The organism is Gemmatimonadaceae bacterium (assembly GCA_020852815.1).
Classification (GTDB): domain Bacteria; phylum Gemmatimonadota; class Gemmatimonadetes; order Gemmatimonadales; family Gemmatimonadaceae; genus SCN-70-22.
On sequence record JADZAN010000019.1, the window covers coordinates 1 to 57671 of the forward strand.

Genomic DNA, 57671 nt, shown 5'->3' on the forward strand with positions numbered 1-57671 from the left:
GCCACGCGCTGCGCGACATCGCGGAACTCGATGTCGACGGCAAACACACGCTGATAATAACCAAGTGCATCGGCGTGGCGTGCCATAACTTCGCTCGCGTACCCCAGGAGATACAACACCCCCACCAACTGCTGGTCATCGGCCGCGGTCGTCTCAACGGCCCGGCGCAGGAGCGTGACGGCCACCTGCAGCTGCCCCTTCTCGACAAAGCACTGCCCCAGCGCCTCGTACGAGCGCACCCGGTTCGAGTCGCCGCGCAGCGCCTTCTGGAACTCGGCGATGGCCTCGTCGGTGAGCCCCATTTCCTTGTAGGCGACCCCGAGGTCGTAGTGCGAGTCGTAGTCCTCGTCGTCGACGTTCTCCGCCACGCCCTGCTTGAAGCGGCGCAGCATCTCGTCGAAGTCGGCCTGCTCGTCACCCGTTGGGGCCGCCTCCTGCGTGACCATGCGCGTGGTCCGCACCGGCGTATCCTCGCGCAACCAGCTGCCGAGGTCGATGAAGTCGTCGTCGGACGACTGTGCCGGAGTCGCCGCAGGCTCGAGACGGCCCTTCTCCGCGGGTGTCGTGGGCGGGAGTGGCGCCACTTTCTCCAGCGACGCGGCGGGGAGCGGCGTCGCCCTGGAGGATCGGTCGGCCGTTCGGTCGTCGTGCGCCTGGCTCGCGGCGTCCGCACCCGTCACCTCGTCGGCGGCGAACGGAGTTGCCAGCGCGGCGGCGCCCATGGGCGGGGTGCCCACGAAGTCGTAGTCCGAACCCGTGGGAAGGACGCCGCTGCTGGGCGGGGTGACCGGCTCGACGACTGGCGGCTCGGCGAACGCGGCGTCGATCTCGTCATCGAGCGATGGCGCGGGGAACGGGGCGACTTCCTCATCGCCCTCCTCGGAGGCGTCGGCGGCGGCGCTCGCGTCTTCATCGCCGCTTCGCTCGCGGTCCGCGACGGCGGCGCCGTCATCGTCGGCGGCGGGCGAGACGGCGAGCTCCGCGAGCGAGCCATTCGCCGCGCTGTGCTGCATCTCGCGCGAGACGATCTCCTCGATGCTGGTCATCTCCTCGTCGCGCGGCAGGCGAAGCTGCTCGGCGGCGAGCGACGAATCCGTGGACGCGAGTTCACTTCGTGACTCACCAGCGAGCGAGGGCGAGACGAACAGCCCCTCGACCACGACCGGGATTTCCGAAGAGATGGTCTGCGGTGCAATTCCCGGGGCGGCGGTGACCGGCACCGAGCGATCGAAGAGCCCCACGACGTACTCGGGGGAGACCGGGACCGACGCCTCGCGCGCGCGCTCCGAGTCGGCGTCGCGCGCGTGCTCTGCCTCGCTCAGGAGCCCCAGGGCAAAGCGCGCGCGCCCATTCCCCGGCGAGAGCTCCATCACCCGGCTGTAGACGACGCGCGCCTTCTCTGGCTCCCCGCTGCGGAAGAGCGAATCGGCGAGTTCGACGTATGCCTCCACCAGGCGCACGCGGTCGTTGGAGCGCACGGCATATTCCACGCGCTTCTGGTGGTGGCGCACCGAGGTGGGAATGACGCGCAGCACGATGTCGGCGACTGAGCGTGCGCCGTCGAGATCTCCCACCTGCTCGTAGCCGCGCATCGCGATGTCGAGCTCGAGGAGCCCTTCCTCGCGATCGCCCTGGTCCAGCAGCGCCTCACCCAGTTGGCGGCGCAGCCCGAGGTTGCCGGCGTCGAGCTCGAGGCGGCGGCGCAGCTGCGCTTCCACACCCCCAAACGACAGCGTGCTGCGCGGCGTGTGCATGCGCGCAAAGAACGCGTCGGAACTCCCGGGGGTGCGGCGCGGGGGCGTCGGCGCGCCGTCGTCGCCCACCGGTTCCGGCCACATGAGGGCGGCGGAGAGGTCGTCGAAGCGCGCTCCAGCGCGATTGGGGCGATCGGTGCCGGGGACGATGATGGCGCTCACCTCGCCGGAGACGAGGTCGCCCATGTGCTCATCGCGCCACTCGCCGTCGATGAGCACTTCGGGCGCGGCATCGGCCGGCCACTCCTCGCCGTTCGCAGCGGGAGCTGCGGCGGAGCGCGCATCATCAGCGTCCACTTCCTCGGGGACGTCGCCACGCGCACGCTTTCCTTCCCCCAGGAGCTCACGCGCGAGTTCGGGATCCGGGACAAACTCCGTGGAGTCGACGGCGTCGAACAGCGGCGGTTGCGCCAGGAGATCGTCGACGGTGTACTCCGAACCACCGAGATCCAGTTCCTGGTTGATCGCCAGCGGATCCGCTTCTGCGCCGACATCGAGCATGGGAAGGTCGACGGCGCGTTCGCGGAAGGCTCCGTCGACGAGAGACGCATCGACGGGGGTCCCGTCGGCGGCGGGATGGTCGGCGGATGCCTCGTGTGTCGCGGCGCGGTCGGCGTCGGAAGCGTCGGAAGCGTCGGAGGCGTCGTCGAGGTGTGCATCGGCGGCGCGCCCCTCGCGGTCCTGGCGCACATCGACAAGCGCCCGGAGCGCGTCGACGTCGAGCGCACTGCCGCGATCGGCGGCATCGTGCTCGTCGTCAGGGGGCGCGCCGTGGGCGAGTGCGGCATGCTCGTCAGGCGCAACGCCGGCGCCGGCGTCGGCGTCGGCTTCGGGCGCAGCCTCGGCGTGTTCGTGAGCGGCGGCGAGATCGGCACTGTGTTCGGCTTGGCGAGCGGCCTCCCCATCGTCATCTCGCACTCCGTCGTTGGACTCGGCGTGCGCCTCCGCCTGAGATTCCTCACGAGATTCCGCCTGAGCCTCGGGCAGCGTCGCGTCAGGCGTCGCAGCGTCCGTCGCGGCCTGTGCCGCGTCGTCCGCGCGCGCCGGCTCCTGCGCCGCAGGCGCGTCGTCCGCCGCCGAGTGACGCATGAAGGGAGGTGTCAGCTCGTCGAGCAGGTCGATGTCGGGCTCGTCGGCATCCACGTGGCGGGGGCGCGACGGGCGCGAATCGTACGATGCGTCGGCGCCGTCGTGCGCCGCGGGTTCGCCTAACGGCGGTGCATCCGGCACTGGCGCCGCGCCCTCGTCCACCGCGTGATTACCCCGCGCCTCGTCGCTCTGCGCCCCCGACGTCGGCGCTTCCGTAGCCGACGCCACGGCGCCCGCCGATGCTTCGTCGCGCGCGCGCAGCGTCGACGCATCGTCGGCCGGCGTGTCGGGCGCCGCCGTTGCTTGCGCCATCGAGGGCGGAACGGCGGCGTCGTCCGCGATGGCGGGGACGCCGAGGGGGGTGAGGAGGCGGTCCAACGACATGTCGTCGGTCGCTCCCAGCGCCGCCTCGACCCAGGCGTCGGGCGTCTCCTCGCCCTGGAGGGAGAACTCGAGGCGCAGCGAGCGCTTGGTCTCCTCGTCGATCTCCTCCGATGGCACGACCATGATCTCGTCGGTCGTGCGCGCGCTGCCGTCGACGGCCATCAGTTCCAGCGTCTCGCGCTCGCAACGCGGGGCAACGGGGTTTGCAGCTGCCGGCAGCGCCTCGCGCTCCTGTTCCGCGTCGCGCTCGCCGTCGGCCGCGGCCGCCGCCGTGGCCGCCTCGGCGTCAGCCGCAACGCCGTGCAGCGACGCCTCATCGTCAGCCGCAACGCCGTGCAGCGGCGCCCCCTCGTGAGCCGCCGCATCGACCGACGCATCGTCGATCGCCACCTCGGCCACCGAGCCCTCGTCGACCGGCAGGACCCCCTCCCCCTCCCCATCGCGCGCCGACTCGAACAGCGACACCGGCTCCACAGGCGGGAGTTCCAGCACCCCTGGATCAAACGGCGACAGCGTCGGCGCGTGCAGGTCGATGGCCGGGATCGCGAGGGTGTCGAGCGTGATGGGGGCGCTCGACGCGACCAACAGGTCGTCCACCAGGTCGACCACCGGAATCGCTCCCTCATCGATGACCAGCGGCGACGGCGACGCCACCGCGCCAGGGGCGTCACTCCCCGTCACCGAGGTCACGAGGCCGCCTAACGGCGGAAGCTCGAGCAGGTCGATCGCCGGGCTCGCGATGGGGGTGCGCAGCACGGTGAGGAGGTCGATCTCCTCCGCGTCGGACGGAAGGAGCGGCAACTCCGAGCGGACGGCGAGGTCGTGCTCGGGACGCGGATGCTCGCTCGGGCTCTCGCGTTCACGGTCGGCGGCCAGCGGAAGCTCGGCGAACTCGCGCCCGGAGAGCGGCGGTTCGTCGATGAGCGGCGCCAGCACCGGGTGTGCACCAGAGAGCGAGACGCGCGGCGTCTCAAGTCCGGTGACGAGCGGGATGGGCTCCGGTGTCGCGCTCCACGCCTCGGGCTCGGGGGGGAGGATCGACTCCACCTCGCTCGGCGATGCCGCGTCGATGGGCGTTCCTCCTGCCTCGAAGCCATCCACGGCCCCCACGATGACCGTCGCCGGTTCTTCGCCGAGCGACGCGGTCGACTCGAAGCCATCGATGGCGACCGGCTGGGTGGTCGCCACCTCCTCCCCCTCGGGGTCGAAGGCGAGGATGAGGCCATCGAGCGCCGGGACGCGCGCCGCCGGCGGCGACGCGGCGGCGCCGGCGACCGGGGCGGCGGGAGGCGTTGCGCCTGGCGGCGTGCCCGGCGAGGAGTCCGCGTTGCGCCTGGCGGCATCACTGTCAAACTTCCCGACGTCGAGGAAGACGAGGTCGTTCGACTTCTGCGCCTGCCACGCGCCGGACACCCGCGGCGTCACGTCGGGATCGATCGCCTTGATCCGATCGATCGTCGCCCGCGCCTCCGCCTTGCGCCCCTCCGCCTCGAGCTTGCTGTACAGCACCTCCAGCTGCTCGATCGCCTCCGACTTCCGGTTCTCCTTGTTGAGCCACTCCGCCAGCATTAGGCGGATGTCGTCCTGGTCCGGGCAGAGATCGGCGAACTCCTTGAGCGCACGGAACGCCTCGTCCACATGCCCCGCCTTCTGCATGCGGTCCGCGTACTCGAGGAAGTTCTTCTTCGCGTCGCTCTTGAACCCCTTGGACGCCGAGATCTTCCCCAGCTTGTAGTAGACCGTGGTCCGCGCCGGCGACTGGCGCAGGATCTTGTTGCAGAGAGCGATGGCGTTGTTGAGGAAGCCGCGCTCGGCGTAGACGTCCACCGCCTTCTCGTAGTAGGCCAGCGCCTCGCTGACATTCCCCTGCCGCTGCAACAGGTCGCCCACACGGTTGAACAGCTGCAGGTCGGCGTCGTCCAGGTCGCGTCCCGCTTCCTCGAGCAGTTGGATATACAGCGACAGCGCCCGATCGAACTGCTTCTTCTGTTCGAAGTCGGTCGCCTTCTTCTTGAGCTTGGCGATGTTGGGATTGGCCATCAGCGCCCTCCCCCGCCCTCGTGCCCCGTCGCGGTCATGTCGCGCATGGCACTCCGCGCACCCACGTCGAACGGCAGCGCCTGTCCCCGTACCAGTAGGGGAGTTCGCGCACGTCTTCGATGTCGAAGAGCGCCAGGTCGGCGGCAAAGCCCGGCGCGAGCTGCCCCGTCTCGTGGGCGAGTGCCAGCGCGGCCGCCCCGTTCACGGTGGCGGCAAGCAGGGCCTCGGAGACCGACAGGTGCAACTGGCTCACGGCGAGGGCGAGGATCAGCGGGAAGTTCGGGGTCGGGGAGGTGCCGGGGTTGAAATCCGTCGCCAAGGCGACGGCCGCACCCCCATCGATCAAGGCACGCGCGGGCGCGTGCCTTTCCTTGCCGAGGAAGAGCATCGTCCCCGGAAGCATCGTGGCAACAGTGTCCGACGCCGCCAACGCCTGGATTCCGTGGTCCGAGACCGCCGCCAGGTGATCCGCCGACGTCGCCCCGAGCTGGGCGGCCAGTTCTGCCCCCCCGGAAGGGCGCAGTTCGTCCGCGTGCAGCTTGAGACGCAGCCCGGCGGCTCGGGCGGCAGTCAATACCGCCCGCGATTCCTCGACGGTGAACACGCCCGGCTCGCAGAAGACATCCGCGAACTGCGCGAGCCCCCCGCCGACCACCCGTGGGATCATCTCATGGACGATCAACCCCACGTAATCGGCACGTCCTTCCGGGGTCCCCCGATGCTCGAGCGGAATTTCGTGCGCCCCCAGAAAGGTCGGGACGAGGCGCAGAGGGATCAGCGCGGAAAGGCGCCGGATCGCCCGCAGGCTCTTGAGCTCGTCGTCGAGCGTGAGGCCGTAGCCCGACTTCACCTCGACGGTGGTGGCGCCGTACGACGCGAGGCGCTGGAGGCGAGGGAGCGCCAGCGCGACCAGTTCGTCCTCGCTGCGCCCGCGCAAGTCGCGCACGGAGGCGTGAATCCCGCCGCCACGCCGGGCAATGTCCATGTAGTCCAGCCCCGCGGCACGCAGCTCCTGCTCCTCGTAGCGCGGCTTGCCGAAGATCGCGTGGGTGTGCGAGTCGACGAGCCCCGGCATGAGGACGCCGCGCGCGCAGTCGACGCGCTCTGCCGTGGCGTAGTCGCGCGCCAGCTGCTCTTCGCGCCCCACGGCGGCGATCCGGTCGCCCACCACGGCAACGGCGCTCCCCGCGGGGAGGACGCCCGCGTCGCGCAGCTCCTCGCCGCGACGCGCGCGCGCCGGTCCGGCGCAGGTGACCACTTGGGAGGCGTTGACGAAGAGGCGGGGAGTCATGGGTCGCTCCGAGATGACGGGGTGGCCTAACGTGAGGCAACACTCCGGCGACGCAAGTCGGGGCGAGCTCCCGCGCTCGTCAGGCGCGGGGGCGAGCTCCCGCGCTCGTCAGGCGCCCGCCGGCCGGACGCCCACGACGAGGGTCAGGCGAAGACGTCCTGCACGCGCGAGAGGCGCAGCGGCGCCTGCGCCTCGCCACGGCAGGCGTAGTAGCACTTGTTGCAGTCGATGGGACGATACTGGTCGAACTGCGACCAGTGGAAGTCGGTCGGGAAGTCGGGGCAGCGCTTCACGTGGCCGGTCGGGTTGATATGGATCGTCCGGATTCCCGACTGGCAGGGCTCGGCCATCTCGCCACGCAGGTAGCGCGGGATCTGCTCGAGGTAGTAGTCGGAGTTCGTGATGATCCCGCGGCGGCGGCGCTTGAATGCCAGCAACTCCTTGATGGCCGCCTCGGCCTGGCGCGCGAAGCCATCCTGCAGGAGAAGCTCGCGATTCCCGTTCTTGAAGTCCGTGTAGACCGAGAAGTTCACCCCCGCGCCCAGCTCCGCGGCGCGGCGTACGAGCGGGAGCAACTGGTCGAGGTTGTCGTTCTTGATGACCGCGTTGAAGCGCACGCCGTGCATCCCGGCATCGCGCATGGCCGAGACGGTGGTGAAGATCTTCTCGGTGAGCCCGGGAATGCCGCGCGCCGTGTCGTGCCGGCCATCGAGGTAGTCGAGCGAGATGTTGAACTGGTCGACGCCGGCCTCCCACAGCGACTTCGCGCGATCGAGCGAGAGCATCCCGCCGTGCGTGATGAGCATGATGTAGTTGAGGCCGATCGCGTCGCGCACCGTGGAGACCAGCTCCTCCAGGTCGCGCCTCAGCAGCGGCTCGCCGCCGGTGAAGGTGACGAGCATGGGATTGAAGTAGCGCGCCGCATCGGCGAACGAGGCGAGCTCCGTCTGGCGCGCCTCGGCGGGAGTCTTCCAGTAGTCGCAGAAGCCGCAGCGCGCATTGCAGCGCATCGTGACCTCGAAGTGCACGAGGACCGGACGCCGACGCGCCACCAGCCAGGCGTACTTGGCGAGGAACATCGGGATGTGGTACGGCTTGTACTTGCTGCTCAACATCGGCCCGTCACCTCGGCGGGAGCATCGGGATCGTTACTCCCTCGCGGCGCGCGGTGGCGATGGCGATGTCGTAGCCGGCGTCGGCGTGGCGCGCCACTCCCATCCCCGGATCGTTGGTGAGGACGCGCTCCAGGCGGCGGCGCATCTCGGGCGTCCCGTCAGCCACAATCACCTGCCCGGCGTGCAGCGAGTTGCCGATGCCGACACCGCCGCCGTGGTGGAACGAGACCCACGACGCACCGCTCGCCACGTTCACCATCGCATTGAGGATCGCCCAGTCGGCAATCGCGTCGCTGCCGTCCTTCATCGCCTCGGTCTCGCGGAACGGGGACGCCACGCTCCCCGTGTCGAGGTGATCGCGCCCGATGGCGATGGGGGCCGACAGCTCGCCCGAGGCGACCAGGTCGTTGAGCGCGACGCCGAAGCGCGCGCGCTGCCCCTGCCCCAACCAGCAAATGCGTGCCGGAAGCCCCTGGAACCGGATCTTCTCCTTCGCCAGCGTGATCCAGCGACGCAGGTGCTCATCGTCGGGGAAGAGGTCGAGGACCAGGTCGTCGGTGCGGCGGATGTCGGCCGGGTCGCCGGAGAGGGCCACCCAGCGGAACGGCCCCTTTCCCTCGCAGAAGAGCGGGCGCACGTAGGCCGGGACAAAACCGGGAAAGTCGAACGCATTGGCCAGCCCGGCGTCGAGGGCGACGGTGCGGATGTTGTTGCCGTAGTCGAAGGTCACGGCCCCGCGCTGCTGCAGCGCCAGCATGGCCCGCACGTGCTCCACCGCCGACGCCGTCGACCGGCGCACGTACCCTGCCGGGTCCGCCAGCCGCAGCTCGGCAGCCTCGGCCAGGGACAGGCCGGACGGAACGTAGCCGTTCAGCATGTCGTGCGCGCTGGTCTGGTCCGTCACCACGTCGGGGACCACGCCGCGCCGCACCAGCTCCGGCAGGACGTCGGCCGCGTTGCCCACCAGCCCGACCGACAGCGCGGTCCCGCTCGCGGTCGCCTCGCCAATCCAGCCTAACGCCTCGTCCAGCACGTGCGTCTTGCGATCGCAGTATCCGGTCGCGATGCGCTTGTCGATGCGCGACTCGTCGACCTCGACACCGAGGATGGCCGCCCCGCACATCGTCGCCGCCAGCGGCTGGGCCCCTCCCATCCCGCCCAGCCCCGCCGTGAGCACGAAGCGCCCGCGCAGCGTCCCGCCAAAGTGCTGGCGCGCCACGGCGCCGAAGGTCTCGTACGTCCCCTGCACGATCCCCTGCGAACCGATGTAGATCCACGAGCCGGCCGTCATCTGACCGTACATCATCAACCCCTTCCGCTCCAACTCGCGAAAGACGTCCCACGTGGCCCAGCGCCCCACGAGGTTGCTGTTGGCGATGAGGACGCGCGGCGCCTCGGCCTGCGTGCGGAAGACGGCGACCGGCTTCCCGCTCTGCACGATCAGCGTCTCATCGTGCTCCAGCGCGCGCAGCGCGGAGACGATCGCGTCGAATGCCTCCCAACTGCGCGCCGCTCTCCCAGTCCCGCCGTACACCACCAGGTCGTCGGGACGCTCGGCGACGTCGGGATCCAGGTTGTTCATCAGCATGCGCAGCGCCGCTTCCTGTTGCCACCCCTTGCACGAGATGGTGGTGCCGCGCGGCGCGCGCACCGGGCGCGCCCCGGCCAACGCGGGGGGAGCGGCTGCGGCCGTTTGGGGGGTGCTGGATGGTGCGGCGGAGGCGGTCATGGGAGGCTCCGGGACGATCGCGCGGCACAATGGCGGCGCGCCTCGATTGGCGCGGTGACGTGGCACCCCGGGTGGGCGCCATGCCGACGCGCGATACCTAGTGGAATCCTGCCGGCATGGCGACGTCGAGCCCGCCGCGCGACACGAAGCCGGCGGCGGCCGCGATGTCGGTGGACAGGACGCGATCGCGCCCCAGCGGGGCCACGATCTCGCGGAACGCTGCATGCGCCACCTCGATGGGAGCGCTCGAGCGCAACGGGCGGCGATAGTCGAGCCCCTGCATGGCGCACAGCAGCTCCACCGCCAGCACATGCCGCACGTTCTGCACGATGCGGCGCAGCTTCACCGCCGCCCCCATCGCCATGGGAACGACATCCTCCTTGCCGCCGTCGGTGGGGATCGTGTCGACGCTGGCCGGGTGCGACAGCACCTTGCACTCCGACGTGAGGGCGGCCGCGGTGACCTGGGCCATCATGAAGCCCGAGTTCACGCCGGCGTCGCTCGTGAGGAAGGGAGGCAACCCCTGGTTGAGGTCGGGATGCACGAGGCGATCGATGCGACGTTCCGACATCGTGGCCAGGTTGGTCAGCGCGATGGCCAGGAAGTCGCACGCCATCGCCACCGACTGCCCGTGGAAGTTGCCACCGCTGATCATCTCGCCATCCTCGAACACCAGCGGGTTGTCGGTCGCGGCATTCAACTCCCGACCGATGACGCCGTCGGCGAAGTCGAGCGCGTCGAGCACCGGCCCGTGCACCTGCGGGATGCAGCGCAGCGCGTACGCGTCCTGCACGCGCGGGTCGTTGAGGCGATGCGACTCGCGAATCTCGCTGTCGTTCAGCAGCGCCCGCAACAGCGCCGCCGAGCGGACCTGTCCATGCTGGCCACGCACCTCGTGGATGCGGGCATCGAAGGCGACAGGGGTGCCTAACAACGCCTCGAGCGTTGCCGACGCCGCCACGTGCGCCGCACGCCAGAGCGTGCGCGCCTCGTGCAGGGCGAGCGCGGCCAGCGCCGTGTGCGCCTGCGTCCCGTTCACCAGCGCGAGCCCTTCCTTGGGTTGCAGCGTGACCGGCGAAAGTCCGTGCGCCGCCAGCACCAACGCGGCGGGGCGCTCGACCCCCTCGGCGTCAATCAGCGTGCCCTCTCCAATGAGCCCCAGCGCGAGGTGCGAGAGTGGCGCCAGGTCGCCCGACGCACCAACGCTCCCCTGCTCCGGGATGGGGGGATGGAGCCCGGCGTTCAGCATCGCCAGCAACTGCTCGACGACGCTGGCACGAATGCCGGAGCACCCCTTGGCCAGGCAGTTGGCGCGCAGGAGCATCATCCCCCGCACCTCCGCCTCGCTCAACCGCGGGCCAACGCCCACGGAATGCGAGCGAATCAGGTTCACCTGCAGTTCGGCGAGCCGGTCGGGCGGGATCGCCACGTCCGAGAGCTTGCCGAAACCGGTGGTGATGCCGTAGACCACGTCGTTGCGCGCGACGATGCCGTCCACGATCTCGCGCACGCGGTCGAGGCGCTCGCGCGCGTCGGTGGCGAGCGACACGCGGGTGCGGTTGCGGGCGACGGCCACGACGTCGGCCACGGCAAGGGAGCGCCCGTCGAGGATCACCTGGGGGGATGTCATGCGCGCAAGTTCAATCGAGCCCCGAGCGCTCGCAACCCTACTGCACCGAGCGATTGCCGGTGTACCCACGCGGGAACTGCGGGCGGTCGTAGTTGAACTTGAGGTCGGGCTGCGCCTTGAGGGCGATGAAGAAGTTGAACGAGAAGTTGCCGTTGGGTGAGCGCGAGAAGGCGAAGATCGCGTCCCAGTCGTGCAGCTCGCGCTGCAGCGAGACCACGTGCGAGGCAAACTCGTTGCGCTGCACGTCGTAGGTGGTCTGCCACTGTGCCCCCCACTTCTCCGTCACGTGGAACGACATCCTCCCCTGGATGCTCGACTGCGGCGGCGTGCGGAAGAAGGTCCCGCCGCGCGTGGTGCTCTCGTACGGATTGGTCACCGACCCCGACGTCTGTTGCTGGCGTACGCAGGCGTCGTACGACAGCGGGTTGAGCAGGCGGTACTGCTCGCAAACGATGGTGGGGTCGAGCGATTGCACGTTGCTCCCGACGGGGGGGCGCTGGCGCGAGGCGCTGTACGAGAGGTCCACTCTCCACCCCTGCCCGCTGGGGATCTGCATGGTGGCCTGGTTCACGCTCCCCTGGATGGGGCGGTTGGCGACCATTCCCCCCATCCCGCCCATCCCGCCCCCCTGGCGCTGCGGCGTCCCCCCCTGCTGCCCCTGCCCCCCCTGCGCCTGCCGACGCTGGTTCTCGTCGAGCATCCGTATCCCCAGCATGCGCCCCATGGCGCGGACCAGCGGCGAGTTGGCGTCCAGCGCCAACGTCCCGCGAATCCCTTCCCGGTACGGCTTGAAGACCGCCGTGTCCGACACGGGATCGCCCTGGAAGAGCGAGTACGACACGCCGAGGTCGAAGCCGGGGAGGAGGTCGGAGCGCGCCGTGTAGTCGAACGTACGGTTGTTGAGCCCTGTCCCGCCGCTCGACTTGCGCGCCCGCACGAAGTCGTACGACAGCGTGGTGAAGGTGAGCGACAGGAGCTTGATCTTCTTCGAGTCGTCCGGCCCCACGCCACCGCTCGAGCCGGTGGGCCCTAACCCGCCAATGCCGCTCGGCGCCCCGCCCAGTCGCGCGCTGTCGCTGCGCGCCGAATCGGCCCCGGGGGGCGCCGACTCGTCGCGCGGCCTCCCCTTGAGCTTGGCCTCGAAGACGGTGGAGAGTCCCAGGGAGATGGTGTTCTGCTCGTTGTTGCCGAGGTACCCCTGCGCGATGTCGCCCATCGCCGCGAGGAACTCGTTGCTCACGTTCCCTTTCGGCGTGTAGGCGAACTGCAGGTTGGGCTCGATGGAGTGACGGATCGCCGCGACGGGGCCAAAGCCGGGAAAGAAGCGATAGAGCTTGGGGCCGAGCGAAATGCCGTAGCTGGGGCGCATCGACTGCGCGAGGAACTTCCCGCCCGTGCGCTCGGTGCGCACCACGAGGGGCGAGCGTCCATCGACCTTCTGGAACGAGATCGACGGCGAGAGGTTGAGCGACCCCTGGAAGAACGAGGGGAGATTGAAGCCCGTATCCCAGTCGAGCCCCGTCACGTAGTCGCGCGAGTAGACGCGCTCGACCTTGGAAGCGGTGTCGTTGACGTTGGTGTAAATCGTGCGCCGCTGCGGGAAGTCGTTGAGTTGGTCCCTGATCTTGATCGAGTTGCGCCAGTTGAAGCCAAAGATCTGCAGCGGCGTGTCGAAGCTGATCGACGAGTTGCGCGTGTTGCGGCGGATCTTGAGCGAGTCGAGCGCCCCCGTGAGCGAGTCGCGCACGTAGCGATACGCGAAGTCGCCCACCTGGTCGAGATCGAAGCTCTGGGCGTTGGAGATCTGGAGCCCGGGCGACCAGGTGAAGTTCTCGCCGATCTTGATGGGTTTGGTGGTGATGCCGAGCGTTGGGAAGTCGCGATCGAGCTGGTTGCGCCCCGGATACTGTGTCTGGCTGCCACCCAGGCTCAACGTCACCGGGCCACGCCCCGTCGAGAAGTTCATCGACGACCGGATGGTCTGCAGCGCCTGCGCCGGGTTGAAGGAGATGTTGCGCTGGATGACGGTGTTGGTGGAATAGTTGAACGTGGCGTTCAACTTGGTGCGCTGCGAGAACGCCTGGTTGTGCTGCAGCGAGTACACGGTGTTGGTGGCACCGCTGCGCAGGTACTGGTAGGAGAGCCCGAGGCGTCCATCGATGAAGCGGTCGCGCCAGCGGTATTGCGACTCCCCCAGGACGCGCACGTACCCCGGGTCACCCGTGGTCCCGCGGGCGTCGCTGCGCCAGTCGAACGAGAGCTTGGCGTCGACGTAATCGTTGAGCGCGAAGTAGTAGCCGATGTCCTCCACGGTGCGCCGCATGAAGGCGCTCTGCCGGAAGATCTGGTTGAAGCCCAGGCGCGGCGCGAGAATCCCGCTGCGTCGCCCCGGACGCATGTCCTGGAAGACGAACGGGAGCCACATCACGGGGATGTCGGCGATGTACAGCACCGCCGGGCGCGCCACCATCACGTTCTTCGACACGAGCTTGAGCTCGCGCGCCGCAAAGTGGTAGTGCGGCTCCAACTCTTCGCAGCTCGTGAGCCAGCCGTCTTTGGCATAGAACGCCGACTGCCCGTTGTCGGTCGAGTCGCCCTTGAAGGCCGCGGTGTTGCCGTGCACGATCCAGCGCTGCCCGCTTTCCACCGACGTGGTCACGTCGCGCACCACGCCGCGCCGGTTGGTGACGTCGTAGCGAATGCTCCCCAGCGCCAGGATGTCATCCTGCCCCTGCGACGGGTCGCGCAACAGGAGCGTGTCGCCGCGCGCGATCACGACGTTGGTCGAATCGTTGAACTGGATGGTGTCGCCCACGAGCGTGGCGGAGTCGCGCTGCACCGCGGCGCGTTTCCCCACCAGGTTCATCGTGTGCTCCTGCGCCTTGAAGACGACGTTCTTCCCCTGGTAGCGCATGACGCTGTACCCCTTGCGCTGCAGGAGGGCCGAGATCACCGAGTCAGGCTCCCCCCACTCCACCTGCAATCGCACTTTGGCAGAGTCGAGCCCTCCGCGGCCGATCGACTCCCGGCGGCGCGCCTGCTCCTCCGCGGAGACGATCGAGTCGGCGATCGCGCGGGCGCGGATCGTGTCCCGGCCGGCGCGCGCACGTCCGATCGAGTCGGCGCGCACGCGCAGCAGCGAGTCGGCAATAACCTTGGCCAGCGAGTCGGCCTTGGATGGAGGGGGCGCCTTGGGCGGGGGCTGCTGTCGCGGCGGTTGCTGTTGAGCGTGCACGGCGCTCTTCGGTGGCACGAGCGCCAGCCCGATCGCCAGCACGAAGGCCAGTGCGCGTCGCCAGGCACCGCCCGCCCTCACGGCACCGCCCGGCGTCACGGCACCGCCCGCCGGCGCGCCACCGCTCGCGATCACGCCACCGCCCCCGACGCCGCTTCCTCCGCCAGGCGCGCTTCCTCACGACGCTGCTTGCGCCTGAAGACCACGATCGAGCACACCACGCTCAGCTCGTACAGCATGTAGAGCGGGATGGCGATGGCGAAGAGCGAGAAGGGATCCTGCCCCGGCGTGATGAACGCCGCGGCGACCAGGCAGACCACCGTCGCGTGCCGCCGGAACTTGTTGAGGAACTGCGGCGTCACGATTCCCAGCGCCGTCAGCGCCAACACCGCGATCGGCAACTCGAAGACGGCGCCAAGCACGAGCGACAGCGAGACGACGAAATCGAAGTACTCGCCCGCCGTGATCATCGGCGTGAGCGAGGCCGTCTGGATGCTGTAGAACATGCGCAGCGTGATCGGGATGATCCCGAAGAACGCCAGCGAGACCCCGCCCAGGAAGAGCACCGCCCCGAACACGAGCACCGGGATGATGACCTTCTTCTCGTGCTTGTACAGCGCGGGCGAGAGGAAGCCCCACACCTGCCAGATGATCACCGGCGAGGCAAAGATGGCGCCCAGGGCGAACGCCATGCTCATCGTGATCTTGAAGGGATCGGCCGGGTGCGTGTAGACGAGTTGGTGCCCGTTGAGGAACGGGAGGATCGGCCGTTCGAGGATGAGGATGATGTCGAACTTGAGCAGGAGCGAGAAGGCGGCGATGACGCCGGCAATCAGCGCCACCAACCCCTTCAGGATGCGCCAGCGCAGTTCCTCGAGGTGATCGAGGAAGGGCATCTCCGAGTGATGTCCGACGTCAGCCATCCGTCCTGTCTTCCGCTCCCGGCCGGTCACGGCCCTCGTGGGGGGCGCCCCACGTTCGAAACCCTAACGATTCGTCCGTAACCACTCGCGGGCGAGGTCGGCCTCGTCGGACTGCGGGTACTCCCGCACCACGCGGTCCATCGCCGACCTGGCGTCGGCGCGCTTGCCCTGCCGCGCCATTGAGAGGGCGAGCTTGTACAGCGCCGTGGGGGCGCGCATGGAGCGAGGGTACCTGGCCACCACCGCGGCAAACGCCGAGTCGGCCGCCGTGCTCGTCCCCTCCGCCGCATACGACTCGGCGATGTTGATCTGGGCGTCGGGAGCAAGCTCCGAGGTCGGGTACAACCGCAGGAGTTCCTCGAAGCCCGCGCGCGCCGCGGAATAGCTCCCGCGCCGCAGCTGATCATACGCCAGTTGGTACAATTGGTTCGGTCCCGGCGCCGCCTGGACCGGGGCTACCGCCGAGTCGCCCGGCGCGACCGGGGTCGCCGATGGCACCGGCTGCTGGGCGCGCGCCTCGAGGTCGGCCCGCAACTCCTGCAGGCGGCGCTGGCTCTGCCCGGTGAGTTCCTGGATCTGGAGCAGCTGCTGCTGGATGGCCCGCATGTCGCCGCGCGAGTCGCCCTGGAAGCGGGCCAGGCGATCCGACGCGGCTCTGGTCGAGTCGGCCAGCACGCCTAACGCGGCGACCACCGTCGCCACCTGTCGCGCCCGCGCCGAGTCGGCGCGAGCGGCTTCGGTGCGGAAGTTCAGGATGTCGCCTTGCAGGATGCGCACGTCGTTCCGCGTGGCGAAGCACCCCGCCGTGGCCACGAGGGCCAGCGGAGCCAGCGCCGTCATCGCGCGAGCGACGCGTCCGGACGTCCGCACCGGGCGCATCACTTGGGAGCCACGAGGTTGTCGCCGCCGGCCACGATCTCGAACTCGGCGCGACGGTTCATGCGATAGGCCTCGTCATTCGACTCGGTGACCGCTGGACGTTCCTCGCCGAACGAGACGATCTCGAGGCGACCGCCGTCGATCCCCTGGTCGGAGAGATAGCGCTTGACCGCCGCGGCGCGGCGCTGCCCTAACGCGAGATTGTATTCGTCCGAGCCACGCTCGTCGGTGTGCCCCGCCACGCGAATGCGCAGGTTGGGGTTGGCGCGGAAGATGGGGAGCTTGGCGTCGAGCGTCGCACGCGCGTCGCCCGAGAGTTCATCCGAGTCGTACTCGAAGTAGACCGGCGCGGCCAGCGCGGCCTTGGTCGCGGCGATCGCGCGCTCGTACTCCGCCTTCTTGCGCGCTTCCTCGGCGGCCGTCAGCGAGTCGGCGCGCCGCTTCTCGGCGAGGGCGATGCTGTCGCGGCAGCGCTGGTCGCAGGTGACCGTGGGCGCCGGGCCGGTGGAAGGCGGGGTCGTCGTCTGCGGCTTCTTGCGGCAGGCCGAGATGGCGACGAGGGCGAAGACCGAGAGTGCGAGAACGCGAGAGGTACGAGTCATGACGATTCCTGTCCGCTGGGCTGGGGGGTGGGGTGTGGGGTTCAGCGAGTGCGTTGCAACAGGGGCGACCAGGCGCCAAAGCGCGCCCCGGCAGGTGCATGCGTCAGTTGGCGTACGGTGTTCGATTCCACGTCGAGGATCCACAGCTGCTTGGAGCCACCGCGATCGGACGTGAAGACCAGGTGCCGCGAGTCGGGAGCGAATGACGGCTGCTCGTTCACCCCTTCGCTCGTGTGGCGCTTGATCACGCGATCGCGCAGCGAGATCGTCATCACCTGCATGCGCCCGCCAACCTGTGCTTCGAAGGCGATGAGACGCCCGTCGGAAGCCCAATCCGGATTAGCCCGGTACGGCTGGTCGACGTAGTCGCGCGTCAAGAGATCCGCATTGGTCCCGTCGGCGTCGGAAATATACACCTCGGGATGCCCCAGCCTCCCCGATGTGAACGCGAGGCGTCGCCCATCGGGCGAGAAGCTCGGCTGCGTGTTGTCGCTCCCGCGTCCCACGGTGATCCGGCGCGCCGGTTCGCTCCCGAACGCGTTGGTGGCGTAGAGATCGGTCCCCGACTCCGCGCCGTGTGCGTAGGCCAGCGTGCTGCCGTCGGGTGAGAAGGCAGGCGTCATGTTGAGACCGGCGCGCGTCGCCAACGTGCGCGTGGCGCCGCCCAGTTCGCGAATCACGATCTGCTGCCCCGTCGTCCCCATCGTCATGTAGGCGAAGTGCGACCCGCGCGGATGCCACGCGGGCGACATCGCGGTGACCGCGGGGGTGAGCGCGAGCGCGTTCGCGCCGTCGCTATCCACCTGGAAGACGCGCCCGCCGCTCACGTACAGGATGCGCGTCGCGGCAACCCCGCGCACGCCGGTGATCCACTGCTCGATCTCGTCGGCCACGGCGTGAAGGGCAAGGCGCCAATCGGCGGAGAGCGCACCGGCCGGGAGCGGGAAGGCCTTGCTGCGCTCCACGACCCCCTTCCCCGCGTTATGCACCGCGACCTGCAGTCCCATCGACGTCTGCGTCACCTGCACCAGCGCCACCGCTCCCAGTCGCGTGAACAGCGCGTAGTTGGGCTTTTGCGTCCCGTTCCCCAGGGGAGGGACTGCCGAGGGCTCGAGCGCGACCACGTCGATGCGGTCGCCGTACTGGAAGTCGCGCTGCAGGATGGCGCGAATGGAGTCGCCCGCCGTTCCCCCGACTGGGAGGACGAGGACTCCGGGGCGCGCTCCTTGATAGACGAGACCGATGCGGACACCCGTGACCGTCGTGTCCTGCGCCTGCAGCGGTTCACGCGCCAACGCGACGAGCGCGAGCGCGACGCACGCGCGACGCGCGGCAGGCGCGACGCGCGCGGCGGTGATGGACGGGGACAAATCGAGAGAACGCGCGCAGCGGCGCAGCAATGACATCAGCGGATGAGTTGCGGATCGAAGCTGAAAATAACCGTCAGCACGTCGTCCCTGAATCCGTCCGGGAGCGGACCGAACGAACCGGAGCGCCCGGCCGCCTCGACGGCCCCCTGCGCCTCGAGGTCGAACTCGTAGGAGCCCGATCGCTTGCGAAAGGCGAAGCCGGTGATGCTCCCATCGCGACGCACGAGGAAGAGCACTTCGGCCACCAGCGCCTGCCCCGCGCGCGGCTTGAAGCGCAGCGCGATCTGGCGGACGATGTTCTCCAGGTAACCCGGATAGGGAAATGGGATCCCCTGCACCGAAACGTTGGCGACGTCGGCCCCCTTGCCCCCTTCGGGGCCGCCGCCGGCCTTGGGCGCCGCCGTGGTGCGCGACTTCACCTCCTTGGCGTTAGGCACCGGTGTCGACTTGGGGGCAACGGAGGTCTTGCGCGGCGCCTTCTTCACGGGGACCGGGGTCTCGTCAGGCGACACGGCGCGCTTGGGCGGCGTTGCCTCGGGTGCGGCGGCGGGCGCGTCTTCGGCCACTTGCCCGATGGCGCGTGGCCCCGCCGGTGCCGCGATCAGATCCACCTGGTACACCGGCGGCAGCGCGACCACGTGTTCGCGCGCGAACCAGATCGCGAGCGCAACGAGCGAGCCGTGCAGCAACACACTCAGCGTTGCCGGGAGCCCGAGCCCGCGCCGCGTCGCGCGCAGCGACGCGGCCGAGTGGGCCGTCACGACCTCGCCCCCCGACTCGTGGTGCGCACGACGCCGCTCACGGCTTCTCCGGCTCGACGACCATCCCCACGCCACTCGTCCCCGCCTTGATCATCACCCCCAGGACGCGCGCCACCGCGCCATAGGGAACGGCGGCGTCGGCCCGCAGGTACACGCCGCGCTTTCCGCGCTGTTCCGAAAGCGCCGTGTAGGCGGCGCTGAACTCCTGAAAGGTCATCTGCGTCTCGTCGACGAAGACGCTTCCCTTGCGATCGATCGTCACCACCAGCCCGCTCTTGGGCTCGAGCGCCCGCGCCTCACCCTTGGGGAGCTGCACATCCACACCGCCCTGCAGCATCGGCGCCGTGATCATGAAGATCACGAGGAGGAGCATCATCACGTCGATGAGGCTCACCACGTTGATCTCCGCGTTGAGCGGCGTGCGCTCCCGTCGGCGGCGCCCCATGGCAGGCTAGATCCGTTCCTCGCGCACGAGGAGGGCGATGAGCTCCGATCCGAAGCCCTCCAGCTCCCCCTCGATGCGATTGAGACGAGTGGCAAAGATGTTGTAGGCGAAGACGGCGGGAATGGCCACCGCGAGCGCCGCCGCCGTCGCGGTGAGCGCAGCTGCAACGCCCGGCGCCACCGCGGCCACGCTCCCCGACCCCTTCGTCGCGATCCCGACAAAGGTCTGGATGATCCCCAGCACGGTACCGAACAGCCCGATCAGCGGCGACGCCGACCCAATCGTCGCCAGCCATGGGACGTAGCGCGCCAGCGCGTCGCGCTCCGACTCGGCCTGCGAGTCGAGCACCAGCCGCAACGCCTCGAGCTGCGAGGCGCTGAAGCGCGCCGTGCGGTCGGACGTTGCCGCCATCGCCGGGCGCGTGTCGGCCATGAAGCGTTCCGCCCGCCCCACGACGTGGGCAAAGGGACTCGCGCCCCCCTTGCGCGCGTGGGCCGCGACGTCGTGGAACGCATTCGCCGCCTCGAAGGCGTCGAGGAATCGCTTGGATCCCCGCGCCACTCGGCCAAACTCGAGCCACTTGCCCAGGACGATCGTCCAGCTGATGAGCGAGAGGACCGCGAGGAGGGCGAGGACGCCCTTGGTGACCGCGTCGGTCGAGCGCAGGAGGTCCCAGGCAGAGGTGGGAATCGCGCCTCCCACCTGCGCCCACGTGACCGGCACCGTCGTCACGCCGCGCCCCCGCGCGCCTTGGCGGCGAAGAACTCGAAGGTGCGCGCCGTGCCGGCGGCGAGCGTCATCTCCGGCGCCCACCCCAGTTCGCGCCCGGCCTTGCCGATGTTGACCGACGAGCGTTGCTGCTCGCCCAGGCGCGCCGGTGCGTGCTGCACCGAAACGTTGGAGCCGGCCGCCGACTGCAGCGCCTGCGCCAGGTCGAGGACCGTCGTCTCGACCCCGGTGCCGACGTTGTAGGCGCGCACGTCCACCTGTGCCGCCGGCGGGAGCGACGCTTCTGCTGCGGCGAGGTTGGCCCGCGCCACGTCGCCGGCGTACACGTAGTCGCGCGTCTGCAGCCCTTCACCGAACACCGTGAGTGCCTCGCCCTTGAGGATGCGGTTGCAGAAGATCGCCACGACCCCCGCCTCTCCATGCGGGTCCTGGCGCGGTCCATACACGTTCGCGTAACGCAGCGCCACCGTGTCGAGGCCGTGGATGCGCGCGTAGTACCCGAGGAAGTACTCCACCGACAGCTTCGCGATCCCATACGGCGACTGCGGATCCTTCGGCATCGACTCCACCGTCGGCACGCTCACGAAATCGCCATAGATCGCCCCCCCCGTGGAGGAGAAGATGACACGCGTCGGATGCCCCGACGCACGCACCGCCTCCAGCAGGTTGAGCGTACCGACGATGTTGACGCCGGCGTCGAACATCGGGTCGTTCACGCTCTTGCGCACGTCGATCTGCGCCGCGAGGTGGAAGAGCGCATCGTATTTTCCTTCGCGCACGAGCGCCGCCGCCTCCGGCGAACCGATCTCCGTCACGTGCAACGTCGCGCCCGCCGCCACGTTCTCCCGCTTGCCCGACGAGAGGTTGTCGATGATGTCCACCTGGTAGCCGCGGCTCACCAGGAGTTCGCAGACGTGCGAACCAATGAAGCCGGCGCCGCCGGTCACGAGGGCGCGCGGGGAACGCGAAACGGTAGGCGTCACGGCGGTTCGGTCCTCTCGGGTTCTGGCACACGCCGCCGGCTCGGCGGTGGTGCCGGGGAGACATACGGGAGACTGCGGCAGCGACTTGGGCGACGAACGACGGCGCTCGCGCCACTGACGCGCGGCACTCGACATCGTCGCCTAGACAAACGGCGCCGGGGATTCCCCAGCGCCGTATCCTTCCCTGTCGTCGGCGGCGTCATCGGGACGCGAGCTTCGCGCACAATGTAACGCCGAGCGCCCCTGAGGTGGGAGGCGCGCGTCACACGCGCTTCACTTGTCTCGCGCGCGTCTCGCGTGTGTCACACGCGCCTCACTCCCGCGCCTCACTCCCGCGCCTCGCGCCGCGCGTCACGCGCGCGACTACCCAGCGCGCCGAGGAGACGCGTGTACCCCTCCGAGCCCGCGCGACCCCTCAGCGCGCTACGAGCTCGATCCGGAGCGGCGTCCCTACGCCCAGCGCGGGCTGCGACTGCTGGACGATGAGGACACTCGCCCCTCGCGCCGATGCGCGCAGCACGGTGCCGCGCGCGATGACATCCGACGCGCGCCGCTCGACTCGCGAGCCCCCGTCGCGGTAGAACGTCACCGCGTCGCCCGATCGCACGTCGGCGGCCCCGTCAACGTCGACCAGCACCACGTGCTGCAGCGTCGGAAGGAGTGCCCCGTCCATCACCGATCGAATCGCCCCGTCGACGGCTCGCCGCTCCGCTCCGTCCTGTCGTCGTTGGGACGCCGCGGCCAGCGCCAGAGCCGAATCGCGGGGGAAGGCGGCCTGGGGAAAGGGGACGAGCAACACCCCTTCCTCCATTCTCCCGTACTTTGCGACCACCCGCGCGACATGTTCACCCGCCGCCGCCTCGGCCGAGACGAGCCGCACCGCCCCCACGGGGATCATTGCTACTCCACCCCCGTCCAGGGGTGTGGCAACAACCGCCAGCAGCTCGCTCCCCACCGCCGACAGGAGCGCGCGCGGCGCCCGGACGGCCACGCGGTCGTACAGGTGCAACTCGTTCGCGCCCCGGGGCGCCACGATCGCCATCGACTCGAGGCGTCGTGTCACGGCGCCGGCGCCGGCAACCTCGTCGTCACCCCCGATCCACGGCGCACCCATGACCTCGCGCGATAGCGCATCACTCGACCGCCCATCGCTCGGATGCGCACCGCGCGACCGCGTATCGCGCGCCGACGCGCTGGCGCCGCTCATCGTGCGATTGCCCTCTGCCACGCTCGCCGCACGTGCCGTCGCCGACTGCTTCACACCGTAGAAGACCGTCCGCCCTGCATACGGGGCAAAGAAGTCGTCACCCGCGCCATCGGCCGGGATCGCCGCCACGCCGTTCGCGACCTTCGATGGGAGCGCGCCGGCACGTTCGCCTGGGATGGCAAGCGTCGTCCCAGCCTCCAGCCGTCGTGCGCTCGACACGACGTCCCGATTGAGGGAAACGATCTCTTCCCATCGATGTCCGTCACCCAGGTAGCGCTGCGACAGGCTCCACAGCGTCTCGCCCGGAAGGACGACGTGCACGCGCCCACTGCGCGTCGGTTGAGCGGGCGCGCTGTCTGTCACCGACGGGCGCTCCTGCTGCGCGCGCGCCGCGACGGGAGCGACGATCGCTCCCGCCACGACGAGGGCGCGAATCACCATCTCAGAACGGCAGGTCGTCCTCATCCGTCTCGAGCGCGTTCGGGAAGTCCTCGAAATCATCGCCGCCTCCAGATGACGCGGCCGCCGACTGCGACGCACGCGAACGATCGGGGGCCGCCGCGCGCGAACGGCCACCGCCGCCGCTGTTGTTGAAGTCGCCCCCGCCCCCTTCACCGCCGCTCCGAGCGCTCAGCATTACCATGTCGCGGACGCGAATCTCGGTGGTGTAGCGCGTCTGCCCCTCCTTGTCGGTCCACTGCCGGTACTCGATGCTCCCCTCCACGTACAGCCGGTCTCCCTTGCGGACGTAGCGCTCGATGATGTCCGCGAGCCCGCTGCCCGGGCCGCGCGCGTTCCACGCCACGCAGCGATGCCATTCGGTCTTCTCCTGCCGATCCCCCCCGGGACCGTTCCACGACCGCGTGGTCGCCAACGAAAACTCCGCGACGCGACCGCCGCTCCCCACCGACTTGATGTCGGGATCCTTACCGAGGTTCCCGATCAACATGACCTTGTTCAGGCTTCGACTCACATTCTCCTCCTGGGCGAGAGTGATTGGCTCGCCGTGGACAGTACCGACGCTCCCCAGTGGGAGCGTCATCATTCTACTTCGCTCCGTATCGGAAGTAGAGCAGGACGCACTCATCACGCGCTCCACCCACGACTAGCGCGCGCTCACCCCTCGCCCCCCAACCCCAACCCGGAGAATCAACGCGTCCTCGACCGGCCGAACATAGTACCTGGAACGCCGCCCCACCTCCACAAACCCCTCGGACTGGTAGAGCGCCCGCGCCGCCGTGTTCGACTCCCGCACCTCCAGATACAGGAAGTACACCCCCCGCGCCGACACCGCGGCAAGCGCGTGACGCAAGAGACGCCGCCCCTCGCCCCGTCCGCGCTCCGAGGCCGCGATGGCGATGTTTGCCAAATCGCCCTCGGTGTCGGCGACGTACACGATCACGAACCCCACCACCCCCTCCCTCGCGTCCTCCTCGGTCCCCCACTCCCTGACCGCCACGTCGAAGAGCACGTCGTCGCGCCCGATCAGGTCGCGAAACGACCGCGGCGACCACGGATCCGAGAACGACGCCCGTTCGATGGCGACAACCTGGTCCACGTCGGCCAGCGTTGCCGCACGCGTCGAGACTCCCGCCTTGCTCATCCCACCGCGCCGAGGGAGCGCCCGTGCGCCTGCTCCCACTTGACCTGCGCCTCGGCCAGGCGCCCGTACTCAGGTTCCCAGCCGGCGAGTTCCACCGGGTACAGGAGGGGGCCGGGGTTCAACCGCGCCACGTCCCGGGCGCGCGGCAGGGCGTGCCGCCCCCCTTGGAAGGTGTCCCCGCCAACGCCCACGATCAGCGCCCCACCAGTCCCCGCCTCCGCCGACAACGGTGCGGCCAGCTCCGCCGCCAGCGATGCAAGGTCGCGACGTGTCGGCGCGCCGTGCGCCGTCACCGCGCCATCGGCGTGGAGCGTGAAGCGCTGGGCGTACCACTCACCGCGAAGGGCGTCCAGCACCGCGATCACCGGGCGGCCTCCCGGCGCGGCTGCCGCGTCGCCGAACTCGCCAGCCGCAATGAGCGCCAGCGAGGAGACGCCCCACAGCTCCACGCCCAGCGAACAGGCGAGCCCCTTGGCGATCGCCGCCGCGATGCGGAGCGACGTGAAGCCGCCTGGACCGGCACCGCAGACGATGCGTGCGAGGTCGGCCGTGGACACTCCAGCGACGCGCAGCATCTCGACGAGCGCCGGCATCATGCGTTCGCCGTCGTGCCCACGCATCGGGACCTCCGCCTCGGCAACGACGGCGCCCGGGCGCAACAGGGCCAACGAGCCGCTGCCGGCAGACGCTTCCAGTACCAGCGTGAGGTCAGGCATTCGCTTCGCTGTCGGTGCGCAGCTCGCGCACGTCGTCCTCGCCCGCCACGTGCAAGAGCGCGAGGTGCCGTGCACCTGGCGGGAGCGCCCCCTGGGCCCGCTCGGGCCACTCGACCAGGACCAGCGCCGGCGCCGCCACGATCTCCTCCCAGCCCAGCTGCACCAGGTCGCGCGCATCGCGCAGGCGGTACAGGTCGAGGTGATACACGGGCGTCGCCCCCCCGGCATACTCGTGCACGAGCGCGAAGGTCGGTGACGTCACCGGTTCCTGCACGCCGTAACCGCGGCAGATGGCCTGGGCCAGCGTCGTCTTTCCCGCCCCAAGGTCGCCGGACAGCGAGACGATGCAGGGGGCGCGCAGCGATCGGCCAAAGGCATCGCCCCACGCCACCAACCCCTCCCGCGTGAGCCGGATGGTTGCCATCGCCTAACGACTCGCGCGGATGTCGGCGAAGGCGTCGCGCTTGCGCGCCACGTTGGCCGAGTCGCGCCGCGCCCGCAGCTCGAACACCTCGTCGCGCAGCCGCGCCGCCGCCTCGAAGTCCAGCGCCTCCGCCGCCGACCGCATGTCCTCCTCCAGCCGCGCGATCATCTCGTCCAGCTCGGAGGCGGAATAGTGCGCCCTGGCCTCGGCCACCTTGCGCGCCTTCCCTTCCTTCTCCTCGCGCGCGTCGGCCACGCGGGTGATGAAGCGCACCTCGTCCACCGACTTCACCACGCCGCGAGGGACGATCCCGTGCGCGGCGTTGAACGCGACTTGCATCTGGCGGCGACGCCCCGTCTCCTCGATGCACCGCTTCATGGAGTCGGTGACCCGGTCGGCGTAGAAGATCGCCCGCCCGTGCACGTGCCGCGCCGCGCGCCCCACCGTCTGGATCAGCGAGCGGTCGCTGCGCAGGAAGCCCTCCTGGTCGGCGTCGAGGATCGCCACCAGCGACACCTCCGGCATGTCCAGCCCCTCGCGCAGCAGGTTGATCCCCACCAGCACATCGAACTCGCCCAGCCGCAGCCCGCGCACGATCTCCATGCGCTCGATGGCGTCGATGTCCGCGTGCATGTAGCGCACCCGCACCCCCGTCTGCGCGAGATAGTCGGTGAGGTCCTCCGCCATGCGCTTGGTGAGCGTCGTGACCAGGACGCGCTCCCCCTTCCGTTCGCGCAGCCGGATCTCGTTGAGCAGGTCGTCCACCTGAGCGCGCACCGGACGCACCTCGATCTCCGGGTCGATGAGCCCCGTGGGCCGGATGATCTGCTCGACCACGACGCCTTCCGATAGCTGCAACTCCAGCTCGCTCGGCGTCGCACTCACGAAAAGGGCGCGCGGCGTGAGCGTCAGGAACTCGTCGAACACCAGCGGCCGGTTGTCCAGCGCGCTGGGTAGCCGGAAACCGTAGTCCACCAGCACCTCCTTGCGCGCGCGGTCGCCGTTGTACATCCCCCGCACCTGCGGGAGCGTCACGTGCGACTCGTCGATCACGACGAGGAAGTCCTCCGGGAAGTAGTCGAACAGGCAGGCCGGACGCTCGCCCGCCGCGCGCCCCGTCAGGTGCCGCGAGTAGTTCTCGATCCCCGCGCACGTCCCGATCTCGAGCATCATCTCCAGGTCGAAGTTGGTCCGCGACTCGAGACGCTGCGCCTCCAGCAGCTTCCCCGCGTTGCGCAACACCAGCAGGCGATCGGCCAGTTCGGCGCGGATGGTCTCCGCCGCCTTCACCAGCGTCGGGCGATTCGTGATGAAGTGCTTGGCCGGGTAGATCGCCGCCTTCTCCAGCACCGCGATCGTCTCACCGGTGAGCGCCGAGATCTTGGAGATCCGTTCGATCTCGTCGCCCCAGAGTTCGATGCGCACCCCCTGCTCTTCATAGGCCGGGAGGATGTCGATCGTGTCGCCGCGCACGCGGAACGTCCCGCGCTCGAAGGCCACGTCGTTGCGCGAGTAGAGAATCCCGACCAGGAGACGAAGGATCTGGTCGCGCGCGATCCGCTGCCCGCGCGACAGCGTTACCATCCGCTCCTTGTACTCGACCGGGTCACCCAGGCCGTAGATCGCCGACACGGTCGCCACGATGATCACATCGTCGCGCTCCATCAGCGACGAGGTGGCGCGCAGCCGCAACCGGTCGATGTCCTCGTTGATCGACGCGTCTTTCTCGATGTAGGTGTCGGTCGAGGGGACGTAGGCCTCGGGCTGGTAGTAGTCGTAGTACGAGATGAAGTACTCGACGGCGTTGGTGGGAAAGAACGACTTGAGCTCGCCGTAGAGCTGCGCCGCCAGCGTCTTGTTGTGCGACAGGACGAGCGTCGGCTTCCCGTGCGCCGCGATGACGTTGGCCACCGTCATCGTCTTCCCCGACCCGGTGACGCCGAGCAGCGTCTGGAACCGGTCGCCGCGCTCGAGCCCCGCCGTCAGCTCGTCGATCGCCTTGGGCTGGTCACCCGCCGGAGCAAACGGCGATTCGAGGCGGAAGGCGGCGCGATTCGACATGGGAAGAATGTAGCGCTATCGGTGTTTCTTCGGGAAGACCCGGAACGCCAGACACGCGCTAACCGTCGGTCTGGATGTGCTCCCGCCGCGCCACGTCGGTCACCCCTTTCACCCGCCGCAACGCCTTCAGGATCTTCTGCAGGTGCGAGAGGTTCTCCACCTCGACCACGGCCGCCCCCGTCACCCGCCCGTCGACGCTCTTGAGCTCGAGCGTCCGCATGTCGGTCCCCGTCGTGCTCACGGCGCTGGCGACGTCCGCATACAGCGAGCGACGGTCGAGCCCCTCGATCGCCAGGCGCACCAGGAAACGCTCCCCGGGCTGCTCCTGCCAGTCGATCTCCAGCCGGCGCTCGGGCTCGTGGATGAGCTGGAGGAGGTTGGGGCAGTCGGCGCGATGGATCGAGACGCCGCGGCCGCGCGTGACGTAGCCGACCACCGGGTCGCCGGGGACCGGCTGGCAGCACTGGGCGTAGCGCACCATGAGCCCGTCGGCCCCCTGGATGCGCACCCCCTTGGGCGTCCCGCGCACGCGATCCATCAGCCGTTCGATCGCCGTGGGGCGCGCCGCGTGCTCCGGGGCGTCGAGCTCCGGGTGGAGGAGCTTCAGGACCTGCGTGACGTTGATGTCCCCCTGCCCCACCGAGGCAATCACGTGGTGCGCGTCGTTGAGCCCCAGCGCGTGCGCGATTCCGTCCAGTTGCGACTCTTCCAGCTTGGGGAGGCGGCGGCGCTTCACTTCGCGCTCGAGGATCTCGGCGCCGATCTTGGCCGAACTCTGCTCCTCCTCGTGCCGCAGCCACTGCCGGATCTTGTGGCGCGCGCGTCCCGTGCGGACGTGCGCCAGCCAGTCGCGGTTGGGCTTGGCGTGCGGCGACGTCATGATCTCCACCGTCTCGGAGTTCTTCAGCTCGCGTGACAGCGGGGCGATCTTCCCGTTGACCTTGGCCCCCTGGCAGTGGAGCCCGATCTCGGTGTGCACGCCGAAGGCGAAGTCGATCGGCGTCGCCCCCTTGGGGAGCTGGATCACGTCGCCGGTCGGCGTGAAGACGAAGATCTCGTCCTGGTAGAGGTCGAGCTTGAGGAACTCGAGGAACTCGGCCGGGTCCTTGGCGTCCAGCTGCAACTCGAGGATCTGCCGGAACCACGCCAGGTGGCGATCCAGTTCGTCCTGCGACTTGCTGCTCTCCTTGAAGCGCCAGTGCGCGGCGATCCCGAAGTCGGCCGTGCGGTGCATCTCCCGCGTGCGGATCTGCACCTCGTACAACTGCCGCCCGGGGCCGAAGATCGTCGTGTGCAGCGACTGGTAGCCGTTGCTCTTGGGCTGCGCGATGTAGTCCTTGATGCGCTCCTGCACCGGCGTCCACCCGTCGTGGATCACCCCTAACGCGTGATAGCAGTCGGGGACGGAGTTGACGAGCACGCGGATGGCCAGGAGGTCGAAGATGTCCTCGTACGGGCGCTGCCGCTTCTCCATCTTCTTGTGGATGGACCAGAGGTGCTTGGGGCGTCCCGTCACTTCCACGTCGGCGATCCCCGCCGCGGCCAGCGTCCGCTCCAGCGGCTCCTTGAGCGCCTTGACCAGCGCCTCGCGCTCCCCGCGCTTGGCCGCCACCATCCTGGCCAGCGTGCGGTAGGCGTCGGGCTCGAGGTACTTGAACGCCAGGTCCTCCAGCTCCCACTTCACCTGCGCCATCCCGAAGCGGTGCGCCAGCGGGGCGTACAGGTCCATCGTCTCCTGCGCGATGCGTTCCCGCTTCTCCTCCGGGAGCCAGTCGAGCGTCCGCATGTTGTGCAGGCGATCGGCCAGCTTGATGATGATCACCCGCACGTCCTTGGCGATCGAGACCAGGAGCTTGCGGTAGTTCTCGACCTGCCGGTCTTCCTTCGAGTTGAGCGGGAGGTGCCCGATCTTCGTCAGTCCATCGACGATCTGCGCCACCTCGCGCCCGAACTCCTTCTCGATCTGGCCGACCGTGATCGGCGTGTCCTCGACCACGTCATGGATCAAGCCGCTGGCCACCGTCGCCGTGTCCAGCTGCAAGTCGGCGAGGATCTTCGCCACCTCCACGCAGTGCGACACATACGGATCGCCGTTCTTGCGGAACTGTCCCTCGTGCGCCTTGGCGGAGAACGAGTAGGCGCGATTGAGCAGCGCCAGGTCGAGCCGCTCCGGGACAGCATCTCCGGACGGCCACCATGGCGGCGATTCGCGTACGACGGGTGCGGCGGTCGACGTCACAACAATCCTGCCTCGGCAAAGCTCGTGTAGCGTCCACGTCCCACGATCACGTGGTCGTGAATCGGAATGTCCAGCAATCGCCCCGCCTCGACCAGCTGCTGCGTGACCCGCTGGTCGTCGGGCGACGGGGTCGGGTCCCCGCTCGGGTGGTTGTGCACGAGGATCAGCGCCGCCGCCCGCTCGGCGATCGCCTCCCGGAACACCTCGCGCGGGTGCACGAGCGAGGAGTTCAGGATCCCCCTGGTGATCGTGATGTCACGCTCCACGCGATGCTGCGCGTCGAGCACCGCCACGTGGAACTCCTCCACGGGGAGGTCTTCCAGTCGCGGCCCGAAGAGGCGGTACACATCACGCGGCGTACGGACCGCCATCCCCTCCTGTCGCGTCTCGTGAACCATCCGCCGGCCGAGCTCGAGCGCTGCATGGATCACCACCGCGCGCGCCCGCCCGATCCCGGGCACTCCCGTGAGCATCGCCACCGGTTCGGATGCGATGCGCCGTAGCGACCCGCCCGAGCGCGCCAGGACGTCGTGCGCGACCTCGATCGAACTCTGACCGCCTCGCCCCGTCCCCAGCACGATCGCGAGAAGCTCGATAGCGCTCAGTCGGGTTGCCCCGTGCGACGCGAGCCGCTCGCGCGGCCGCTCCGCCACCGGGAGCTCCTTGATACTTAACGCGCCCGGGGAGAGCTGTCGAGATAAGTGAATGTGAGTGTGTGGTTTTGCGCGCATCTCCGTTCCTTCCGGTGAAAACCGGAAGCTGCGCTCCCCCTCCCGCCCCCACCTCACCACGATCACACCCACTGCATCAAAACAACCACACGCACGCCCTTTGGACGGGGGAAGAAAACGGGCGGCGCCATCGGCGCCGCCCCCCTCGTCTTCCCGTCCCCTCGTCCCCAGCCTTCGCTGGGGCAGGCTTCTCGTCTTCTCGCGTAGCGCGACGCGCTACGCGTTAACCCCATGACACTTCTTGAACTTCTTCCCCGACCCGCACGGACACGGGTCGTTGCGCCCCACGCCGGTGAAGTCGACCTGGCCGGCGGCCGCCCCTCCCGCCATGCTCCCCAGCGAGCGCGTGCGCCCAGCCCCCACTACCAGCGGATCGCCCTTCACGACGGGCTTCTTCTCTCCGCCCCCGTCGGCGCGCGCCGACGCCTGCTCCGGCTCGTCGGCGGGGACGGTCACCTCGGGCTCCGCGTCGACCACGAGCGGCTCGTCGACGATGTCCTCGAGGATCCCGAGCGCGTTGTAGCGCCGCGTGGGGCGTCGCGGCGCCTCCGGCTCCGGTGCCGGCGCCGGCCCCCCGTCGCCCATGAACTCGACCGGATTGAACACGAGCTGCGCCCGCAGGAACCGCTCGGCGAAGGTCGTATGGATGTCGCTCATCAGGTCCACGAACATCGTGTACGCTTCCTGCTTGTACTCGATGAGCGGGTCCTTCTGCCCCCACGAGCGGTAGTGGATCGCCGCGCGCAGCTGGTCCAGGTCGTAGAGGTGGTCCTTCCACTTCTCGTCCAGGACGTTGAGCATGATGAGCGAGTTGAGGCGCGAGGCGAAACCGTTCCCGGCCTCGTCGTGCACCTCGTTCAGCGCCTGCTCCTTGGCCTCGAACGCCGTGCGCACCGCCGCCACCGCCGCCTCCGTCACCCCCTCGACGGTGGTCGGTGTGTCGTCGCCTTCCAGCGCCGGCACCGTCAGCAGGTAGTGCATCAGCAGTTCCTGCCTGACGAGTCCCAGGTCCCAGTGCGTCGCGTCCTCGAAGTCGGCGAGGAGGTCCGTCACGCGCTTCGTGATCGCCTTCTCCACCATCTTGATCGATTCGCCACGCAGCTCCTCGCCGCCGTCGAGTGCAAACGAGCGCAGCGAGTAGATCACCTCGCGCTGCTGGTTCATCACGTCGTCGTAGTCGAGCAGGCGCTTGCGGGCCTGGAAGTTCTGCAGCTCGACGCGCTTTTGCGCCTGCTCGATCGATCGCGTCACCAGCGGGTGCGTCAGCACCTCACCTTCCTGCGCGCCGAGCCGGTCCATCAACCGCGCGATGCGATCGGACTGGAACAGGCGCATCAGGTCGTCTTCCAGCGACAGGAAGAACTGCGACGCTCCCGGATCGCCCTGTCGTCCCGAACGCCCGCGAAGCTGGCGGTCGATGCGGCGCGACTCGTGGCGCTCCGATCCGATGATGTGCAACCCACCGCACTCGGTCACGTCGACCTCGTTCCCGTCCGGATCCTTCACCTTGGACGGGAGCGACTCCTTGACCCCGGCGCCGAGTTTGATGTCCGTTCCGCGGCCGGCCATGTTGGTGGCAATCGTGATCGCCCCCGTCTGTCCGGCGCCGGCGACAATCTCCGCCTCGCGCTGGTGGTACTTGGCGTTCAGGACGTTGTGGGGGAGACCCGCGCGCTTGAACATGCGCGACAGCGTCTCCGACACCTCGACATTCACGGTACCCACGAGGACCGGGAAGCCCAGCTCGTGGAGACGCCGCGTCTCGTCGACGATCGCGTTGAACTTCTCGCGCCGCGTCTTGTAGATCAGGTCCTGCCGGTCGTCGCGCGCGATGTCCCGATTGGTCGGAATGACGGCGACTTCCAGCCCGTAGATCTGGTGGAACTCCCCTTCCTCGGTCTCGGCGGTCCCGGTCATCCCGCCGAGCTTCTCGTACATGCGGAAGTAGTTCTGGATGGTGATGGTGGCGAGCGTCTGCGTCTCCCCCTTCACCTGCACGCCTTCCTTGGCCTCCACCGCCTGGTGCAGCCCCTCCGACCAGCGGCGCCCGGGCATGGTGCGCCCCGTGAACTCGTCGACGATCAGGACCTGTCCTTCCTGCACGACGTAGTTGACGTCCTTCTCGTACAGGGCGTGCGCGCGCAGCAGCTGGTGCACGATGTGGAGCTTCTCGCTCTTGATCGCGTACTCGCCCTCGATGGCGCGGCGCGCCTCGAGCTTCTCCTGCGGCGACATCTCCGTGTCGTGCTCGATCCGGTGGACCTCGGTCGAGATGTCGGGAAGGGCGAACTCGTCGTGATGCGCGGGGCTCAGTTCGTCGATCCCGCTGTCCGTCAGGTGCACCGTGTGCCCCTTCTCGTCCAGCACGAAGTACAGGTCGTTCTCCAGCTCGCGGAACTGCTGCTTGGCCGGCGGCAGCTTGCGGTCGGCCAGGTAGTCGAGCTCCATGCGCTGGACGAGCTGCTTGACCCCCTGCTCGTTCATCGCCTTCATGAGGCGCTTGTTCTTCGGGCTCCCCAGCTGCGACTTGAAGAACTGCAGCGCCGCCGTGTCCTTGTCCCCCTGCTCCAGCGCGCGCTCCCCCTCGCCCACCAGTTGGTTCACGATCTCCGTCTGCCGGCGGAACAGGCGCAACACCGCGTTGTTGTGCTCCGAGAACGCCATGTCGTTGTCGTTCCCGACCGGCCCCGAAATGATGAGCGGCGTGCGCGCCTCGTCGATGAGCACCGAGTCCACTTCGTCGACGATCGCGTACCAGTGCCCACGCTGCACGCGTTGCTCGAGCGAGACCACCATGTTGTCGCGCAGGTAGTCGAACCCGAACTCGTTGTTCGTCCCGTAGGTGATGTCGGCGTTGTAGGCCGCGCGACGGTCGTACGACCCCGGCTCGGTGTCGTCGAGGCATCCCACGGTGAGGCCGAGGTAGCTGTACACGTGCCCCATCCACTGCGAGTCGCGGCGGGCCAGGTACGAGTTCACCGTCACCAGGTGCGCCCCCTTGGCCGGCAGCGCATTGAGGTACATCGGCAGCGTGGCCACCAACGTCTTCCCTTCGCCGGTCGCCATTTCCGCGATCTTCCCCAGGTGCAGCTGGATGCCGCCCATCAGCTGCACGTCGTAGTGCACCATGTCCCAGGTCAGTTCCTGACCCGTCACCTGCACCGTCGTCCCGAGCAGCCGCCGCGCCGCTTCCCGCACCGTGGCAAATGCCTCCGGGAGCAGCTCGTCCAGGACCTCGGCGATCGCCTCGCGCAGCTCCTTCTCCACGCCGCCACGCCCGTCGCCACCGGACAGCTCGAGGTCCAGCTTCTCGCGCTCCGCGGAGTCCTTGGTCGACCGCTTGAGCTCCTTCAGCTCCGCGACCCGCGCCTCCAGCGCATCGGTCCGCTCGGCGAGAATCCCCCGGAACTTGGCGGTCTGTCCCCGCAGCTCCTCCTCGGAGGCCGTCTGCAGGCGGGCGTAGTGCTGGTTGATTTCATCAACGATCGGCTGGATGCGCCTGCGTTCGCGCTCGTGCCGCGTGCCGAAGACCTTCGAGAGGAGTCCCTTGAGCATTGCCGCCTCTATCGATACAGCGCGTGCTCGCGAACGTAGCGCGCCACTGCATCGGGTACGTAGCCATGAAGGGAGCGCCCCTGGCGCGCGCGCTCCCGAATTTCCGTCGACGAAAGATCGACTCGCCGAGTGTCCAGCACGACAGGGGCTGGAAGGTCGTCGCCCGTGATAGCACGGATGGCGCCAGCCACTGCTGCCTTTTCGACAGCCTCCCCGCCCACCGTACGGTGCAGGATCGCGAGGCGCGCCATCGAGGCGATCCGGCGCGGCTCCCGCCACTTGGCGAACGTCGACATGACGTCGGCTCCCAGCAAGACGACAAGGTCGTCCCCGGGATATCTCCCCGAATACGCCTCGACCGTGTCAACCGTGAAAGATAACCCCGGGCGCTCGATTTCGATCGCATCGACCGCGAAGCGCGGGTCGTCACCGACCGCGAGGCGGACCATGGCCAGCCGGTCCGCCGCACTGGCACACGCGACGCCGACCTTCAGCGGCTGCTGGGACGCCGGGATCCAGACCAGGCGGTCGAGCTCGAGCGCCTCGAAGGCGTCGGAGGCGGCGAGCAGGTGCCCAAGGTGCGGCGGATCGAACGACCCGCCGAAGAGCCCGATGCGCACGGGTCAGAGAGAGTCGCGGCGGACCGAGCTGTCGGGCTTGGGTGTCTGGGTGACCGTCTTCGGCACCGCGCCGCAGGTCAGCGAGACATCCTTGTCCCCCGGGTACTTCTGCTGCAGCGTCGCGCAGACCTCCTGCTTGTCGTCGCGATAGCGAATCGCATCGTAGGCGTCGGCCAGGCGCAGGTATGCATCCTTCGACTTCTGGGTCTGCGGGTAGTTCTTCACCACATCCTTGAAGTAGATGATGGCCGAGTCGAAGGCCTTGCGGCGGAAGTAGTACATCCCGCTCTGGTAGTCCTTGTCGGCGAACCACTCCTGCAGCTTGTCGATCGCCGCGTTGGCCTCGTCCTTCTTGTCAGTGTCCGGATAGAGCCCCAGCAGCGACTGGTAGGCGCCCAGCGCCTGCTCGCCGTAGTTCGCGTCGAGCGTCGGACGGCGCCACATCTTCTGGTACTCGCGCGCCGCCTCGTACATCGCGTCATCGGCCAGCGAGTCGGTGGCGAACGACTCCGCCAGCCGGTTGTAGGCCTGCGCGGCGAGGAGGTGCTCCTTGCGCCCGGCATGCGCCTTGGCCAGGTACCAATGCGCGAGGGGGAGCAGCGAATCGCGCGCCGGCAGGTCGAAGGTGAGCTTCTCGAACGCCGTGACCGCGTGATCCCACTTCTTCTTGTTGAACTCCCCCACGGCCGCGTTGAACAGGCTCTCGTTGGTGGAGTAGCGGCTCAGCTTGAACCCGCGGGAGCATGCCGCCGTCGTGGCGAGGGCGAACGCGAGCAGGGTGAACCGGAAGGTGCGCGACAAGTGCATAGCGGGTTAGGTACCCGGCGAAGGGCGTTCGGTTCGCGACAACGGCAGCGTTGCCTCGGTCGCGGAGCCGGGGAAGATAATGCAGGTCGGCTAGGCGTGGGGAAACGACGCACGCCCAGTGCGCACCCCCTGTACGCTCACCACGCGCCGTGGCGGAGAACTACAGCTGAAGCACTCGCCGGAAGTACTCCACCGTGCGGCGCACGCCGTCGCGCAGCTCGATCTTCGGCTCCCAGCCCAGCTTCGTGCGCGCGCGCGTGATGTCCGGCTTGCGCACCTTGGGGTCGTCCACTGGCAGCTCCTTGAAGGCCAGCGGCGACGACGACTGGGTGACCTCGAGGACGATCTCCGCCAGCTGCCGCACCGAGAACTCGTTCGGGTTCCCGATGTTGGTGGGGTTCGCGTCGCCCTGCATGAACAGGCGGTAGATCCCCTCCACCTCGTCCTCCACGTAGCAGAAGGAGCGCGTCTGGCTCCCGTCGCCGTACATCGTGAGCGGTTCGCCCTTGAGCGCCTGCACGATGAAGTTGGAGACCACGCGCCCGTCATGCGGGCGCATGCGCGGACCGTACGTGTTGAAGATCCGGACGATGCGCGTGTCGACGCCGTGCGCCCGGTGATAGGCCATCGTGATCGCCTCGGCAAAGCGCTTGGCCTCGTCGTAGACGCCGCGCGGCCCGATGGGGTTCACGTTCCCCCAGTAGCTCTCGGGCTGCGGATGCACCAGCGGGTCGCCGTACACCTCGGAGGTGGAGGCCAGGAAGAAGCGCGCCCCCTTGGCCTTGGCGAGTCCCAGCGCGTTGTGCGTGCCTAACGCCCCCACCTTGAGCGTGGCGATGGGGTGCTCCAGGTAGTCGATCGGGCTGGCCGGCGAGGCAAAGTGCAGGACCCCGTCCAGCGGTCCGGCAACGTACGTGTAGGTCGAGATGTTGTGGCGGACGAACTCGAAGCGCTCGTGACCCGTCAGGTGCGCGATGTTGTCGGGGTTGCCGGTGATGAAGTTGTCCAGCCCCACCACCGAGTGTCCGTCACGCAGGAAGCGGTCGGTGAGGTGCGAGCCGAGGAAGCCGGCGGCGCCGGTGATCAGGACTCGCATCAGCGCTGCCGCCCCACCGAGGTGTACGTGAAGCCCAGGGCGCGCATCTTGGTCGGCTCATAGAGGTTGCGGCCGTCGATCACGATGGCTCGACGCATCGTCGTCCTGATCCGGTTGAAGTCGGGATGACGATACTCGTTCCAGTCGGTGACCACCACCAGCGCATCCGCCTCCACCAGCGCCTCGTAGTTGGTCTCGGCGTAGCCTATCCGGTCGCCCAGGCGACGGCGCGCCTCCGCCATCGCCGCCGGGTCGTGCGCCACCACCGTCGCCCCAGACGCCAGCAGGCGCTCGATCAGCACCAGCGACGGCGACTCGCGCATGTCATCGGTGTTGGCCTTGAACGCGAGCCCCCAAACGGCTACGCGCAGCCCCGTCACGTCTCCGCCAGCCGCCGCCTGCAACTTCTCGAACAGTCGCTCCTTCTGCCGATCGTTGGCCGCCTCCACGGCGTCCAGCACGCGCAGCGGCACGCCATACTCCCGGGCGGTGCGCAGGAGCGCCTTCACGTCCTTGGGGAAGCACGAACCGCCGTAGCCTGGCCCCGGAAAGAGGAACGAGGGACCGATGCGCGCGTCGGAGCCGATCCCCTTTCGCACCAGGTCCACTTCGGCGCCCACGCGCTCGCACAGGTTCGCGATCTCGTTCATGAACGAAATGCGCGTGGCCAGCATGGCGTTGGCCGCGTACTTCGTCATCTCCGCCGAGGCGATGTCCATGAAGATGATCGGCTTGCCGGTGCGCACGAACGGCGCGTACAGCTCCGCCATCACGCTGCGCGCCTGGTCCGACTCGACGCCCAGCACCACGCGGTCGGGCTTGAGGAAGTCGTCGACCGCCGCCCCTTCCTTCAGGAACTCCGGGTTCGAGCACATGTGGAAGGGATGCCGCGCATGCTTCGCGACCGCCGCCTGCACCTTCACCGCCGTCCCCACCGGCACGGTCGACTTGGTCACGACGATCAGCTCGCGCGTCATGCGCTGCCCGATCAACTCCGCCACGTCGAGGACGTGTCGCAAGTCGGCGGAGCCATCCTCGTCAGGCGGTGTCCCCACCGCGATGAAGACCACCTCTGCGGTCTCGATGGCGCCGCCCACGTCGGTCGTGAAGTGCAGGCGCCCCTGCTTCTGGTTGCGCTCCACCACCTGTTCCAGCCCAGGCTCGTAGATCGGGATCTCGCTGCGCGTGAGCGCCTCGATCTTCCCCGCGTCCACGTCGGCGCAGAACACGTCGTTCCCCGTCTCCGCCAGGCACGCCCCCACCACCAGCCCCACGTAACCCGACCCGACTACCGTAATGTGCACGAGCACCTCGATGGACTAGTGATTCCATGCAGGCGGGAGACGGAGGCCGGAGCGCCGGCCGGCCGCGCGCCAACGCGGCACCGCGCCCAGCCGAACTCCCGTCCCTCCCCAGCCTTCGCTGGGGCAAGCTTTCTCCCATCCCCCGTCCCGAACTACAGATGCGCGAGCTCGCGCTCCGGAATCCCCTCACCCAGGTTGGACAACGGGACGATGCGCGCCTTGGACGGCTTGGTCCGCCCGGTGCAATTGCGCGTGTCCACGACCAACCCCGTGTGATCGACCACGAACTGGTAGTCGACGTTGGCGTGATCGGTCACGATCACCACCGCGTCCGACTGCGCCAGCACCTCGGCCGTCAGCGGCACGCCGGCCCTCGCATGCCCATGCTCCTGGAAGTGCGGCACGTACGGATCGTGGTAGTCCACGATCGCCCCGCGCTCCTCGAGCAGGCGCATCACGTCGAACGCCGGGCTCTCGCGCATGTCGTCGATGTCCTTCTTGTAGGCGATGCCGAGCACCAGGACGCGCGAGCCGTTGACCGGCTTCCGGTCCTGGTTGAGGGCGCGCGCCACCTTGCGCACCACGTACTCCGGCATTTCCGAGTTGATCTCGCTGGCGAGGTCGATGAAGCGCGTCTTGTAGTTCAGCGTGCGCATCTTCCACGCGAGGTAGTGCGGGTCGAGCGGGATGCAGTGTCCGCCGATCCCCGGCCCCGGCGTGAACTTCATGAAGCCGAACGGCTTCGTCGCCGCCGCGTCGATCACTTCCCAGACGTTGACGCCCAGCTTGTCGCACACGATCGCCATCTCGTTCACCAGCCCGATGTTCACCGCACGGAAGGTGTTCTCCAGCAGCTTCACCAGTTCCGCCGCCTCGGCGCTCGAGACCGGGACCACCGTGTCGATGCAGGAGCTGTAGAGCGCCGTGGAAACCTCGACGCAATCCGGCGTCACCCCGCCCACCACCTTGGGGGTGTTCTTCGTGTGGTACTTCGGGTTCCCCGGATCGACGCGCTCGGGGCTGAACGCCAGGAAGACGTCCTTCCCGACCGTGAGCCCCTGCGCCTCGATGCGCGGCTGCATGACCTCGCGCGTCGTCCCCGGATACGTCGTGCTCTCCAGCACCACCAGCATGCCGGGGTGGCAGTGGCGCGCGATGGCCTCGGTCGCCGCCTGCACATAGCTCATGTCGGGGTCGCGCGTCTTGGACAGCGGCGTCGGGACGGCGATCGAGATCGCGTCACACTCCTTGAGCCGCGGCTCCTCGGCGGTCGCGATGAAGCGCCCGGCCTTGACCTGCTCGGCGACCTCCTTCGACGGCACGTCCTGGATGTGCGACTCCCCCTTCATGAGGTTCTCGCACGTGCGCTGCGCGATGTCGTACCCGATGACCTTGAAGCCCGCCTTGGCGAACTCCATCGCCAGCGGAAGACCCACATACCCGAGTCCAACGACGCCGATCACGGCGCTGCGGTCGCTGATCCGGGAGAGAAGCTGCTCTTTCATGCCCATGACTGTTCGTGTTGGGAGTTCCCAGAGTTCCTATAGGGACGCTTCGCGTCCGTAGAAGGCACGAACCGTGCCTATCACCTCGTCCAGCTGGGCACTCGTGAGCTCAGGAAAAATCGGCAGGGAGAGGACCTGCTTGGCCGCCCGTTCCGCCTCCGGGCACTGTCCCTCCCGGTACCCCAGATAGGCGAAGCACGGCTGCAGGTGCAGCGGCAGCGGGTAGTAGACCGACGTCCCGATCCCGCGCGCCTTGAGGTAGCCCTGCAGCTCGTCCCGGCGGTCGACCCGGATCGTGTACTGGTTGAAAATGGACTCGTTGGCCGGATCGATGTACGGCGTCCCGATTTCCGGGACGTCGGCGAAGGCGGAATCGTAGTACGCCGCGTTGGCGCGACGCCCGGCGCTCCAGTGCGACAGGTGCGGGAGCTTGGCCGCCAGAACGGCGGCCTGCAGGGCGTCCAGGCGCGAGTTGTAGCCCACCTCGTCGTGGATGTACATCTTGGCGCCGCCATGCACCCGGAGCCGCTTGAGGCGCAGCGCCAGCGCCTCGTCCTGGGTCACCATCATCCCGCCGTCGCCGTAGCCGCCCAGGTTCTTGGACGGGAAGAACGAGAAGGTCCCGATCGTCGCGCCCTCCCCGGCCATTACCTTCCGCCCGCCAATCATGCGGGAGGCGCCGATGGACTGCGCCGCGTCCTCGATGATGGGGAGCGAGCGGATCAGCTCCCGGATCGTCTCGATGGCCGCCATCTGCCCGAACAGGTCCACCGGGACGACGGCCCTGGTCCGCGCCCCCACCGCGGCGGCCGCCGCCTTCGGGTCGATGTTGTAGGTCCTGGGGTCGATGTCCACGAAGACGGGGGTCGCCCCCACGTTGTGGATCGTCCCCGCCGTCGCGAAAAAGGTGAACGGCGTCGTGACGACCTCGTCCCCGCGCCCCACATCCAGCGCGCGCAGCGCGAGGAGGAGGGCATCGGTGCCGTTGGCGCAGCCGATGGCGTGGGCCGTGTGCGAGAGCTCGGCCACCTGGCGCTCCAGGCGCTCGACCGGCTCGCCGAGGATGAAGAGCTGGTCGTCGACGACCTGCATGAGCGAGGCGACGACTTCGTCGCGAATGGCAGCGTGTTGCGCCTTGAGGTCGAGAAGCGGGACAGGCATCGGGAATCCAGAAGTCGAGAAGACGAGGAGACGAGAAGACGAGGAAACGACCGGTCGCTATACCCGCGGGCGGAGTGGGAGGGGGACCTCGTGGCCGGACTTGGCCGACTCGTAGATCCCCAGGATCAGTTCCAGCGACTTGCGGCCGGCGCGCCCGTCGGTGTCGGGGGCAGCCTCGCCTCGGAGGACGGCCAGCACGTTGCGGTAGTACCCCTCATGCCCGTGCCCATACACCGTCGCTGGGGTGTACGTCGCCGACTCTATCGACTTGTCGTCGTCGTCGTAATCGGCGAACTGCCACGCCTCGACCTTGTTGACCGCCGTCCCCCCGACCTTCACGGTCCCCTTTTCGCCGAGGATCGTGATCGACCCCTCGAGGTTGCGCGGATAGGTGAGCATGGTGACCTCGATGGCCCCTAACGCTCCGCTGCGGAACTTGAGGATGGCGATCCCCGAGTCCTCGGTCTCGATGCGGCGCGCCAGCGTGGCGGTCTTGGCCATCACGCTCTCCACCGGCCCCACGAGCCACTGGATCAGGTCCACGTAGTGCGACGCCTGGTTCATGAAGGCACCGCCGTCGAACTCCCACGTCCCGCGCCACGGCGCCTGGTCGTAGTAGTCCTGTGGGCGCGTCCAGCGCACGGTGGTGTTTGCCATGTAGATCCGCCCGAAGCGCCCCTTGTCGATGGCGCGCTTGAGGAGCTGGATCGGCGGATTGAGGCGGTTCTGCTTGACGACGAACAGCTGCACCCCCGCCTCGTCGCACACCTGCACGAGGTCATCGGCCGAGGTGAGGGTGATCGCCATCGGCTTTTCGCAGACGACGTGCTTCCCCGCCCTGGCGGCCAGTATCCCGTGCTGCGGGTGCAATCCCGACGGGGTGCAGATCGCCACCACGTCGCACGCGGCGTGCTCGAGCATCCGCGCATACGAGGTGAACCACGGCACATCCTCGCGCGTCCCCGCCTCGCGCGCGCGCTCCTCGACCGTGTCGCAGACCGCCACCAGCTGCAACCCGTCGACTTTCGCGATGGCGTCGAAATGGTTGCGGCTGATGCGCCCGCAGCCGACGAGTGCAATCCGAACCGGCGCCACGGCGCCTCCGTCTCCCTCACTCATGCCGACTCCTCCGGCGAAAGGACCCCCTCACGGAGTCGATAGGCCGCCCCGCACGCTTCACATACCAGGCGCGCCGGTCCACTCGTCTTCTCGTCTTCCCGTCCTCTCGTCTTCTCCCCACGAGGCAACGTCACCCCGCACGCGCACACCCACCCCACCTGCCGCGCCGGCACGCCGACCACCAGCGCATACGCCTTCACGTCGCGATGCACCACGGCGCCGGCGCCCACAAAGGCGTATTCACCCAGCGTCACCCCGCACACAACCGTCGCATTCGCCCCGATGCTCGCCCCCCGCCGCACCAGCGTGGGGCGGTACTCGTGCTTGCGCGACACGTGGCTGCGCGGGTTGATCACGTTCGTGAAGACCATCGACGGGCCGCAGAAGACGTCGTCTTCCAGTTCGACCCCTTCGTAGATCGAAACGTTGTTCTGGATCTTCACATTGTTGCCGATCTTCGTGCGCGGCATCACGACCACGTTCTGCCCCAGCGAGCAGCGCTCGCCGATCACTGCACCGCTGTTCACGTGACAGAAGTGCCAGATGCGCGTGTCGTCGCCGACGACTGCCCCCTCGTCGACGTACGCGGACTCGTGGATGAAGGGGGCGGCCATGCTAGCGCGAGGCGACGAGGACCTGGTGCCACTCCTGCAGCGAGCAGACCGACGCGCTGTGCGAGCGCAGCGACTGGATCGCATCGCACGCCGCCGACGCCGCCGACATGGTCGTCGTGTAGGAGATGCGCCGCGAGATTGCCGTCTGCCGGAGTTCGTAGTCGTCGTTCTGCGCGTGCTTGCCCAGCGGCGTGTTGATGAGGAGGTGCACCTCGCCGTTCAGCATCAGGTCCACGCCGTGCGGGCGCCCCTCGTGCAGCTTGCGCACCCCGGATGTCGGGATCCCCTGCGCGCGCAGGTAGTGCGCGGTCCCCTCGGTCGCGTAGAGCGTGAAGCCCATCTCGTGGAAGCGGCGCGCGATGGGCATCACCGTGGGCTTGTCGCCGTCGTTCACGGTGATGAAGATCGCCCCGCCTAACGGCAGCTCGTTGTCGGCCGACAGCTGCGCCTTGGCGAAGGCGCTCCCGAACGAGGTCGAGATCCCCATCACCTCCCCCGTCGAGCGCATCTCGGGGCCAAGGAGCGGGTCGAACTCGCGGAACTTGGTGAACGGGAAGACCGCCTCCTTCACCGAGTGATACGGCGGGACGATCTCCTCGGTGAAGCCGATCGATTCGAGCGACTCCCCCACCATGCAGCGTGCCGCCACCGACGCCAGCGGGACGCCGATCGCCTTGGAGACAAACGGGATGGTGCGCGACCCCCTGGGGTTCACCTCCAGGACGTAGACCACACCGTCCTTGACCGCGAACTGGACGTTGATGAGCCCCACCACCCCCAGCTCCCTGGCCAGGGCCACGGTGTTCTCCTTCATCGTCGCGATATCCTCGGGCCGTATCGCATAGGGCGGCAGGACGCACGCCGAGTCGCCGGAGTGGATCCCCGCATCCTCGATGTGCTGCATCACGCCGCCAATCACCACGCGCGTCCCGTCACACACGGCATCGACGTCGGCCTCGTAGGCATCCTCGAGGAAGCGATCCACCAGCACGGGGCGCTCCTCGCTCACCCGCACCGCGGTCTCGAAGTAATTGCGCATCGACGCCTCGTCATAGACGATCTGCATCGCGCGCCCCCCCAGCACGTACGACGGGCGCACGAGGACCGGGTACCCGATGGATGCGGCGATCGTCACCGCCTCCTCCACGCTCGTCGCGGTGCCGGCATCGGGCTGGCGCACGCCTAACGCGCGCGCCACGGCCTCGAAGCGCTGGCGATCCTCGGCGATGTCGATCGCGTCCGGCGTCGTCCCGAGGATCCGCACGCCGGCGGCCTCGAGCCCGTTGGTCAGCTTGAGCGGCGTCTGCCCCCCCAGCTGCACGATCACGCCGATCGGCTGCTCGCGCCGCACGATCTCCAGCACATCCTCGAGCGTCAGCGGCTCGAAGTACAGCGTGTTGGCCGTGTCGTAGTCGGTGGAGACGGTCTCGGGGTTCGAGTTGATCATGATCGTCTCGTACCCCTGCTCCTTGAGCGCGAGGACGGCGCGGACGCACATGTAGTCGAACTCGACCCCCTGCCCGATGCGATTGGGGCCACTGCCGAGGATGATGACCGACGGCTTCCCCGTGGGCTCGGCCTCGCTCTCCTCGTCGTACGACGAGTACAGGTACGGCGTGCGCGACGGGAACTCGCCGGCGCAGGTGTCCACCATCTTGTAGGCCGGGTGGATCCCCAGCCCCCAGCGGCGCTCGCGCACCGCCCCCTCCGTCTCGCCGCGCAGCTCCGCCAGCTGCCGGTCGCTGAAGCCCATCTGCTTCATCGCGCGGATCTCGGCGGCGCCGACCGTCGCTGCCGATGCATAGGTACGCTCCGCCTCCACCAGTTCGCGCATCTGCTCGAGGAACCACGGGTCGATCGCCGTGATCTCGTACAGTTGCGCGGTGGTGAAGCCCGCCAGGATCGCCCGCTTGACCTCGAAGATGCGCTCGGGCGACGGCTTGCCTAACGCGCCGCGCAGCGCCTCCAGCGACTCGTCCGGCAGGCGGTCGTCGGCGGCGCGCGCCCCGACCGTCCAGCCGGCACGCCCCGTCTCCAGCGCGCGCAGTCCCTTCTGGAACGCCTCCTTGAAGGTCCGCCCGATCGCCATCGACTCACCGACCGACTTCATCTGCGTCGTCAGGTACGGATTGGCACGGGCAAACTTCTCGAAGGCGAAGCGCGGGCACTTCACCACGACATAGTCGAGCACCGGCTCGAACGAGGCCGGCGTGGTCCGGGTGATGTCGTTCGGGATCTCGTCCAGCGTGTAGCCCACCGCCAACTTGGTCCCGATCTTGGCGATGGGGAAGCCCGTCGCCTTCGACGCCAGCGCCGACGAGCGCGAGACGCGCGGGTTCATCTCGATGACGACCATCTCCCCATCGCGCGGGTTGATGGCAAACTGGATGTTGCATCCGCCCGCCTCGACGCCGATCTCGCGGATCACCGCCACCGCCGCGTCGCGCATCACCTGGTACTCGCGGTCGGTGAGCGTCATGGCCGGCGCCACGGTGATCGAGTCGCCGGTGTGCACCCCCATCGGGTCCAGGTTCTCGATGGAGCAGACGATCACCACGTTGTCGGCGTGGTCGCGCATCACCTCGAGCTCGAACTCCTTCCACCCCAGCAACGAGCGCTCGATGAGGATCTGCGTCACCGGCGACTCGGCCAGGCCGCGGCGGCAGATCTGCTCGTATTCCTCGCGGTTGTAGGCAATCCCGCCCCCCGAGCCGCCTAACGTGAAGGCCGGCCGGATGATCGCCGGATACCCGGTGAACTCGGCAATCGCCTGCGCCTCTTCCCACGTGGTGGCAATCTTCCCCTGCGGCACCTGCAACCCGATGCGCGTCATGGCCTCGCCGAACTCGGCGCGGTCTTCCGCCATCCTGATCGCCGTCGCCTTCGCACCGATCAGCTCGACCCCGTACTTCGCCAGCACGCCGCGCTCGGAAAGCTTCATCGCCACGTTGAGCGCCGTCTGCCCGCCCATCGTCGGGAGCAACGCATCCGGACGCTCCTTCTCGATCACCAGCTCCACGAACTCCGGCGTCACCGGCTCGATGTACGTCCGGTCGGCAACCTCCGGGTCGGTCATGATCGTCGCCGGATTCGAGTTGACGAGAATGACCTCGTATCCCTCTTCGCGCAGCGCGCGCGCGGCCTGCGTCCCCGAGTAGTCGAACTCGGCGGCCTGCCCGATGACGATCGGGCCAGAGCCGATCAGGAGGATCTTGTGGATGTCGGTGCGACGAGGCATGTCGGGATGACTAAATGCAGAGTACCGGTCGGCCGGCGACGGAATGGAGCGCGAGATGTCGGCAGGTGCAGGGGCGCGGCACCACGTCCGCACCACCCGGAAGTCCTGTCGACGGAGAGCACCTCAATTTACACCCCTCCCCCGCCCCGCACGCGCTCCCGGTCGCCCTCGACCATCATTTCCACCAGCGCGGAAAAGTCCACGCGCGGCTCCCAGTCCAGCGCCGCACGCGCGGCGCGCGCATCGGCCACCAGCGTCGTCGCGTCAACGGGACGAAAGAGCGACTCGTCGCTCACCACGTGCGCTCGGTAGTCGAGCCCCGCCACGGCAAACGCCCGCTCGCAGAAGTCGCGAACCGTGTGCGCCGTTCCCGTCCCGATCACCAGGTCGCGCGGCGCATCCAGCTGCTGCATGCGCCACATCGCCTCCGCGTAATCGCCGGCAAAGCCCCAGTCGCGTCGCCCCTCGAGATTGCCCAGCGTGAGCGTGGTCTCCAGCCCGGCGGCGATGCGCGCCACGGCCTGCGTGATCTTGCGGGTGACGAACGTTTCGCTGCGCCGCGGGCTCTCGTGGTTGTACAGGATCGCCGATGCCACATGCAGCCCGTACGCTTCACGATAGTTCGCCGCCAGCCAGTAGGCCGCTGCCTTCGAGACCCCGTACGGCGACGCCGGCCGCACCGGCGTGCGCTCGTCCTGCGGGGAGACGTCGGGGCGCCCGAAGATCTCGCACGACGACGCGATGACCAGTCGCGCCGCCGGCGCCTCGTGGCGCAGCGCGTCCATCAGGTGGACGGTGCTGCCGGCGTTTGCCTCGAGCGCCTCCATCGGGTGCGTCCAGCTTCGGTCCACGCGGCTGGCCGCGGCAAGGTGGTAGACCTCGTGCGGCGCCACACGCCCCACGAATCCGCGCACGGCCGAGGCGTCGGCGAGATCCAGGGCGGAGAGTTCGAGGCGTGAGAGCAGCTGCCGGATGCGCCAGGTGTCGGCCGTGCCGTGTGTTCGCGTCGTTCCCACGACTCGATAGCCGCGCGCCAGGAGGAGTTCGGCCAGGTAGGAGCCGTCCTGCCCGGTGACGCCGGTGACGAGCGCCGTACGCGGCGTGCGCGGCGCGCTCGGCGAGGCGTCGCTCATGGAAGGGTGGGGTGAAAGCAAAAGGGAGCGCCTAACGCGCTCCCTTCGACTACCGACGGGCGGTACGTCATGCTCACGCGACGGCGGCACCACGCGGCGCGCGCTGGACCTTGCCGGCCGACAGGCAACGAGTGCAGACCTTGACCTTCACGGTCTTGCCGCCCGCGACGACGCGGACCACCTGCAGGTTCGGCTTCCAGGTGCGGCGCGTCTTGTTGTTCGCGTGCGAGACGTTGTTCCCGTAGGTCACGCCCTTGTCGCAGACGTAGCAGCGATTGCGATTGATGGCCATGGTTCACCCCTCCACGAGCTCGATGCGCGCCATCTCCGCCCCGTCGCCCTTGCGGTGACCGGTCTTGAGGATGCGCGTGTAGCCGCCGGGCCGCTTGAGGTACTTGGGCCCGATCTCCTTGAACAGCTTGTCCGCCGTCTCCCGCTTCTGGATGTGGCGGCCGGCAAGCCGGCGATCGTGCAAAGTCCCGGAGCGGGCCTTGGTGATCAGCTTCTCGATGAACGGGCGAAGTTCCTTGGCCTTCGCCTCGGTGGTCTCGATGGCACCGTGCTCGATCAGCGACGACGCGAGGCCGCGCATCAACGCGAGCTTCTGTTCGCTGGTACGGCGAAGCTGGCGCCCCGCTTTCCTGTGACGCATTGCTCCTTACTCCTCTTCGTCGTCTGGCGCGTTCGCGGCTGCGCGGCTCGGCGGCGTTCCCCAATCGATGATGCGGACACCGTCGCCGTTCTCTTCGTAGCGCATGCCGAAGTTCAACCCTTCGCGCTCCAGGAGCTCAGCAATCTCCTGCAGCGACTTCTTGCCGAAGTTCTTGACCTGGAGGATCTGGTTCTCGGTCTGGCGAACCAGGTCACCCAGGGTGCGGATGTTCGAGTTCTTCAGCGAGTTCACCGACCGGACCGAGAGTTCGAGGTCGTCGATGGCCGACTTGAAGAGCTGTGCGAGGCGGGCCGCATCACCGCCCCCGCTCTCGCCCCCCATCGACATCGGCGCCGAAGCGTGCGAGCCAAAGGAGGCGAAGTACTGGAAGTGCGTCTGGGCGAGCGCGGCGGCGTAGCTCACCGCTTCTTCCGGGGCGATGGTCCCGTTGGTCTCGACCGTCAGCGTGAGGCGATCGTAGTCGGTGCGCTGTCCGACGCGCGTCTCGGCGACCGAGAAGTTCGCGCGGCGCACGGGATTGTAGATCGCGTCGATGCGGACGAGATCGATCGGGAGCCCCCGGTCGACGACGTGCGCCTCGGACTCGATGTAGCCGCGCCCCTTGTTGATGTACAGCTCGACGTTGATGTCGCGGGCGTCCTGAAGGGTGAACAGGTGGTGGTTGGGGTCGATGACCCGAACGCTCCCGCTCTCCTCGATGTCGCCGGCGGTGACGGGACCCGCCTCGGACTTGCCGATGCGCAGGACCGCTTCCTCGACATCGTCGGCCAGGCTCAGGACGAGCGTCTTGAGGTTGCCGATGATCTGGTGGACGTCTTCGACGACGCCCGAGATGGTCTGGTGTTCGTGGACCACGCCGTCGATGCGGAAGCCCCAGACCGCCGCCCCGCGGAGCGACGAGAGGAGCATCCGCCGCATGGCGTTGCCGAGTGTGTGCCCGTAGCCGCGCTCGAGCGGCTGCAGGATGAACTCAGCGATATAGGGGTTGTCGTCCCGCTTCTTGACCTCGATGAGGTGGGGACGGACCAGGCCCTTCAAGTCGATCGCCTGTGACATGAATCAGTGCTCGGTTCGGTCATACCGGGGCCGCGCCCCGGCAACGCCCCACCCCGCCCCTAACGCGCGATGGGTTCGTATGAGAGTTAGGGTCTCGACCTTCTTTGAGAAGACGGGAGGACGAGAAGCATGCCCCAGCGAAGGCTGGGGACGAGAAGACGAGGTGAGGCACCGCGTCTTCTCGTCTCGAGTCCAGTTCACTACTTGGAGTACAGTTCGACGACCAGCTGTTCCTGTGCCGCGATCGGGATGTTCGGGCGCGAGGGGCGCTCGAGCATGCGACCGGAATAGGTGTCGCGGTCGACGGCGAGCCACGACGGGGAGGCCCCGCGCGTCGCCTGCTCCATGGCACCCTGGACCAGGATCAGCTCGCGCGACTTCTGCCGCACGCGCACTTCCTGCCCCGGCGCAACCACGTAGCTCGGGATGTCCACCAGCTTGCCGTTGATCTCGACATGGCGGTGGCGGATGAGCTGGCGCGCCGACTTGCGGCTCGGCGCGAAGCCCATGCGGTACACGAGGTTGTCGAGACGGCTTTCCAGCGCGGCGAGAAGGTTGTGGCCGGTGATCCCCGGCTGCTTCGACACCTTCTCGAACGTGTTGCGGAACTGCGTCTCGCTGACCCCGTAGATGCGCTTGATCTTCTGCTTCTCACGCAGCTGCTTCGAATACTCGGACGACTTGCGGCGACGCGACGCCGCCTGGCCGTGCTGGCCCGGCGGGTACGGACGGCGCTCGACCGGGCACTTCTCGGTGAAGCACTTGGTCCCCTTGAGGAAGAGCTTCGTCCCCTCGCGGCGGCACTGACGGCAGGATGAACCGGTGTAACGCATGGCTCAGACCCTCCGGCGCTTCGGGGGACGGCAGCCGTTGTGCGGAATCGGCGTGACGTCCTTGATCGACTTCACCTGGAGGCCAGCGGCCGCCAGCGCCTGGATCGCCGACTCGCGCCCCGAGCCAGGCCCCTGCACCAGGACGTGCACCCGACGCACCCCGGCCGTCAGCGCCTCGCGGGCGCACTGCTCGGCGGCCACGGTCGCGGCGAACGGCGTCGACTTCTTCGACCCCTTGAACCCCGCCTTGCCCGAGGTCCCCCACGCGATGGCATTGCCATGCATGTCGGTGATCGTCACCAGCGTGTTGTTGAACGTCGCGTTGATGTGGGCGACACCCTCCGCCTCCACGACGCGCTTGGTCTTTTTCCCGGTCGCCATACTACTTGGTCACCTTCTTCTTGCCCGCGATCGCGCGACGCGGTCCCTTCTTCGTGCGCGCATTGGTATGAGTGCGCTGGCCGCGCACGGGGAGCCCACGGCGATGACGGATCCCTCGGTATGAACCGATATCCATCAGTCGCTTGATGTTCATCGCGATCTCGGTGCGCAGGGCGCCCTCGACGCGATAATCCTTCTCGATCACCTGACGGAGCTTGTTCACGTCGGCATCGACCAGGTCGCGCACGCGAAGGTCGGCCGAGATCCCGGTCTTCTCGAGGATCTCCTTCGCCACCGCGCGCCCAATCCCGAAAATGTACGTCAACCCGATCTCGACCTTCTTGTCGCGAGGGAGATCGACACCAGCAATACGAGCCATATTTACCCTTGCCGCTGCTTGTGCTTAGGGTTGCGCTTGCAAATGATGCGAGTGACGCCGCTGCGCTTCACAACCTTGCAGTGCTCGCAGATGGGCTTCACGCTGCTGCGGACTTTCACCGGAGGCTCCGAATCGAACCGAAGGTAACAAACGGAAAATCGGACAAGACACCAAGAATAGACAACCCACCCACCCGATGCAAGGGAGCGTGGGCCCAAAATCTGTCGTGGCGCGGGATTACGCCCTCACCACCCCACGCGCGCGCGAGGCCCGCTACCCCGCGCCGCCGATCTCCTCCCACACCCTGCGCATCGCCCCCGCCGGATCGCCCGCCTCGGTCACGGCCCGACCGAGGACCAGGTAGCGAGCACCCGCCTTCACCGCCCCTCCCGGCGTTACGACACGCGATTGGTCGTGGACTTCGCCGGAGGCAAACCGGATCCCGGGAACCAGGGGCTGCAGACGCTCGCCATATGCCGCGCGCACACGCGCCGCCTCGTGCCCGCTGCAGACGATCCCATGCGCGCCGGCCTCGGCTGCCAGCGCCGCGAGCCGAGCCACCTCGTCCTCGATCGAAAGCGTCGCCTCGCGCCCCCAGGCGCGAGAGAGAGACGCGGCGTCCAGCGACGTGAGAACGGTGACAGCAAGGATCCCGCACTCCTCCCCCGCCCCCTCCACCGCCGCGCGCATCATCTCGCCCCCCCCGGACGCATGCACGGTCAGGAGCGAGGCGCCGAGTCGCGCTGCCGCGCGCGCAGCCCCGCGCACCGTGTTGGGAATGTCGTGCAGCTTGAGGTCGAGAAAGACCCGATGTCCCTGCTCACGCAGCGCGCTCACGACATGCGGCCCGGCGGCGGTGAAGAGCTCGCTCCCCACCTTGTAGTACCGGCAGCTCTCCCCGAGTCGCCCCGCGAGCGCCAACGCCTCCGCGGCGGACGAGACGTCGAGGGCGACGATTGGAATCGCGCGTGATGATTCGTCGAGGGATCGTGCGCTCATGTTGGCCACTCCAGGCTTCCCGAGATCTCCGACAGCGATCGCACGCCATGCCGGCGGCACCACTCCTCCAGGCCACGTACCACGCGCGCGGGCTGGCGCGGATCGCGGAGCCCCGCCGTTCCGATCGCCACCGCGGTGGCACCCGCCACCAGATATTGCAGGGCGTCTTCCGCGGTCGTGATTCCACCCACGCCGATGATCGGCGCGCGCGTGGCCTTCCAGACCTTCCAGGTCGCCAGGACGCCGATGGGGAGCAGCCCCGGGCCGCTCACGCCGCCGGTGCCGAATCCCAGGGCCGGCTTGCGGCGATCGAGGTCGATCACCAGCCCGGGCATCGTGTTCACGAGCGTCAACCCGTTGGCCCCGGCGTCGAGCGCGATGCGCGCCGCCGCGGCCACGTCGGGCAACGTCGGCGACAGCTTGACGAAGATCGGCGCCGACGTCGCGGCGCGCGAGCGGCGCACCACCTCGGCCAGCGCCGCGGGGTCGGCACCGAACTCCATTCCGCCCGCCTTGACGTTGGGACAGGAGACGTTGAGTTCGTAGCCGTCCTTGCCCTCGACATCGTCCAGCCGTTCAATGACGCGGGCGAAGTCGTCCACGGCGTAGGCGACGACGTTGACCAGGACGCGCGCGCGCGCGAGCGAACGCGCGAGCCACGGCAGGTGGTCGCGGCGCACCGCCTCCACTCCGGGATTGGCGAGCCCGATGGCGTTGATCATCCCGCCGGGAAACTCGGCCACGCGCGGCGCCGGCGCGCCGGGGCGCGGGTCGAGGCTCACCGCCTTGGTCACGAGACCGCCTAACGCGTCGAGCGTCGTGACTTCATCCAGCTCGTCGCCGTAGGCCGCGGTACCCGCGGCGAGAAAGACCGGGTTCTGGAGTTCGATCCCGGCGAGCGTGGTGGCGAGGGCGGAGCGATGGGAGCTGCTCACGGGCGCACGCCGTTGCCACGCTTGGTCGCGTAGCGCGCGAGGTACCCCATCGTTGCATCGGCGATCGCCGACGCCAGCGCCCCCTGCCCGGTGGCACCCGACATGTACGCGGCCTCGGCGGCATTGGTCCCGAAGCCGACCTCCACCAGTACCGATGGCATGAAGGCGCCAACGAGCACCACGAAGCCCGCCTGCTTCACGCCGCGATCGGTCCCGGGGTGAATGGCGCGCAGCGAACGCTGCACCGTGGCCGCCAGGTCGCTCGACTCGCGCAGGTATTCGTTCTGCTTCATGTCGTTGAGGATGAAGCTGAGCGGGTCGCCGCCCTGGGCTCCTTCTTCCACTTCGTACTTGACCGCCTCGTTTTCCAGCTCGGCGACGCGGCGCTCGTCATCGGTCTTGGCCTCGGAGAGGAAGTACGTCTCGAAGCCGCGCGCCGCACCGGGATTCTTCCACCGCGGGTTTGCCGCGTTGACGTGAATGGAGACGAAGAGGTCGCCCTGCGAACGGTTGGCGATGCGTCCGCGATCGCCGAGTGCGATGAGGGTGTCGGTGCTGCGCGTCATCACGACGACAACGCCGCGCGCCTTGAGCTCGTCGCGAAGGCGGCGAGCCACGGAGAGGGTGATGTCGGCCTCGTAGACGCGCGGACCGCCGGCGATGGGACCGTGCATGCCGCGATCGCGCCCTCCATGTCCGGCGTCGACGATCACCACGGGAGCGCGATCGAGGCGCGGCGCGCCCCCCGCCGGACGCGGCGCGCGTTCACCGCGCGGTGGCTGGTCGGTCGCGCGCGACAGCAGCTCAGTCCTGTTCTCCGCCGAGTCGTTAGGCAGACGGCGCTGCGCCACCACCGGGGAGAACTTGCGCAGCTCGCCTTGCCGTGCGTCGTACAGGAAGCCTGTCGCCACGCGCGGCACGACGTCGGTGAGGAAGGAGAGTGGGAGGTAGAGCGTCCCGTTGAGTACCGCCGGGGCCGCGGCGAGTGGTTCGGTGGCCCCCTTCACCCTGGTGTAGGTCAGCCCGGGCGCGAACTCGAACTCGGTGCCGCCGATCACGACGCGATAGCGCTCCGGCGTGTCGCGCAGGAGGACCGCGCCTAACGTCTGCAGGAGGTCTTGCGCGCGCACCATCGCGCCCAGGCGCGTGACGACCACGGGGACGGTGCCGACTTTCTCGCCCTCACGAACGGTGAGTGTTGCCGGTGGCTCGGCGACTTGCTGCAGGAGGGCGAAGGCAGCGACCAGCGCAATCATCGGCGGCGCATGGCGCGGGCAATCTCGCGATCGGCATCTCGCTTCCGCGAGTCGTCGCGCTTGTCGTGCAGCTTCTTTCCCTTCCCCAGGGCGATGCGGATCTTGGCGCGCCCCCGCACGAAGTACAGCTCGAGCGGGATCAGCGTGAGCCCCTCGCGCTCGACGGCGCCGATGAGCCTGCGAATCTCGCGCTTGTGGAGGAGGAGCTTGCGGAGCCGGGTGGGGTCGTGGTTGACGTACCCGCCGCGTTCGTAGGGAGAGATGTTCACGTTGAGCAGGTACACCTCGCCGTCGCGCACGATGCCGTATGCGTCGGAGATGTTCGCCTTCCCGTTCCGGAGCGACTTGACCTCGGTGCCGGTCAGGACCAGCCCCGCCTCCCACGTCTCGAGGATGTGGTAGTTGTGGCGGGCATCGCGGTTGCGCGCGACGACCTTGATGTCTTCGGACTCGGTCTGCTGGGCCATCGGGCGAGTGAAGTATCCGGGCGCGGTCCAGGCGTCGAAGGACCGAATCGTTGCGTCGCGTTCGGCGTCGGAAAGTAATCGGTGCGAGGGGCTTCGCGCCGCTGGTCCGGTGGCGCCGCGTAAGGCGATATCGCGCGTTGACTTGGACTACCCACGCCGATACCTTCCCGTCCCCGCGCGACTCAGCTGGCGTGACGTCGCCGCGGTGGCAGCGACAGCACGCGTTCGTGGCGGAACTGGTAGACGCGCCGGTCTCAGAAGCCGGTGGGGGATACCCCTTGGGAGTTCGAGTCTCCCCGAGCGCACTGCAGCGATAGCATGAGCAAGCACCATCCAGCACCAATCGAACGGCGCGCCCCCAATCGGGTGGCGCGCCGTTCTGCTTTCCCCGTCGAGCGTCAGCGGCCCAGCGCCGACGGGGGAATGTCCTCGGGGAGCGAGGGGGCGCCGAACGCCTTGCGCAACACCTCGTTCGACTCGCCGACGTAGCGCGCGAGAATGTCGCCGCCGCGCACGATCATGTCGTCGGCAGCCCGCGCCGTTCCCGCGATGAGCAGCAGCGCGCGGCCGAGCCGCATCCCCGTTCCCTCGCTCGGCGTACGCGACGCGAGGACATCGCGATACATGGTGAGGCGGTCGTTGAACTGGCGTTCCGAGACCTTCAGCATCGCCGGCGCCACGTTGCGGTCGGCCTGCAGTGCGAGCCCGAGTTCGCGCGCCACCAGCGAACCCGTGCGATCGTCGAGCGCGTCGCGCTGGGCGACGATCAAACCCAAGGCGCGCCGGGCGTAGCGAAGCTCCCAGGCGGCGCGGTCCAGGTCACCGCGGCACGCCGCCTCGCCGAGCCAGGCGACATCGTCGGGGTCGGGCTCGGTCATGAGCCCCGCCACATACGATTCCAGGGCGCGCTTGAGGCGCCGCTCGGAGCGCCACTCGTCGAACAGACGCGGCGACACGGCGCGCCTTCCGGCGTCAGCCCTGCACGACGGGGAGCCCGACGCGGGCGCGAACCGACGTTTCGTCCTGGAGAAGGTCCGACAGGCGGACGCTGTCCAGGGCGTCGTCGATTCGCTGCTGCAGCATCATCCAGACGGGACGAATACTGCAGTTCTGCGCCTCCGAGCAGCGTTCCTCGGCGATGGGATGCGCCACGCAGTGCAGCTCGAAGGTCCCCTTCTCCGAGGCGGAGATGACCTCGCGCACGGTGACGTCCATCGGGTCGCGGGAGAGTATGTAGCCGCCCTTTGCTCCGCGCGTGCTGTTGACGATCCCGGCGCGGCGAAGCCGCAGGAGGATCTGCTCCACGTAGTCGGCCGGGAGGCGCTCGCGCGCCGCGATCTCGCGCCCGGTCACCGGCCCCTCGCCATGTCGCCGGGAGAGGTGCAGCGCGCAGATGAGTCCGTACTCGGCCCACGTCGTGATTCGCATGGCCTCAATATAGAAGACGAGCGGACGAGAAGCCTGCCCCAGCGAAAGCTGGGGACGAGAAAACGTAGCAAAGGGGACGGACGCGAGCGGTTAGCCGGTTCCGGCGGGAGGGTGCTTGCCAGACGGAATGCCGATCTCGGTCATCTTTCGCAGGTCCAGGACGGCGTCGATCTCGTCGGCTGGGAGGATGCGTTCGTTGCGAACCAGGTCGCGAATGAGGATCCCCTCCTTCACCGAGCGCTTGCTGAGTTCCGCCGCGGCGGCGTAGCCGATCTGCGGTGCGAGTGCGGTGGCCAGCGCGGCCGAACGCTCCACCCACCAGGCGCACATCTCGCGGTGTGCCTGGATTCCGCGCACGCACTTCTCGTCCAGCACCCGGGCGGCGTTGGTCAGCAGCTGCAACGAGAGGAGCACGTTGTGGGCAATGACCGGCATCATCACGTTGAGCTCGAGCTGCCCATGTTCGGCGGCAATGCCGACCGTCGTGTCGCACCCCATCACCTGGTAGCAGACCTGGTTCACCATCTCCGGGATCGAGGGATTCACCTTGCCCGGCATGATGGACGACCCGGGTTGCACCGCCGGCAGGACGATCTCGTCGATCCCGGTGCGCGGCCCCATCACCATCAGGCGAAGGTCGCTGGCGATCTTTGACACGTCGATTGCGAGGACGCGCAGCGCCGCCGAGACGCCGGCAACGTCGCCCATGGACTGCATGAGCTGGATGCGGTCGTTGCCGACTCGCAGCGAGAGTCCGGTCATGTCCGAGAGCGCCTCGACCATCAGCGCGGGATACTCCGGTTCGACCGTGACGCCGGTGCCCACCGCACTCCCGCCAATGCCGAGGTCGCGCAGGTAGTCGGCGCTCTCGCGCACGCGCCGAATGCCGCGATCGATCGAACCGGCGTAGGCGGTGAACTCCTGGCCCAGGCGAATCGGCATGGCGTCCTGCAGGTGCGTCCGTCCTGCCTTCACCACGTCGTCGAACTCGCGCCCCTTGGCGGCCAGCGCATCACGCAACCCGCCGAATGCGCCCTCGAACGCCTCGAGCCGTGAGAGGACTGCAAGGCGGATGTTGGTGGGGATGGTGTCGTTGGTGCTCTGCGCCATGTTCACGTGGTCGTTAGGGTGCACCGGGGTGTACGCTCCGCGGGCGCTGCCTAACAACTCGTTGGCGCGGTTGGCCAGGACCTCGTTCACGTTCATGTTGTGGCTCGTCCCCGCACCGGCCTGGTAGGGATCGACCACGAACTGCTCGCGATGCTGGCCGGCGAGGACCTCGTCTGCCGCGGCGACGATGGCGTCGGCGAGCGCCGGGGCCAGGCGCCCGGTGCGACGATGCACCAGCGCCGCCGCCTTCTTGATCCAGACCTGCGCCACGACAAACGGCTCGAGTGGGCGCAGCCCGCTGATGGGGAAGTTCCTCAGCGCGCGCAGCGTCTGGATGCCGTACAGCGCGTGGGCGGGCACTTCCAGGGTGCCCAGCGGGTCGCGTTCCGTGCGGGTGGTCGTCATGACGAGACGGGGTAACGGCCCCCCGTTGGTGCGCACGCGGTCAACGCGACGCCCGCGTGGCGAGGGCGAGCACGCGAGGGACGGCAGTAAACGGCGCCGCCCCTCGCGCGCCGGCGTCCTACGGGGTCGGCGTGGGAATGTTGTACGTCGAGACGAGTTCGAGCCCGCCGCCGCTCACGGCCACGAGCGACGTCCTGAGCCTGGTGAAGACGGCGGCGCGATAGGTGTTGGTCGAGGTCGACCACGCCTGGTGCTGGCGCAGCGGAATCGAGTCGGTGCCGTCGTCGGTGAAGGCGCAGCGGATTTCCTGGACCTTCGTCCCCCCGGCCGGCGTGTACTGCAGCGAGACGATCATGGTGCTGTTGCCGTCCGACGAGGCGCTCCACTTGAGCGGAATCGTTGCAGTCGACGGTGCGATGGCGTCGGCGGTGAACGACTCGGCGCTCTTGCCGCGCACTTCCGACTGCGGATAGCCCCCGGCGGCTCCCGGAACGGTCACGACGACTGAATCTCCCGGGGTGTACGGAAGCGTCGTCCCGGTCGCGAGGTTGTAGACCGTTGCCGTCCCGCTGCTCACGCGCGGGATGGTCGACGAATTGGCACCGAGCTTGGTCGTGAGGTTCTGGCCGGCGTCGAGGTACGTCACGCCGGTGAGCACACCGTTGTTGGGGGCGACGTAGTCGCCCGCCGAGAAGCACGAGTCGGTGCGCAGGCGGGCATCCGGGATCGACGAGAGGCTCCCCTTGAAGAACGACCCGGTCGGCGCCGTCCGGTGCTCGCCGGTGTTGGAGCGCAGCGCACTGACGTAGACGAAGCCCCAGTTCTGCGTCCCGGGGGTGAAGGACGAGGTGGTGTCACAGGCGGTGACGAAGACGACGGCCGCGCTGAGCGCAGCGAGCGTCGTGACAGCAAGGCGAGCCTGACGAGAGATGGACATCAGCTGAGGAGAATGGGGGGGGCAGCGGTCACGATCGCGGGACGGACGACGCGCGCGCCAAGACTCGCCCGGCGAGGCGTGTGCCCATGTGACACCTGGGGTGCCAGGAGTTCCCGACATGAGAGCGCAGATCGTTTCCGATCGAGGGGACGACGCGAAAAAGCGAAGACGTGATGTGGTGACAGGAATCAGGGCGCACCGCGCGATCAGCGAGTGGAAGCGGGCGGCGACGTGCGTGAGACGAGCCCGGCAATGGCGATGGCCGCCGCAGCCATGAGGCCGGCGCCGAGAAGTGCGACGCTCACGCCGTGCCACCTGCCGAAGGCCACTCGCCGCGGGTCGTCCCTGGCGATGGACTCGATGTTTGGGCCGAGCTCGGCGCGCAACGCCAGGATGCGCGGCGCCACGCCGAGTTGCGCGCCTAACGCGGTGAGGAGGATGAGGGCGGCGGCGCCACGGCGCCAGCCGGAGTGCGTGGCGAGGGCGAAGGCGCCCACCACCACGCCGCTCCAGAAGATGACCGGGAGGACACGCCCAACGACGAGCCCGGCGAGGGCTCGCGTAGGGAGGACGGCAAAGAGCGTCGGCGCAACGACGGCGGAGAAGAGGAGCGCGGCGCCGATCCAGAGCCAGAGCAGGAAGTCGGTGCGAGTGGACATGGCGGGCCTAACGACGCACCGGGCGGGCGAGCCCGGTGAGGAACGGGTTGGACGCCAGCTC

Annotated in this window: 50 protein-coding genes and 1 tRNA gene (1 of these 51 running past the window's edge); 1 reads left to right on the forward strand and 50 read right to left on the reverse strand. The window is 68.6% G+C overall.

Going from position 1 to position 57671, the window contains the following annotated elements; all coding sequences use genetic code 11:
* From IT359_10955 to smpB, 44 genes are all read right to left on the reverse strand, one after another.
* A partial coding sequence (locus tag IT359_10955) for a tetratricopeptide repeat protein (protein MCC6929498.1) occupies window positions 1-5267 on the reverse strand: 5267 nt, incomplete at its 3' end.
* A gap of 34 nt (window positions 5268-5301) precedes the next feature.
* Complete coding sequence (locus tag IT359_10960) at window positions 5302-6558, reverse strand: imidazolonepropionase (protein ID MCC6929499.1); 1257 nt, start codon at window positions 6556-6558, stop codon at window positions 5302-5304.
* Between the two features lie 143 nt (window positions 6559-6701).
* Window positions 6702-7673: a radical SAM protein gene (locus tag IT359_10965; GenBank protein ID MCC6929500.1), complete on the reverse strand. Its 972-nt coding sequence runs from the start codon at window positions 7671-7673 to the stop codon at window positions 6702-6704.
* Between the two features lie 7 nt (window positions 7674-7680).
* Entirely contained in the window at window positions 7681-9402 is a 1722-nt protein-coding gene (gene hutU, locus IT359_10970) for a urocanate hydratase (GenBank protein ID MCC6929501.1), read from the reverse strand.
* Window positions 9403-9499: 97 nt separating this feature from the next.
* Window positions 9500-11032, reverse strand: coding sequence for a histidine ammonia-lyase (gene hutH, locus IT359_10975; GenBank protein MCC6929502.1), 1533 nt, complete (start codon window positions 11030-11032; stop codon window positions 9500-9502).
* A gap of 37 nt (window positions 11033-11069) precedes the next feature.
* Entirely contained in the window at window positions 11070-14402 is a 3333-nt protein-coding gene (locus IT359_10980) for a hypothetical protein (protein ID MCC6929503.1), read from the reverse strand.
* Window positions 14399-15190 carry a twin-arginine translocase subunit TatC gene (gene tatC / locus IT359_10985; protein ID MCC6929504.1) on the reverse strand — a complete coding sequence of 264 codons (792 nt, stop codon included), beginning with the start codon at window positions 15188-15190 and terminating at the stop codon, window positions 14399-14401. Before tatC ends, IT359_10980 begins: the two co-directional genes overlap by 4 nt.
* Before the next feature lie 63 nt (window positions 15191-15253).
* Window positions 15254-16030, reverse strand: a complete 777-nt coding sequence (gene ybgF / locus IT359_10990; GenBank protein ID MCC6929505.1) for a tol-pal system protein YbgF — start codon at window positions 16028-16030, stop codon at window positions 15254-15256.
* Between the two features lie 38 nt (window positions 16031-16068).
* Entirely contained in the window at window positions 16069-16671 is a 603-nt protein-coding gene (locus IT359_10995; GenBank protein MCC6929506.1) for an OmpA family protein, read from the reverse strand.
* A 41-nt stretch (window positions 16672-16712) separates the two neighbouring features.
* Complete coding sequence (locus IT359_11000; GenBank protein MCC6929507.1) at window positions 16713-18077, reverse strand: PD40 domain-containing protein; 1365 nt, start codon at window positions 18075-18077, stop codon at window positions 16713-16715.
* Window positions 18077-18802 carry a TonB C-terminal domain-containing protein gene (locus tag IT359_11005; protein MCC6929508.1) on the reverse strand — a complete coding sequence of 242 codons (726 nt, stop codon included), beginning with the start codon at window positions 18800-18802 and terminating at the stop codon, window positions 18077-18079. The genes IT359_11000 and IT359_11005 overlap by 1 nt, the downstream gene beginning before the upstream one ends.
* 37 nt (window positions 18803-18839) lie before the next feature.
* The gene (locus tag IT359_11010; GenBank protein MCC6929509.1) at window positions 18840-19247 is read right to left on the reverse strand and encodes a biopolymer transporter ExbD; all 408 of its coding nucleotides are present in this window, start codon (window positions 19245-19247) and stop codon (window positions 18840-18842) included.
* Window positions 19248-19253: 6 nt separating this feature from the next.
* Window positions 19254-19970 carry a MotA/TolQ/ExbB proton channel family protein gene (locus tag IT359_11015; GenBank protein MCC6929510.1) on the reverse strand — a complete coding sequence of 239 codons (717 nt, stop codon included), beginning with the start codon at window positions 19968-19970 and terminating at the stop codon, window positions 19254-19256.
* Window positions 19971-19975: 5 nt separating this feature from the next.
* Window positions 19976-21094 carry a GDP-mannose 4,6-dehydratase gene (locus IT359_11020; protein MCC6929511.1) on the reverse strand — a complete coding sequence of 373 codons (1119 nt, stop codon included), beginning with the start codon at window positions 21092-21094 and terminating at the stop codon, window positions 19976-19978.
* 280 nt (window positions 21095-21374) lie between these two features.
* Window positions 21375-22607: a LysM peptidoglycan-binding domain-containing protein gene (locus IT359_11025; GenBank protein ID MCC6929512.1), complete on the reverse strand. Its 1233-nt coding sequence runs from the start codon at window positions 22605-22607 to the stop codon at window positions 21375-21377.
* A gap of 1 nt (window position 22608) precedes the next feature.
* Window positions 22609-23139 carry a single-stranded DNA-binding protein gene (gene ssb / locus IT359_11030; protein ID MCC6929513.1) on the reverse strand — a complete coding sequence of 177 codons (531 nt, stop codon included), beginning with the start codon at window positions 23137-23139 and terminating at the stop codon, window positions 22609-22611.
* A gap of 132 nt (window positions 23140-23271) precedes the next feature.
* Window positions 23272-23769 (reverse strand): ribosomal protein S18-alanine N-acetyltransferase, encoded by a 498-nt coding sequence (rimI, locus tag IT359_11035; GenBank protein ID MCC6929514.1) that lies wholly within the window; start codon window positions 23767-23769, stop codon window positions 23272-23274.
* On the reverse strand, window positions 23766-24485 hold the full coding sequence (tsaB, locus tag IT359_11040) for a tRNA (adenosine(37)-N6)-threonylcarbamoyltransferase complex dimerization subunit type 1 TsaB (GenBank protein MCC6929515.1): 720 nt from the start codon (window positions 24483-24485) through the stop codon (window positions 23766-23768). Before tsaB ends, rimI begins: the two co-directional genes overlap by 4 nt.
* On the reverse strand, window positions 24478-24909 hold the full coding sequence (gene tsaE / locus IT359_11045; protein MCC6929516.1) for a tRNA (adenosine(37)-N6)-threonylcarbamoyltransferase complex ATPase subunit type 1 TsaE: 432 nt from the start codon (window positions 24907-24909) through the stop codon (window positions 24478-24480). The genes tsaB and tsaE overlap by 8 nt, the downstream gene beginning before the upstream one ends.
* A gap of 3 nt (window positions 24910-24912) precedes the next feature.
* On the reverse strand, window positions 24913-26970 hold the full coding sequence (gene uvrB, locus IT359_11050; protein ID MCC6929517.1) for an excinuclease ABC subunit UvrB: 2058 nt from the start codon (window positions 26968-26970) through the stop codon (window positions 24913-24915).
* Between the two features lie 58 nt (window positions 26971-27028).
* Window positions 27029-29209, reverse strand: coding sequence for a bifunctional (p)ppGpp synthetase/guanosine-3',5'-bis(diphosphate) 3'-pyrophosphohydrolase (locus IT359_11055; protein MCC6929518.1), 2181 nt, complete (start codon window positions 29207-29209; stop codon window positions 27029-27031).
* Window positions 29206-29862 carry a DNA repair protein RadC gene (gene radC / locus IT359_11060; protein MCC6929519.1) on the reverse strand — a complete coding sequence of 219 codons (657 nt, stop codon included), beginning with the start codon at window positions 29860-29862 and terminating at the stop codon, window positions 29206-29208. The genes IT359_11055 and radC overlap by 4 nt, the downstream gene beginning before the upstream one ends.
* Before the next feature lie 294 nt (window positions 29863-30156).
* Window positions 30157-33495 (reverse strand): preprotein translocase subunit SecA, encoded by a 3339-nt coding sequence (gene secA / locus IT359_11065; protein ID MCC6929520.1) that lies wholly within the window; start codon window positions 33493-33495, stop codon window positions 30157-30159.
* Window positions 33496-33503: 8 nt separating this feature from the next.
* A complete protein-coding gene (gene nadD, locus IT359_11070) occupies window positions 33504-34115 on the reverse strand; it encodes a nicotinate (nicotinamide) nucleotide adenylyltransferase (protein ID MCC6929521.1) in 612 nt (203 codons plus the stop codon).
* Between the two features lie 3 nt (window positions 34116-34118).
* Window positions 34119-34922, reverse strand: a complete 804-nt coding sequence (gene bamD / locus IT359_11075) for an outer membrane protein assembly factor BamD (protein ID MCC6929522.1) — start codon at window positions 34920-34922, stop codon at window positions 34119-34121.
* Window positions 34923-35082: 160 nt separating this feature from the next.
* Window positions 35083-36018: an SDR family oxidoreductase gene (locus IT359_11080; protein ID MCC6929523.1), complete on the reverse strand. Its 936-nt coding sequence runs from the start codon at window positions 36016-36018 to the stop codon at window positions 35083-35085.
* A complete protein-coding gene (locus tag IT359_11085) occupies window positions 36018-37322 on the reverse strand; it encodes a UDP-glucose/GDP-mannose dehydrogenase family protein (protein MCC6929524.1) in 1305 nt (434 codons plus the stop codon). The genes IT359_11080 and IT359_11085 overlap by 1 nt, the downstream gene beginning before the upstream one ends.
* A gap of 152 nt (window positions 37323-37474) precedes the next feature.
* Window positions 37475-38833, reverse strand: coding sequence for a nucleotide sugar dehydrogenase (locus IT359_11090; GenBank protein ID MCC6929525.1), 1359 nt, complete (start codon window positions 38831-38833; stop codon window positions 37475-37477).
* Between the two features lie 30 nt (window positions 38834-38863).
* Window positions 38864-39988, reverse strand: coding sequence for a DegT/DnrJ/EryC1/StrS family aminotransferase (locus tag IT359_11095; protein ID MCC6929526.1), 1125 nt, complete (start codon window positions 39986-39988; stop codon window positions 38864-38866).
* A 57-nt stretch (window positions 39989-40045) separates the two neighbouring features.
* On the reverse strand, window positions 40046-41107 hold the full coding sequence (locus tag IT359_11100) for a Gfo/Idh/MocA family oxidoreductase (protein ID MCC6929527.1): 1062 nt from the start codon (window positions 41105-41107) through the stop codon (window positions 40046-40048).
* Window positions 41104-41721, reverse strand: coding sequence for an N-acetyltransferase (locus tag IT359_11105; GenBank protein MCC6929528.1), 618 nt, complete (start codon window positions 41719-41721; stop codon window positions 41104-41106). Before IT359_11105 ends, IT359_11100 begins: the two co-directional genes overlap by 4 nt.
* A gap of 1 nt (window position 41722) precedes the next feature.
* Entirely contained in the window at window positions 41723-44959 is a 3237-nt protein-coding gene (gene carB / locus IT359_11110; GenBank protein MCC6929529.1) for a carbamoyl-phosphate synthase large subunit, read from the reverse strand.
* A gap of 128 nt (window positions 44960-45087) precedes the next feature.
* On the reverse strand, window positions 45088-46092 hold the full coding sequence (locus IT359_11115; GenBank protein MCC6929530.1) for a GDP-mannose 4,6-dehydratase: 1005 nt from the start codon (window positions 46090-46092) through the stop codon (window positions 45088-45090).
* Window positions 46093-46165: 73 nt separating this feature from the next.
* The gene (locus IT359_11120; protein ID MCC6929531.1) at window positions 46166-46384 is read right to left on the reverse strand and encodes a 50S ribosomal protein L28; all 219 of its coding nucleotides are present in this window, start codon (window positions 46382-46384) and stop codon (window positions 46166-46168) included.
* A gap of 3 nt (window positions 46385-46387) precedes the next feature.
* Entirely contained in the window at window positions 46388-46744 is a 357-nt protein-coding gene (gene rplQ / locus IT359_11125) for a 50S ribosomal protein L17 (GenBank protein ID MCC6929532.1), read from the reverse strand.
* Window positions 46745-46750: 6 nt separating this feature from the next.
* On the reverse strand, window positions 46751-47821 hold the full coding sequence (locus tag IT359_11130; GenBank protein MCC6929533.1) for a DNA-directed RNA polymerase subunit alpha: 1071 nt from the start codon (window positions 47819-47821) through the stop codon (window positions 46751-46753).
* 200 nt (window positions 47822-48021) lie between these two features.
* A complete protein-coding gene (rpsD, locus tag IT359_11135; GenBank protein MCC6929534.1) occupies window positions 48022-48654 on the reverse strand; it encodes a 30S ribosomal protein S4 in 633 nt (210 codons plus the stop codon).
* Window positions 48655-48657: 3 nt separating this feature from the next.
* The gene (rpsK, locus tag IT359_11140) at window positions 48658-49035 is read right to left on the reverse strand and encodes a 30S ribosomal protein S11 (GenBank protein ID MCC6929535.1); all 378 of its coding nucleotides are present in this window, start codon (window positions 49033-49035) and stop codon (window positions 48658-48660) included.
* Window position 49036: 1 nt separating this feature from the next.
* Window positions 49037-49414 (reverse strand): 30S ribosomal protein S13, encoded by a 378-nt coding sequence (gene rpsM / locus IT359_11145; GenBank protein MCC6929536.1) that lies wholly within the window; start codon window positions 49412-49414, stop codon window positions 49037-49039.
* 2 nt (window positions 49415-49416) lie between these two features.
* Window positions 49417-49533, reverse strand: a complete 117-nt coding sequence (gene rpmJ / locus IT359_11150) for a 50S ribosomal protein L36 (protein ID MCC6929537.1) — start codon at window positions 49531-49533, stop codon at window positions 49417-49419.
* Between the two features lie 154 nt (window positions 49534-49687).
* On the reverse strand, window positions 49688-50413 hold the full coding sequence (pyrF, locus tag IT359_11155) for an orotidine-5'-phosphate decarboxylase (protein ID MCC6929538.1): 726 nt from the start codon (window positions 50411-50413) through the stop codon (window positions 49688-49690).
* Window positions 50410-51348: a dihydroorotate dehydrogenase gene (locus IT359_11160; protein MCC6929539.1), complete on the reverse strand. Its 939-nt coding sequence runs from the start codon at window positions 51346-51348 to the stop codon at window positions 50410-50412. Before IT359_11160 ends, pyrF begins: the two co-directional genes overlap by 4 nt.
* The gene (locus IT359_11165) at window positions 51345-52604 is read right to left on the reverse strand and encodes an N-acetylmuramoyl-L-alanine amidase (GenBank protein ID MCC6929540.1); all 1260 of its coding nucleotides are present in this window, start codon (window positions 52602-52604) and stop codon (window positions 51345-51347) included. Before IT359_11165 ends, IT359_11160 begins: the two co-directional genes overlap by 4 nt.
* Window positions 52601-53071 (reverse strand): SsrA-binding protein SmpB, encoded by a 471-nt coding sequence (smpB, locus tag IT359_11170; GenBank protein ID MCC6929541.1) that lies wholly within the window; start codon window positions 53069-53071, stop codon window positions 52601-52603. The genes IT359_11165 and smpB overlap by 4 nt, the downstream gene beginning before the upstream one ends.
* A 221-nt stretch (window positions 53072-53292) precedes the next feature.
* Between smpB and IT359_11175 the strand changes: the two genes are divergently transcribed.
* A tRNA-Leu gene (locus IT359_11175) sits at window positions 53293-53376 on the forward strand.
* A gap of 93 nt (window positions 53377-53469) precedes the next feature.
* Here the strand turns inward: IT359_11175 and IT359_11180 are convergent.
* From IT359_11180 to IT359_11205, 6 genes are all read right to left on the reverse strand, one after another.
* Complete coding sequence (locus tag IT359_11180; GenBank protein MCC6929542.1) at window positions 53470-54027, reverse strand: hypothetical protein; 558 nt, start codon at window positions 54025-54027, stop codon at window positions 53470-53472.
* A 16-nt stretch (window positions 54028-54043) separates the two neighbouring features.
* A complete protein-coding gene (locus tag IT359_11185) occupies window positions 54044-54499 on the reverse strand; it encodes an Rrf2 family transcriptional regulator (protein MCC6929543.1) in 456 nt (151 codons plus the stop codon).
* Between the two features lie 90 nt (window positions 54500-54589).
* A complete protein-coding gene (locus tag IT359_11190; protein ID MCC6929544.1) occupies window positions 54590-56014 on the reverse strand; it encodes an aspartate ammonia-lyase in 1425 nt (474 codons plus the stop codon).
* A 118-nt stretch (window positions 56015-56132) separates the two neighbouring features.
* The gene (locus IT359_11195; protein ID MCC6929545.1) at window positions 56133-56951 is read right to left on the reverse strand and encodes a hypothetical protein; all 819 of its coding nucleotides are present in this window, start codon (window positions 56949-56951) and stop codon (window positions 56133-56135) included.
* 206 nt (window positions 56952-57157) lie between these two features.
* Window positions 57158-57610 carry a DUF4149 domain-containing protein gene (locus IT359_11200; GenBank protein ID MCC6929546.1) on the reverse strand — a complete coding sequence of 151 codons (453 nt, stop codon included), beginning with the start codon at window positions 57608-57610 and terminating at the stop codon, window positions 57158-57160.
* A gap of 7 nt (window positions 57611-57617) precedes the next feature.
* Window positions 57618-57671: the end of an MBL fold metallo-hydrolase gene (locus IT359_11205; protein ID MCC6929547.1), read on the reverse strand. It continues 660 nt past the right edge of the window; the window shows 54 of its 714 coding nt (coding positions 661-714); its start codon lies beyond the right edge, outside the window — the gene reads right to left on this strand; its stop codon occupies window positions 57618-57620.

Excerpts from the sequence above, each read along its gene's own strand:
- tsaB (MCC6929515.1), bottom strand. The coding sequence starts at position 24,485 with ATGCCTGACCTCACGCTGGTACTGGAAGCGTCTGCCGGCAGCGGCTCG.
- rpsM (MCC6929536.1), bottom strand. The coding sequence starts at position 49,414 with ATGGCTCGTATTGCTGGTGTCGATCTCCCTCGCGACAAGAAGGTCGAG.
- bamD (MCC6929522.1), bottom strand. The coding sequence starts at position 34,922 with ATGCACTTGTCGCGCACCTTCCGGTTCACCCTGCTCGCGTTCGCCCTC.
- IT359_10965 (MCC6929500.1), bottom strand. The coding sequence starts at position 7,673 with ATGTTGAGCAGCAAGTACAAGCCGTACCACATCCCGATGTTCCTCGCC.
- IT359_11115 (MCC6929530.1), bottom strand. The coding sequence starts at position 46,092 with ATGAGCGACGCCTCGCCGAGCGCGCCGCGCACGCCGCGTACGGCGCTC.
- IT359_11190 (MCC6929544.1), bottom strand. The coding sequence starts at position 56,014 with ATGACGACCACCCGCACGGAACGCGACCCGCTGGGCACCCTGGAAGTG.
- IT359_11200 (MCC6929546.1), bottom strand. The coding sequence starts at position 57,610 with ATGTCCACTCGCACCGACTTCCTGCTCTGGCTCTGGATCGGCGCCGCG.
- IT359_11090 (MCC6929525.1), bottom strand. The coding sequence starts at position 38,833 with ATGGGCATGAAAGAGCAGCTTCTCTCCCGGATCAGCGACCGCAGCGCC.
- carB (MCC6929529.1), bottom strand. The coding sequence starts at position 44,959 with ATGCCTCGTCGCACCGACATCCACAAGATCCTCCTGATCGGCTCTGGC.
- uvrB (MCC6929517.1), bottom strand. The coding sequence starts at position 26,970 with ATGTCGAATCGCGCCGCCTTCCGCCTCGAATCGCCGTTTGCTCCGGCG.
- tsaE (MCC6929516.1), bottom strand. The coding sequence starts at position 24,909 with ATGGCAACCATCCGGCTCACGCGGGAGGGGTTGGTGGCGTGGGGCGAT.
- IT359_10960 (MCC6929499.1), bottom strand. The coding sequence starts at position 6,558 with ATGACTCCCCGCCTCTTCGTCAACGCCTCCCAAGTGGTCACCTGCGCC.
- rimI (MCC6929514.1), bottom strand. The coding sequence starts at position 23,769 with ATGAGCAAGGCGGGAGTCTCGACGCGTGCGGCAACGCTGGCCGACGTG.
- pyrF (MCC6929538.1), bottom strand. The coding sequence starts at position 50,413 with ATGAGCGCACGATCCCTCGACGAATCATCACGCGCGATTCCAATCGTC.
- IT359_11165 (MCC6929540.1), bottom strand. The coding sequence starts at position 52,604 with ATGATTGCGCTGGTCGCTGCCTTCGCCCTCCTGCAGCAAGTCGCCGAG.
- rpsD (MCC6929534.1), bottom strand. The coding sequence starts at position 48,654 with ATGCGTTACACCGGTTCATCCTGCCGTCAGTGCCGCCGCGAGGGGACG.
- IT359_11120 (MCC6929531.1), bottom strand. The coding sequence starts at position 46,384 with ATGGCCATCAATCGCAATCGCTGCTACGTCTGCGACAAGGGCGTGACC.
- secA (MCC6929520.1), bottom strand. The coding sequence starts at position 33,495 with ATGCTCAAGGGACTCCTCTCGAAGGTCTTCGGCACGCGGCACGAGCGC.
- tatC (MCC6929504.1), bottom strand. The coding sequence starts at position 15,190 with ATGGCTGACGTCGGACATCACTCGGAGATGCCCTTCCTCGATCACCTC.
- IT359_10995 (MCC6929506.1), bottom strand. The coding sequence starts at position 16,671 with ATGACTCGTACCTCTCGCGTTCTCGCACTCTCGGTCTTCGCCCTCGTC.
- IT359_11185 (MCC6929543.1), bottom strand. The coding sequence starts at position 54,499 with ATGCGAATCACGACGTGGGCCGAGTACGGACTCATCTGCGCGCTGCAC.
- IT359_11130 (MCC6929533.1), bottom strand. The coding sequence starts at position 47,821 with ATGTCACAGGCGATCGACTTGAAGGGCCTGGTCCGTCCCCACCTCATC.
- IT359_11010 (MCC6929509.1), bottom strand. The coding sequence starts at position 19,247 with ATGGGGCGCCGCCGACGGGAGCGCACGCCGCTCAACGCGGAGATCAAC.
- IT359_11000 (MCC6929507.1), bottom strand. The coding sequence starts at position 18,077 with ATGTCATTGCTGCGCCGCTGCGCGCGTTCTCTCGATTTGTCCCCGTCC.
- IT359_11105 (MCC6929528.1), bottom strand. The coding sequence starts at position 41,721 with ATGGCCGCCCCCTTCATCCACGAGTCCGCGTACGTCGACGAGGGGGCA.
- rpsK (MCC6929535.1), bottom strand. The coding sequence starts at position 49,035 with ATGGCGACCGGGAAAAAGACCAAGCGCGTCGTGGAGGCGGAGGGTGTC.
- rplQ (MCC6929532.1), bottom strand. The coding sequence starts at position 46,744 with ATGCGTCACAGGAAAGCGGGGCGCCAGCTTCGCCGTACCAGCGAACAG.
- ybgF (MCC6929505.1), bottom strand. The coding sequence starts at position 16,030 with ATGACGGCGCTGGCTCCGCTGGCCCTCGTGGCCACGGCGGGGTGCTTC.
- IT359_11025 (MCC6929512.1), bottom strand. The coding sequence starts at position 22,607 with ATGGTGATTCGCGCCCTCGTCGTGGCGGGAGCGATCGTCGCTCCCGTC.
- hutH (MCC6929502.1), bottom strand. The coding sequence starts at position 11,032 with ATGACATCCCCCCAGGTGATCCTCGACGGGCGCTCCCTTGCCGTGGCC.
- IT359_11080 (MCC6929523.1), bottom strand. The coding sequence starts at position 36,018 with ATGCGAGTCCTGATCACCGGCGCCGCCGGCTTCCTCGGCTCGCACCTC.
- IT359_11095 (MCC6929526.1), bottom strand. The coding sequence starts at position 39,988 with ATGCCTGTCCCGCTTCTCGACCTCAAGGCGCAACACGCTGCCATTCGC.
- smpB (MCC6929541.1), bottom strand. The coding sequence starts at position 53,071 with ATGGCCCAGCAGACCGAGTCCGAAGACATCAAGGTCGTCGCGCGCAAC.
- IT359_11100 (MCC6929527.1), bottom strand. The coding sequence starts at position 41,107 with ATGAGTGAGGGAGACGGAGGCGCCGTGGCGCCGGTTCGGATTGCACTC.
- hutU (MCC6929501.1), bottom strand. The coding sequence starts at position 9,402 with ATGACCGCCTCCGCCGCACCATCCAGCACCCCCCAAACGGCCGCAGCC.
- IT359_11020 (MCC6929511.1), bottom strand. The coding sequence starts at position 21,094 with ATGTCGAGTGCCGCGCGTCAGTGGCGCGAGCGCCGTCGTTCGTCGCCC.
- IT359_11195 (MCC6929545.1), bottom strand. The coding sequence starts at position 56,951 with ATGTCCATCTCTCGTCAGGCTCGCCTTGCTGTCACGACGCTCGCTGCG.